General features: G+C 73.0%; 48 protein-coding genes (1 of these 48 running past the window's edge). 22 read left to right on the top strand and 26 right to left on the bottom strand.

Going from position 1 to position 57,200, the window contains the following annotated elements; genetic code table 11:
* The 8 genes from nudC to AB0H83_RS23820 all read right to left on the bottom strand — a co-directional run.
* On the bottom strand, nucleotides 1–262 hold the 5' end (the start) of the coding sequence (gene nudC / locus AB0H83_RS23855; protein ID WP_360097869.1) for an NAD(+) diphosphatase. Its footprint begins 653 nt before the window's first position; only the first 262 of its 915 coding nucleotides appear in the window; the start codon lies at nucleotides 260–262; its stop codon lies beyond the left edge, outside the window.
* The gene (locus AB0H83_RS23850) at nucleotides 259–1,590 is read right to left on the bottom strand and encodes a pitrilysin family protein (protein ID WP_360097866.1); all 1,332 of its coding nucleotides are present in this window, start codon (nucleotides 1,588–1,590) and stop codon (nucleotides 259–261) included. The genes nudC and AB0H83_RS23850 overlap by 4 nt, the downstream gene beginning before the upstream one ends.
* Nucleotides 1,587–2,882, bottom strand: coding sequence for a pitrilysin family protein (locus AB0H83_RS23845; RefSeq protein WP_360097863.1), 1,296 nt, complete (start codon nucleotides 2,880–2,882; stop codon nucleotides 1,587–1,589). The genes AB0H83_RS23850 and AB0H83_RS23845 overlap by 4 nt, the downstream gene beginning before the upstream one ends.
* Nucleotides 2,883–2,912: 30 nt before the next feature.
* Complete coding sequence (locus AB0H83_RS23840) at nucleotides 2,913–4,097, bottom strand: S8 family serine peptidase (RefSeq protein ID WP_360097860.1); 1,185 nt, start codon at nucleotides 4,095–4,097, stop codon at nucleotides 2,913–2,915.
* 591 nt (nucleotides 4,098–4,688) lie between these two features.
* Entirely contained in the window at nucleotides 4,689–5,663 is a 975-nt protein-coding gene (locus AB0H83_RS23835; protein ID WP_360097857.1) for a hypothetical protein, read from the bottom strand.
* A gap of 45 nt (nucleotides 5,664–5,708) precedes the next feature.
* A complete protein-coding gene (locus tag AB0H83_RS23830; protein WP_360097854.1) occupies nucleotides 5,709–5,870 on the bottom strand; it encodes a hypothetical protein in 162 nt (53 codons plus the stop codon).
* 111 nt (nucleotides 5,871–5,981) lie between these two features.
* A complete protein-coding gene (locus tag AB0H83_RS23825) occupies nucleotides 5,982–9,512 on the bottom strand; it encodes a UvrD-helicase domain-containing protein (RefSeq protein ID WP_360097851.1) in 3,531 nt (1,176 codons plus the stop codon).
* A gap of 29 nt (nucleotides 9,513–9,541) precedes the next feature.
* Entirely contained in the window at nucleotides 9,542–12,685 is a 3,144-nt protein-coding gene (locus AB0H83_RS23820; RefSeq protein WP_360098042.1) for an ATP-dependent DNA helicase, read from the bottom strand.
* Between the two features lie 690 nt (nucleotides 12,686–13,375).
* On the opposite strand from AB0H83_RS23820, the gene fxsT (AB0H83_RS23815) reads away from it, so the two are divergent.
* The 4 genes from fxsT (AB0H83_RS23815) (at nucleotide 13,376) to AB0H83_RS23800 (ending at nucleotide 19,347) form a co-directional block, all read left to right on the top strand.
* A complete protein-coding gene (fxsT, locus tag AB0H83_RS23815) occupies nucleotides 13,376–16,234 on the top strand; it encodes an FxSxx-COOH system tetratricopeptide repeat protein (RefSeq protein WP_360097848.1) in 2,859 nt (952 codons plus the stop codon).
* 361 nt (nucleotides 16,235–16,595) lie between these two features.
* Nucleotides 16,596–16,790 (top strand): FxSxx-COOH cyclophane-containing RiPP peptide, encoded by a 195-nt coding sequence (gene fxsA / locus AB0H83_RS23810; protein WP_162189761.1) that lies wholly within the window; start codon nucleotides 16,596–16,598, stop codon nucleotides 16,788–16,790.
* The gene (locus AB0H83_RS23805) at nucleotides 16,787–18,079 is read left to right on the top strand and encodes an FxsB family cyclophane-forming radical SAM/SPASM peptide maturase (protein WP_360097844.1); all 1,293 of its coding nucleotides are present in this window, start codon (nucleotides 16,787–16,789) and stop codon (nucleotides 18,077–18,079) included. Before fxsA ends, AB0H83_RS23805 begins: the two co-directional genes overlap by 4 nt.
* Complete coding sequence (locus AB0H83_RS23800) at nucleotides 18,076–19,347, top strand: HEXXH motif domain-containing protein (protein WP_360097841.1); 1,272 nt, start codon at nucleotides 18,076–18,078, stop codon at nucleotides 19,345–19,347. Before AB0H83_RS23805 ends, AB0H83_RS23800 begins: the two co-directional genes overlap by 4 nt.
* Before the next feature lie 3 nt (nucleotides 19,348–19,350).
* On the opposite strand, the gene fxsT (AB0H83_RS23795) is transcribed toward AB0H83_RS23800, so the two are convergent.
* From fxsT (AB0H83_RS23795) to AB0H83_RS23785, 3 genes are all read right to left on the bottom strand, one after another.
* Nucleotides 19,351–22,623, bottom strand: coding sequence for an FxSxx-COOH system tetratricopeptide repeat protein (gene fxsT / locus AB0H83_RS23795; protein WP_360097838.1), 3,273 nt, complete (start codon nucleotides 22,621–22,623; stop codon nucleotides 19,351–19,353).
* A 163-nt stretch (nucleotides 22,624–22,786) separates the two neighbouring features.
* A complete protein-coding gene (locus AB0H83_RS23790; RefSeq protein ID WP_360097835.1) occupies nucleotides 22,787–23,335 on the bottom strand; it encodes a TIGR00730 family Rossman fold protein in 549 nt (182 codons plus the stop codon).
* Nucleotides 23,335–24,135 (bottom strand): TIGR00730 family Rossman fold protein, encoded by an 801-nt coding sequence (locus AB0H83_RS23785; RefSeq protein WP_360097832.1) that lies wholly within the window; start codon nucleotides 24,133–24,135, stop codon nucleotides 23,335–23,337. The genes AB0H83_RS23790 and AB0H83_RS23785 overlap by 1 nt, the downstream gene beginning before the upstream one ends.
* Nucleotides 24,136–24,174: 39 nt before the next feature.
* Between AB0H83_RS23785 and AB0H83_RS23780 the strand changes: the two genes are divergently transcribed.
* Complete coding sequence (locus AB0H83_RS23780; protein ID WP_360097829.1) at nucleotides 24,175–24,942, top strand: DUF3152 domain-containing protein; 768 nt, start codon at nucleotides 24,175–24,177, stop codon at nucleotides 24,940–24,942.
* 101 nt (nucleotides 24,943–25,043) lie between these two features.
* Complete coding sequence (locus AB0H83_RS23775; protein WP_360097826.1) at nucleotides 25,044–25,178, top strand: hypothetical protein; 135 nt, start codon at nucleotides 25,044–25,046, stop codon at nucleotides 25,176–25,178.
* Between the two features lie 86 nt (nucleotides 25,179–25,264).
* Here AB0H83_RS23775 and dapE read toward each other — a convergent pair whose 3' ends face one another.
* Nucleotides 25,265–26,332, bottom strand: a complete 1,068-nt coding sequence (gene dapE, locus AB0H83_RS23770; RefSeq protein WP_360097823.1) for a succinyl-diaminopimelate desuccinylase — start codon at nucleotides 26,330–26,332, stop codon at nucleotides 25,265–25,267.
* Nucleotides 26,333–26,365: 33 nt separating this feature from the next.
* Between dapE and dapD the strand changes: the two genes are divergently transcribed.
* Nucleotides 26,366–27,304, top strand: coding sequence for a 2,3,4,5-tetrahydropyridine-2,6-dicarboxylate N-succinyltransferase (dapD, locus tag AB0H83_RS23765; protein WP_360097820.1), 939 nt, complete (start codon nucleotides 26,366–26,368; stop codon nucleotides 27,302–27,304).
* 328 nt (nucleotides 27,305–27,632) lie between these two features.
* Here the strand turns inward: dapD and dapC are convergent, their stop codons facing one another.
* Both dapC and fdxA read right to left on the bottom strand, forming a co-directional pair.
* Nucleotides 27,633–28,742 (bottom strand): succinyldiaminopimelate transaminase, encoded by a 1,110-nt coding sequence (gene dapC / locus AB0H83_RS23760; RefSeq protein WP_360098039.1) that lies wholly within the window; start codon nucleotides 28,740–28,742, stop codon nucleotides 27,633–27,635.
* Between the two features lie 5 nt (nucleotides 28,743–28,747).
* Nucleotides 28,748–29,074 (bottom strand): ferredoxin, encoded by a 327-nt coding sequence (gene fdxA, locus AB0H83_RS23755; RefSeq protein WP_033358407.1) that lies wholly within the window; start codon nucleotides 29,072–29,074, stop codon nucleotides 28,748–28,750.
* Nucleotides 29,075–29,180: 106 nt separating this feature from the next.
* Between fdxA and AB0H83_RS23750 the strand changes: the two genes are divergently transcribed.
* Nucleotides 29,181–30,134: a GNAT family N-acetyltransferase gene (locus AB0H83_RS23750; protein WP_360097815.1), complete on the top strand. Its 954-nt coding sequence runs from the start codon at nucleotides 29,181–29,183 to the stop codon at nucleotides 30,132–30,134.
* Nucleotides 30,135–30,910: 776 nt separating this feature from the next.
* Here AB0H83_RS23750 and AB0H83_RS23745 read toward each other — a convergent pair.
* From AB0H83_RS23745 to mshB, 3 genes are all read right to left on the bottom strand, one after another.
* A complete protein-coding gene (locus tag AB0H83_RS23745) occupies nucleotides 30,911–31,375 on the bottom strand; it encodes a hypothetical protein (RefSeq protein ID WP_360097812.1) in 465 nt (154 codons plus the stop codon).
* A gap of 66 nt (nucleotides 31,376–31,441) precedes the next feature.
* A complete protein-coding gene (locus AB0H83_RS23740) occupies nucleotides 31,442–32,194 on the bottom strand; it encodes a hypothetical protein (protein WP_360097809.1) in 753 nt (250 codons plus the stop codon).
* Nucleotides 32,191–33,090, bottom strand: a complete 900-nt coding sequence (mshB, locus tag AB0H83_RS23735; RefSeq protein ID WP_360097806.1) for an N-acetyl-1-D-myo-inositol-2-amino-2-deoxy-alpha-D-glucopyranoside deacetylase — start codon at nucleotides 33,088–33,090, stop codon at nucleotides 32,191–32,193. The genes AB0H83_RS23740 and mshB overlap by 4 nt, the downstream gene beginning before the upstream one ends.
* Before the next feature lie 93 nt (nucleotides 33,091–33,183).
* On the opposite strand from mshB, the gene AB0H83_RS23730 reads away from it, so the two are divergent.
* The gene (locus AB0H83_RS23730) at nucleotides 33,184–35,280 is read left to right on the top strand and encodes a prolyl oligopeptidase family serine peptidase (protein ID WP_360097803.1); all 2,097 of its coding nucleotides are present in this window, start codon (nucleotides 33,184–33,186) and stop codon (nucleotides 35,278–35,280) included.
* Here AB0H83_RS23730 and AB0H83_RS23725 read toward each other — a convergent pair.
* Nucleotides 35,258–36,100 carry a hypothetical protein gene (locus AB0H83_RS23725; protein WP_360097800.1) on the bottom strand — a complete coding sequence of 281 codons (843 nt, stop codon included), beginning with the start codon at nucleotides 36,098–36,100 and terminating at the stop codon, nucleotides 35,258–35,260. The two genes, AB0H83_RS23730 and AB0H83_RS23725, sit on opposite strands and share 23 nt — an antisense overlap.
* Before the next feature lie 53 nt (nucleotides 36,101–36,153).
* Here AB0H83_RS23725 and AB0H83_RS23720 point away from each other — a divergent pair, with 53 nt between their 5' ends.
* The 6 genes from AB0H83_RS23720 to AB0H83_RS23695 all read left to right on the top strand — a co-directional run bounded on the left by AB0H83_RS23720 (nucleotide 36,154) and on the right by AB0H83_RS23695 (nucleotide 43,358).
* Entirely contained in the window at nucleotides 36,154–36,438 is a 285-nt protein-coding gene (locus tag AB0H83_RS23720) for a 4a-hydroxytetrahydrobiopterin dehydratase (protein WP_360097797.1), read from the top strand.
* Nucleotides 36,439–36,697: 259 nt separating this feature from the next.
* Nucleotides 36,698–38,134 carry a TldD/PmbA family protein gene (locus AB0H83_RS23715; protein ID WP_360097794.1) on the top strand — a complete coding sequence of 479 codons (1,437 nt, stop codon included), beginning with the start codon at nucleotides 36,698–36,700 and terminating at the stop codon, nucleotides 38,132–38,134.
* Complete coding sequence (locus AB0H83_RS23710) at nucleotides 38,131–39,546, top strand: metallopeptidase TldD-related protein (RefSeq protein WP_360097791.1); 1,416 nt, start codon at nucleotides 38,131–38,133, stop codon at nucleotides 39,544–39,546. Before AB0H83_RS23715 ends, AB0H83_RS23710 begins: the two co-directional genes overlap by 4 nt.
* An 86-nt stretch (nucleotides 39,547–39,632) precedes the next feature.
* Nucleotides 39,633–40,457, top strand: a complete 825-nt coding sequence (locus tag AB0H83_RS23705) for a hypothetical protein (RefSeq protein ID WP_360097788.1) — start codon at nucleotides 39,633–39,635, stop codon at nucleotides 40,455–40,457.
* 10 nt (nucleotides 40,458–40,467) lie between these two features.
* Complete coding sequence (locus AB0H83_RS23700; RefSeq protein ID WP_360097785.1) at nucleotides 40,468–42,333, top strand: fumarate reductase/succinate dehydrogenase flavoprotein subunit; 1,866 nt, start codon at nucleotides 40,468–40,470, stop codon at nucleotides 42,331–42,333.
* A complete protein-coding gene (locus AB0H83_RS23695; protein ID WP_360097782.1) occupies nucleotides 42,333–43,358 on the top strand; it encodes a succinate dehydrogenase/fumarate reductase iron-sulfur subunit in 1,026 nt (341 codons plus the stop codon). The genes AB0H83_RS23700 and AB0H83_RS23695 overlap by 1 nt, the downstream gene beginning before the upstream one ends.
* Nucleotides 43,359–43,386: 28 nt before the next feature.
* On the opposite strand, the gene AB0H83_RS23690 is transcribed toward AB0H83_RS23695, so the two are convergent.
* The gene (locus AB0H83_RS23690) at nucleotides 43,387–43,887 is read right to left on the bottom strand and encodes a DUF1990 domain-containing protein (RefSeq protein ID WP_360097779.1); all 501 of its coding nucleotides are present in this window, start codon (nucleotides 43,885–43,887) and stop codon (nucleotides 43,387–43,389) included.
* Nucleotides 43,884–44,282: a (deoxy)nucleoside triphosphate pyrophosphohydrolase gene (locus AB0H83_RS23685; RefSeq protein ID WP_360098036.1), complete on the bottom strand. Its 399-nt coding sequence runs from the start codon at nucleotides 44,280–44,282 to the stop codon at nucleotides 43,884–43,886. The genes AB0H83_RS23690 and AB0H83_RS23685 overlap by 4 nt, the downstream gene beginning before the upstream one ends.
* A 206-nt stretch (nucleotides 44,283–44,488) precedes the next feature.
* On the opposite strand from AB0H83_RS23685, the gene AB0H83_RS23680 reads away from it, so the two are divergent.
* Entirely contained in the window at nucleotides 44,489–44,800 is a 312-nt protein-coding gene (locus AB0H83_RS23680) for a 4a-hydroxytetrahydrobiopterin dehydratase (RefSeq protein WP_327006267.1), read from the top strand.
* A gap of 151 nt (nucleotides 44,801–44,951) precedes the next feature.
* Nucleotides 44,952–45,416, top strand: a complete 465-nt coding sequence (locus AB0H83_RS23675) for a Uma2 family endonuclease (RefSeq protein WP_360097775.1) — start codon at nucleotides 44,952–44,954, stop codon at nucleotides 45,414–45,416.
* Here the strand turns inward: AB0H83_RS23675 and ychF are convergent.
* The 3 genes from ychF to AB0H83_RS23660 form a co-directional block, all read right to left on the bottom strand.
* Nucleotides 45,406–46,491 (bottom strand): redox-regulated ATPase YchF, encoded by a 1,086-nt coding sequence (gene ychF / locus AB0H83_RS23670; RefSeq protein ID WP_360097772.1) that lies wholly within the window; start codon nucleotides 46,489–46,491, stop codon nucleotides 45,406–45,408. The genes AB0H83_RS23675 and ychF overlap by 11 nt on opposite strands.
* 9 nt (nucleotides 46,492–46,500) lie before the next feature.
* Nucleotides 46,501–47,673, bottom strand: coding sequence for an endonuclease/exonuclease/phosphatase family protein (locus AB0H83_RS23665; RefSeq protein ID WP_360097769.1), 1,173 nt, complete (start codon nucleotides 47,671–47,673; stop codon nucleotides 46,501–46,503).
* 62 nt (nucleotides 47,674–47,735) lie between these two features.
* Nucleotides 47,736–48,566 carry a sugar phosphate isomerase/epimerase family protein gene (locus tag AB0H83_RS23660; protein WP_360097766.1) on the bottom strand — a complete coding sequence of 277 codons (831 nt, stop codon included), beginning with the start codon at nucleotides 48,564–48,566 and terminating at the stop codon, nucleotides 47,736–47,738.
* A 44-nt stretch (nucleotides 48,567–48,610) separates the two neighbouring features.
* On the opposite strand from AB0H83_RS23660, the gene AB0H83_RS23655 reads away from it, so the two are divergent.
* Nucleotides 48,611–49,429, top strand: coding sequence for an AAC(3) family N-acetyltransferase (locus AB0H83_RS23655; protein WP_360097763.1), 819 nt, complete (start codon nucleotides 48,611–48,613; stop codon nucleotides 49,427–49,429).
* Between the two features lie 71 nt (nucleotides 49,430–49,500).
* Here AB0H83_RS23655 and AB0H83_RS23650 read toward each other — a convergent pair whose 3' ends face one another.
* The gene (locus AB0H83_RS23650; RefSeq protein WP_360097760.1) at nucleotides 49,501–50,040 is read right to left on the bottom strand and encodes a hypothetical protein; all 540 of its coding nucleotides are present in this window, start codon (nucleotides 50,038–50,040) and stop codon (nucleotides 49,501–49,503) included.
* A 192-nt stretch (nucleotides 50,041–50,232) separates the two neighbouring features.
* On the opposite strand from AB0H83_RS23650, the gene AB0H83_RS23645 reads away from it, so the two are divergent.
* From AB0H83_RS23645 to AB0H83_RS23635, 3 genes are all read left to right on the top strand, one after another.
* Nucleotides 50,233–51,627 carry an AlkA N-terminal domain-containing protein gene (locus AB0H83_RS23645; RefSeq protein ID WP_360097757.1) on the top strand — a complete coding sequence of 465 codons (1,395 nt, stop codon included), beginning with the start codon at nucleotides 50,233–50,235 and terminating at the stop codon, nucleotides 51,625–51,627.
* Nucleotides 51,627–52,118: a methylated-DNA--[protein]-cysteine S-methyltransferase gene (locus AB0H83_RS23640; protein ID WP_360097754.1), complete on the top strand. Its 492-nt coding sequence runs from the start codon at nucleotides 51,627–51,629 to the stop codon at nucleotides 52,116–52,118. The genes AB0H83_RS23645 and AB0H83_RS23640 overlap by 1 nt, the downstream gene beginning before the upstream one ends.
* Nucleotides 52,119–52,273: 155 nt before the next feature.
* Nucleotides 52,274–54,193, top strand: a complete 1,920-nt coding sequence (locus AB0H83_RS23635; protein WP_360097751.1) for a tetratricopeptide repeat protein — start codon at nucleotides 52,274–52,276, stop codon at nucleotides 54,191–54,193.
* A gap of 14 nt (nucleotides 54,194–54,207) precedes the next feature.
* On the opposite strand, the gene AB0H83_RS23630 is transcribed toward AB0H83_RS23635, so the two are convergent.
* Nucleotides 54,208–54,978, bottom strand: coding sequence for a hypothetical protein (locus tag AB0H83_RS23630; protein ID WP_360097748.1), 771 nt, complete (start codon nucleotides 54,976–54,978; stop codon nucleotides 54,208–54,210).
* A 39-nt stretch (nucleotides 54,979–55,017) separates the two neighbouring features.
* Between AB0H83_RS23630 and AB0H83_RS23625 the strand changes: the two genes are divergently transcribed.
* A complete protein-coding gene (locus AB0H83_RS23625) occupies nucleotides 55,018–56,280 on the top strand; it encodes a DNA recombination protein RmuC (protein WP_360097745.1) in 1,263 nt (420 codons plus the stop codon).
* 656 nt (nucleotides 56,281–56,936) lie between these two features.
* Here the strand turns inward: AB0H83_RS23625 and AB0H83_RS23620 are convergent.
* Complete coding sequence (locus AB0H83_RS23620; RefSeq protein WP_360097742.1) at nucleotides 56,937–57,137, bottom strand: hypothetical protein; 201 nt, start codon at nucleotides 57,135–57,137, stop codon at nucleotides 56,937–56,939.
* Between the last annotated feature and the right edge of the window lie 63 nt (nucleotides 57,138–57,200).

The raw sequence follows: 57,200 nt of genomic DNA, 5'->3' as shown, positions 1-57,200 counted from the left end.
CGGCGACCGCGAAGTACACGGTGCCGTCGACGTCCTCGCCGAGGAAGAACCGCTCCCCCCGCGGCGCGTCGTCCGGCGCGAAGTACACCAGCTCGGGCGGATCGTCGACGCGCACCAGCAGGTGTCCGTCGTCGACGACCACCACCCGGGCGCGGGTCCAGGCCTCCTCCAGCCAGGCGGCGTCGGTGCGGTGGTGCGCCGCCCGGTCCAGCGCGCCCCGCGCGAGCGGGGGCCCCGGCCGGGCGGCTGCCACGTCCGTCATGACGCCGCTCGGGTGACCGCCGTCAGCGCCGCGAGTGGCTGCTCGATCTGCTCCGCGTCGCCGAGGACGACGGCCGCGACCCGCGACGGCGCCAGGTACTGCGCGGCCGCGGCGGCCACGTCGTCGCGGCTGACCTTCGCCAGCCGGGCGGCGTGCTCGGCGAGGTAGTCCAGGCGCAGCCCGAACCCGGCGTACGTGGACACCAGGCCGGCCAGCCCCGCCTGGGTGGACATGCCCAGCTGCAGGGTGCCCAGCGCGTACTGGCGGGCCTGCTCCAGCTCCTCCTGCTCCGGCGGGAGGCTGGCCAGCCGGCCGAGCTCGTACAGCGTCTCCAGCAGCGCCGGGCCGGTCACGGCGGTGGCCACCTCGGCCGCGACGACCAGCGCCGAACCGGCGACGGCGTGCTCGACCAGGGAGTGCGGCCCGTACGTGTAGCCCTTGTCCTCGCGGATGTTCTCCACCCAGCGGGAGGAGAAGTAGCCGCCGAAGACCAGGTTGGCCAGCTGCAGCGCGGCGTGGTCGGGGTGCCTGCGCGACACCGCGGGCAGCGCCAGGCGCAGCGAGGACTGCACGGAGCCGGGCCGGTCGACGAGCGTCAGCGGCCCCGGCTTCAGCTCCGGCGTCGGCGGCAGCTCCACCGTCGAGCCGGCGCCGTCCCACTTGGACAGCATCTGCTCGGCGGCGGCGATCGCCTTCTCCGGCGCGATGTCGCCGACGATGACGAGGGTCGCGCCCGCCGGGTGCAGCCGCTCGGCGTGCAGGGTGCGCAGCGTGCCGGGGGCGACCGCCTCCACCTGCTCCGGCGCCGGGGTCTGCACGGCGTACGGGTGCTTGCCGTACATCCGCTTGAGCAGCGCCACCCGTGCCAGGTGGCTCGGCTGGCTCTGCGCGACCCGGATCCGGTCGACCAGGCGGGCCCGCTCGGTGCTGACCTCGTCGGCCGGGTAGTTGGCGTCGGTGAGCACCTCGGCCAGCAGGTCCAGCAGCCGCTCCAGGCCACCGACGAGGGCGTTGCCGGAAATCAGCAGCCGGTCGGGGTCGGCGCCGGCGGACAGCCCGCCGCCGACCTTCTGCAGCTCGGCGGCGATGTCGACGGTCGACATGGCGGTGGTGCCGGACAGCACCGTCTGCGTCAGCAGCGCGGCCCTGGCCAGGTGCGCCTTCGCGAACGGTACCCGCAGCCGGATCTCGACCAGCGGCACCGACGAGCGGCGCAGCGCGATCACGGTCAGCCCGTTGTCGAGGGTCCGCTCGACGGTCTTGGGCAGCTTGAGCGGGCGGTTCGGCCCGAGCACCGGCACGGTGCGCGGCAGGGTTTCGGCAGTCACTTGGCTCCTCCGGCAATGACCTCGACCGCGGCGCGGCGCGACGGGACCAGCTCGGCCGCCGCGGCGACGACCTGCTCCTCGGTGACTCCGCTGATCAGCGTGTGGAGCTGGTTGAGCAGCTCGGGCTCGCCGCGCTGCTGCTCCAGCACCGCCATCTGCAGGGCCCGGCCGAGCACGGCGTCGGTGTCGCGCAGCAGGTGGGTGGCCATACGGGCCTGGGTGCGGCTGAGCTCGTCGGCGGCGAGGCCGTCGGTGGCGACGCGCTGGCACTCCTCCTCGACGCTGCGCAGGACCTTGTCGATGTCACCGCCCGGGGGCAGGTGCGCCTGCAGCACGAGGGCGGTGGGGTCGCGCACCGCGAACGGCTCGCCCATGAACCCGACGTAACCGCCGACGCTGGTCACCGTCCGGTCGCGCAGCACGAGCCGCTCGACCAGCCGGGACGCGTCGCCGTCGGTGAGGACCTCGGCGAGCACCACGTAGGGCAGGTAGCCCTCGAGGTCGGTGATCGGGTCCGGGATCCGCCACGCCGCGGCGACCGCCGGCAGCGGCGCCAGCCGGTCCTCGTACGACGAGCGGCGCTCCGCGGTCAGGTCGGGCTCGGCGAAGTCGGGGCGCACCGGCGCCGGCCGGGCCGGCACGTCGCCGAAGTGCCGCTCGATCAGCGCGGTCGCGGTCGCCACGTCGAAGTCGCCGGACACCGCGAGGACCGCGTTGCCACAGGCGTAGTACCGGTCGAAGAAGTCGGCGGCGTCGGCGACGGTCGCGGACTCCAGGTCGTCGAAGGAGCCGTAGCCGTCGTGGGCGTTGGCGAACGTGTCGAACATGACCGGTGGCAGCCGCAGCCACGGGAAGCCCCCGTAGGGCCGGTTGAGCACGTTGACCCGGATCTCCTCCTTGACCACGTCGACCTGGTTGCGCAGGTTCTCCTCGGTCAGGCGGGGTGAGCGCATCCGGTCGGCCTCGAGGAACAGCGCCCGCTCCAACGCGTTGGACGGCAGCGTCTCGAAGTAGTCGGTGTAGTCGAAGTGGGTCGAGCCGTTGAACGTGCCGCCGGAGCCCTGCACGTAACGGAAGTGGGCGAGCTTCTCCAGGCTCTCCGACCCCTGGAACATCAGGTGCTCGAAGAGGTGGGCGAAGCCGGTGCGGCCCTGCGGCTCGGAGCGGATGCCGACGTCGTACACGACCGCGACGCCGACGACGGGTGCGGCCCGGTCGGGTGTCAGCACCACCCGCAAGCCGTTGGGAAGGGTGAGGCGCTCGACGGGATACTTGGACGCGGGGATCCGCACAGCGGGACTACGACGAGGCACCCACCGAATCTATCCCGTCGCGCGCCGTTCGCCCGAGGCGACCGCCGACTCGGAGCGCCGCAGGCGGCGTTCGGCCCTCAGGGCGTACCAGAGCAGCACCCCGATGAACGCGACCAGCGGCAGGCTGAGCAGCCACCCCAGCGGCCCCCGCGACCTGGCCACGACGGGACCGGCGACTGGCGCGTCCGCCGACGCCGGCGCCGCGGCGGACGGCGACGGGACAGCCGAGGGCGTCGGCGGGTGAGCCAGCGGGATCACCCTGGTCAGCGCCGGCACCAGGTCGACCCGGCCGACGCCGAACTGCGGGTCGGGCCCCGGCGCCCCCGCATCGACGGCGGTGACCGAGAGCCGGTGGACGATCTCGTCGGCGGGCAGCTTCGGGTACGCCGCCCGCACCAGCGCCACGACCGCGGCGAGCTCTCCGGCGGAGGCGCTGCCGGCGTCGATGCGGTAGCCGCCGCCGGTGTTCGTGGTCATGATCTCCTCGCCGGGCACGCCGAAGCCGAGCCGGCGGCCGCTGTCGGAGGTGACGAGCACGTCGCCGGCGCGCGACAGCGGGACCGCCGCGAGGACCCCGTCGTACGCCGCCGGGTACGGCTCGAACGCCTCACCGGCGCGGTTGCCGTCGGACGCGACGATGATCGCGTCGGCCGCCTGCGCCTCCCGCACCGCTTGGGCGAGCCGCTCGCTGCCGCCCACCGAGTAGCCGACGACGATGACCTTCGCGCCGCGGACCGTCGCCAGCTCGATGCCCTCGGCCAGCTGGTCGGGGGTGACGGTGCGGGTGCCGGTCGGGTCGGGCGTGGCCGGGCTGCCCAGCACCACCGGCAGGATGTCCGCGCCCGGCGCGATGCCGAGCACTCCGTGCTGCCGGTTGGCGCCGTGCCCCTGCCCGGCGATCAGCCCGGCGAGCGCGGTGCCGTGCCCGTCGGGATCACCGGGCGGCGTGGCGACGCCGTTGGTGTAGATCGCCGGCAGGACGCTCGCGGTCAGGTCGATGTGGTTGCGATCCACGCCGTTGTCGACGATCGCGACCGTGATCCCCTCGCCGCGGGTCTTCTCGTTGGCCTCGCTCACCCGCAGGTACTGCAGGTGCCACTGATCGTCACGGATACCGTCGGCGAACGCCGGGCTGACCGGGCCCGCGGGAACGAGCACCAGCACGACGCCGAGAACCAGTGCGGCCTTTTTCATCGCGCTAGCGTGACGGATCGACGCAACCCGCGCCAGTCGCTGTTTCTGGCTTCGGGCAGTTTCTGGCTTCAGGCGGCTGGCGCCGCGGCCGGCCGGGGGGTTCCCACCCCGGAGCCCCCCATGCTCGCTGGCGCTCGCACTGCCTGCGCTGGCGCGCGGCAGCCCCACGCGCGTGCGCGGCATCCCGGTGGTCACCGTCCGACCGCCCGCTCCGCCGCCGTGATCGAAGTCGCGCCACGGTCATCCGGATGACCACGGGACGACTTGGATCACGCCCCGGGGTACGCAGAGCGTGGCGCCGGTGGCCTGATCACCGCTTCAGATAACCCGACGCCGATCACGCCGAGCCAGCCAGCCAGCCAGCCGGCGGCCCGGTTCGGCCCGGCAGGACGGCGGCTCCGGGCTTGCCCGCGCGGCACCTCAATGATCACCGTCCGGCCAGCATGCCGTCACAGATCGAAGTCGCGCCACGGTCATCCGGGTGACCACGGGACGGCTTGGATCACGCCCGAGGGGGGACGCGAATCGGCGCGGGGCACGGATCTGCGGAGCCGCAGGCGTGGGCCGGCGGGCGGGTCCGGGCCGGAAAGATCACAGGGGGCGGACGGACTCGGGGGCCTCGTCGGCGACGTAGTCGAACTGGCGGTGGGTGTCGGGGATCGACACGTACAGGATGGCGGCCTCAGGCTTGCCGAGGTCGATGAGGGCGATCGACACCAGTTCGCTCTTCGCCTTCAGGCCCGGCTGCGAGAAGTGCAGGCGGAACTTGATCAGGCGGGCGGGGCGGCCGCCGAGGGTGAGGTCCTTGGCGGAGATCGGCTCCAGCTCGTTGCTCTTCGGGTAGAAGCTGACCCGCACGTCCGCGGCGATCTGGTCGCCGGCGCACTTGAGGTCGAGGACCGAGCCGTCGTTGACGGTGGCCGGGACGTGACCGGAGAGGATCGTCGCGTGGTAGTCGCTGCCGCCGGCGTAGTCGGGCTCGGTGACGAAGTGCTGGCCGGTCCGGTAGGTGACCTTCAGCTCGCCCTGGTCGACCCAGGACGCGTCCCAGGGGCGCCAGGGGTCGCCGTACTCCTTGTAGGAGATCCCGGCCTCCTCGTCGCTGGTCCGCGGGCCGGGCGGCACCGGCGCGCCGCCGGGCGGCACCTCGGGCGGGATGGTCGGCGGCGGGCAGCGGCGGGCCAGCTCGGGGCGGGTGTCGCTGGGGCCCTTGGCCCGGTTGTCGAACAGGCCGCCGGGCGTCGTGGCGTTGCCGGTCATCACCGAGACGAGAATGACGACCAGGCCGATCAGGACCACGGCGACGGCGCTGCCGCTGAGCACCTTCAGGATCCGCTTGTTGCGTTTGACCGGATCGTCGTCATCGTCGCCGCCACCGCCGCCACCGGACGGCCACGAGGGGGGCGGCACGATCGGCGGCACGCCGATGCCCGAGACCCGGCCCGAGCGGTAACCGGACGCGGCGCGCGGCGGCTCGGCCGTGCGCTGAATCGTCGGCGCCGGCCCGACGGGCGCCAGCACGACCTGCGTGTCCGGCTGAGCCCACGGTGATTGCTGCTCGGTCATCTCAACCGTAAGTGTCGCAGCCGGACGCCAGTCTGCCAAAACCCGCTACGGCTGCGGCTGCACCGGCGTGCGGACGTCGGTGACCTGCGGATATCTCGGGGAGTCGGCAGCGGCGACCGGGCCGATGACGATCAGGGCCGCGGTCAGCACCCCGGCGGTCGCGACCCCGACCACCAGTGCGACCTCGCGCGTCGGCGATGTCTGCATCCTGCGCACTTCCCCTCGCATGCCCGTCCGCATGCCCTTTGGACAGCTTCGAGGACGGCGAGGTTCCGTGGACAGCGAGGTGTCGGAAGCTTGACGCGACCTTGCTGTCGATCAGACCGGCAGCGTGGCGATGAGGGCGAGCAGCCCTTCCTTGTCGAGCAGGTCGGCGGGGCGGACCGTGACGCCGTCGCGGACGTAGAAGAACGCGGCGCCGACCAGGTCCAGCGGCACCCCTCTGAGCTCCGCCCACGCCAGCCGGTAGGCGGCGAGCTGCACCGCGGCGGCCGCGGCGTCGGCGCCGGACGGCTGGGCGCCGGTCTTCCAGTCGACCACGTCGTAGCGCCCGTCGGGGTACGCGTAGACGGCGTCCATCCGCCCGCGCACCACCACCCCGGCGATCACGGACGCGAACGGCACCTCGACGTCCAGCGGCACCCGGTCGGCCCACTCCCCCGCCAGGAACCGCTCCTGCAGGTCGGCCAGGGCCTCGTCGGGCGCGGCGCCCTCGTCGGCGGCGCCGGGCAGCTCGTCGAGGTCGATCAGCCGCTCGGCCTTGAACCGCTGCTCCAGCCAGTGGTGGAACGCGGTCCCGCGGCGGGCGTACGGGTCGGGGCGCGACGGCAATGGCCGGCGCAGCGAGCGGGCCAGCCGCTGCGGGTCCCGGCGCAACGCCACCAGCTGCGACACCGACAGGTGCCCGGGCAGCGCCACGTCGACGGGGGCGTTGAGCTGCGGGGTGAGGCGGGCCCGCTCGGCGAGGAGCAGGTCGGCCTCCGCCGCCCACCGCCGGCCGGAGCCGTCGCGGAGCACCTCCTCGGGCCACTCGACGCGCGCCGGCGCAGCCGTGTCGTCCCGCTGCGGCGCCGGTACGGCCACCGCGACGCCATCCGGAGCCGCCGGTACGGCAGCGACGGCACCCGCAGGAGCCGGCACGACCTCGTCGGCGGCCTCCCGGAGCGCCGGCGCGAGTTCGTCGGCGGCCTGCCGGGGCGCCGGCACGAGTTCGTCGGCGGCCTGCCGGGGCGCCGGCACGAGTTCGTCGGCGGCCTGCCGGGGCGCCGGCACGAGTTCGTCGAGGTCGGCCGAGGGCGGCGGCGGGGCGGCGAGGGCGGCGGCCGCCTCGCGGACCATCGCCGCGGCGGCCTCCAGCAGCGGGCGGCGGGCGCCGAGCGGGTCGGCGGGCCAGCTCGCACTGGGCACCGTGTCGGCCGTCGGGTTCTGCGCGTCCGGCGGGGGCGGGGCGGCCCACGCGTCGACCATGCCGGCGCCGGACCGGCAGCGGTCGCGGATCTCCTCCAGGAAGACCGACGGGCCGCGGGCGCGCTTCACCCCGTCGCCCCACCAGTACCCGCTGGCCAGCAGGAGCCGGCGGGGGCGGGTGACCGCGACGTACGCCAGCCGCCGCTCCTCGCGCACGTCGTGCTCGCGCCAGTCGGTGGTGAACGCCTCCAGCCGCCGCACGACGCCCTTCACGTCCTCCGCGGCGGACAGGTCCAGCGCGGGCAGCCCGTCGCGGTCGCCGCGCAGCGGGAACGGCAGGACGCCCAGGCCCCGCAGCCAGTGGTCGCCGGCGTTGCTGGCGCCGGGGAACACGTCGACGCAGAGGCCGGCGACCGACACCATGTCCCACTCCAGGCCCTTCGCGGCGTGCGCGGTCAGGATCTGCACCGCGCCCGAGACCACCTCGACCTCGCCCGGGGCGAGGCCGCGCTCCTCGTTCTCGGCGGCGGCGAGGAACGCCAGGAACGCGCCGAGGGTCGCGCCCTCGGACTCACCGGCGAAGCGCGCGGCGATGTTGCTGAACGCGTCGAGATGCCCGCGGGCCAGGCCGGCGTCGCCGGGGCGGGCGGCGACCTCGACGTCGAGGCCGGTGGCCCGCTCGATGTCGGCGACCAGGTCCGGCAGCGGCTGGTCGAGGCGCCACCGCAGGCGGCGCAGCTCCGCGCCGAGCGCGGCGAAGCGGGCGTACCCGGCCGGCGAGTACGCCTCCGGGTCACCGAGGTCGTCGAGGGCCTCGACCAGCACGGCCTCGTCGAGCCGGTCGGCGAGCGCCGGCTCGTCGTCGGCCGGGCCGGCGCGGCGGGCAGCGGCGAGAGCGCGGGCCCGGCGGTACAGGGCGACCAGGTCCCGCGGGCCGATCCGCCAGCGCGGGCCGGTCAGGATGCGCAGCAGCGCCGCGCCCTCGGCGGGGTCGGCGAGGACCCGCAGGACGCTGACGACGTCACGGACCTCGGGCGTGTCCAGCAGGCCGCCGAGGCCGACGACCTCGACCGGCAGGCCGCGGGAGCGCAGCGCGTTCTCCAGGGCGGGGATCTGGGCGCGGGTGCGCACCAGCACCGCGGTCGTCGGCCGGTCGTCGACCGGGATGTCCATCGGGAACGTCTCCGGCGCCGCCTTCGCCGCGAGCCGCCACGACGCGACGACCCGGTCGGCGATCCAGGCGGCCTCGTCGGCGTAGGTGTCCAGCAGCGCACAGTGGACGGTCGCGGTGGAGGCGGGCTCGGCGAGCACGTCGGCGGGGGCGAGCTCGGCGACGCGGGCGCCGTGCGCGCGCAGCGGGGCGGAGATCGCGTTGGCGACGTCGAGGATCTCGGGGCGGTTGCGCCAGCTGGTGGTGAGGCTCAGCTCGGTCGCCGGCTCCCCGGCCGCCGTCGGGAACTCGGCCGGGAACCGCTCCAGCGTGCCCGCGGAGGCGCCGCGCCAGCCATAGATGGACTGGCAGGGGTCGCCGACCGCGGTCACCGGATGGCCGCCGCCGAACAGGGAGCGCAGCAGCACCACCTGCGCGTGGCTGGTGTCCTGGTACTCGTCGAGCAGCACCACCCGGAAGCGGTCCCGCTCGACCGCGCCGACCTCCGGATGGGCGAGCGCGACCCGGGCCGCCCGGGACAGCTGGTCGCCGAAGTCCATGGCCTCCAGCAGGTGCTTCTTCTCCTGGTACTGCCGGATCAGCGGCAGCAGCTGCAACCGGGCCTGCTGCCGGGACAGCAGGTCGCGCACCGGCTTGGCCATCTTGCCGGTCTTGGCGCTCACCTCGGCGAAGAACCGGCCGGTCCACGCGGCGACGTCCTCGGGCGCGCGCAGGTGCTCGGCGAGGTCCCCGGCGAGGTGCAGGACCGCGTCGACGACCGTCGACGGCGCCGAGGACACGGCGGTCATGTCCCCGTCGTAGCCGCGCACCACGGCGTCCGCGAGCTGCCAGCAGGCGGCCTCCGTGAGCAGCCGGGTGGAGGGCTCGAAGCCGGCTCGTACACCGTGCTCGCGAACCACCCGGGCGGCGTAGGAGTGGTAGGTGGCCACGGTCGGCTCGCCCGCGATCAGGTCGTCGCGGCCGAGCCGGCGCACCAGCTGGCCGAGCCGCTGCCGGATGCGGTGGGACAGCTCGCCGGCGGCCTTGCGGGTGAACGTGAGGCCGAGGATCTGCTCGGGGCGGGCGTGGCCGTTGGCGACGAGCCAGACGACCCGGGCGGCCATCGTCTCGGTCTTGCCGGAGCCGGCCCCGGCCACGACGAGCAGCGGCGCGACGGGCGCGGCGACGACCGCCGCCTGCTGCGGGGTCGGCGCCGCCTGCCGCAGCAGCCTGGCCAGCTCGACGGGGGTGTATGCCACGGCGCGCCCCCCGTCGCGTTGGGGGACGCTCACGCCGTCGCCTTCGCTGCGCTCCGGGACGCTCATGTGACGTGCCGGCCCTTGCCCGACACGGGGCAGGAGGTCTTGACCGGGCAGACCCGGCACTTGTTGTTGACGACGGCGTCGAAGGTGGCGGCGGCCATCGTCTTGGCGGTCTTCTTCACCAGCGCCTGCGCCCAGTTGGGGTCGCCGGACTCGCCCAGCGGCGGCTGGACCTGCTCGCGGGCGGCGCCGGTCTCGCCGCCGAGTTGCACCAGCGAGGCGCCGCCGGGGACGGTCGACTCCTCGAACGCGCCGAGCTCGATCGCCGCCTGGTACGCCGCGAGCTGCGGGTGCTCGGCCAGGTTGGCGTTGGCGGGGATCGACTTGCCGGTCTTGAGGTCCACGACCACGAGCCGGCCGTGCTCGTCGAGCTCGAGCCGGTCGACGCGGCCCTTGATCTCGACCGGCGCGTCGGGGTCGGCGAGCTCCACGAGGAAGTCCTGCTCGATCGCGACGAGCCGGCGCGGGTTGCCGGCGAGCCAGCCGATGAGCTTGTCCAGCATGGTCTCGGCGCGGTCGCGCTCGCGGCCGGCGAGCCACCGCGCGGACAGTTCGATCGCGTCGAAGCGGTCGGCGACGTAGGCGACGAGCTGCGCCCGGTCGGCGGTGGCGTCGGAGGCGAGCATCGCGGCGGCGTGCACGAGGTTGCCGATCGACTGCTCCGGCGACGGGGTCAGCTGCCCGCCGTGCCGCTCCAGCAGCCAGCGCAGGCTGCACCGGTCGACGCTCTCCACTGTGGACGGGGTCACCGTCACCGGCTCGCCGGGGTCGACGAGGGGCCGGTCGTCCGACAGCGGCTGCAGCCCCCACCAGCTGTCCGGGTCGGCGCCCGGGACTCCTTCGGCGGCGAGCCGGGCGAGGACCGCGGCGGCCGCGGCGCGGCGGTCCTCAGTGGCGTCGGGGTCGACGAGGGCGACCCGCAGCTCGGCGACGAGCGTCGGCAGGGTCAGCGCGCGCGGCGGCTCGAACATGACGGCGCCGTCGGGCTCCCCGCCGGCGTCTGGGTCGGCGTTGGTGAGCTCGGTGATGAACCGGCTCGGCTGCTCCTCGCCGTCGCCGGACGCGACGGCGGTGACGAGGACCTGCTCGCGGGCGCGGGTGACGGCGACGTAGAAGAGGCGGCGCTCCTCGTCCAGCAGCGCCGACAGCCGGCCGATCGTCTCCATGGTGCGGCCGGCGAGGACCTCGACGAGCAGCTCGGAGCCCAGCACGCTGCCGCGCAGCCGCAGGTCGGGCCAGACGCCCTCCTGCACGCCGGCGACCGCGACGACGTCCCACTCGAGGCCCTTCGCGGCGTGCGCGGTGAGGATGCGCACCGCCTCGCCGCGGTCGGCGGACGGGGCGAGGGAGTCCGCGGGCAGGTCCTGGCCCTCGACGTGGTCGAGAAAGACGGCGGTGCCGGCGCCGGGGAGCCGGTCGGTGAAGCGGGCCGCCGCGTCGAACAGCGACACGACCGCGTCGAGGTCACGGTCGGCGGCGGCGCCGCGGTGCCCGCCGCGGGCGCTCAGTGCCGCCCACCGCTCGGCGAGGCCGCTGCCCTGCCAGGCGGTCCACAGCACCTCCTCGGCGGTGGCGCCGGGCCGGGCCGCGGCGGCGCGGACGTCCTGCAGCAGCTGCCCGACGGCACGGGCCGGCGCCGCCCAGCGCCGCTCCACCCCGGCCAGCTCGCCGGGGTTGCGCAGGGCGTGCAGCAGCAGCACGCCGGACGGGCGCCGGTCCCCGCCGGCGAGGGCGAGGGCCCGCAGCCCCTGCCGGAGGCGCCGCTCGGCGAGGGGGTCGGCGCCGCCGAGCGGCGAGTGCAGCAGCGCGATCGCGGCGTCCTCGTCGAGCCGGCCGTCGTCGAGCGCGCAGCGCAGGAGCAGCAGCAGCGGCGCGATCGCCGGCTGCAGGTGCAGCGGCAGGTCCTCGGCCTCGGTGACGGTCGGCACGCCCGCCGCGTGCAGCGCCCGCTGCAGCGGCGCCAGCTGGCGGGCGGTCGAGCGCACCACGACCGCCATCCGCGACCACGGCACACCGCGCAGCAGATGCGCCTCGCGCAGCCGGTGGGCGAGGAACGCCGCCTCGGTCGTCTCGGAGCCGAACGTCGCGGTCTCCACGCTGCCGCCGGGGCGCTGCGCCTCCAGCCGCCGGTGGCGGGCGGGGCCGCGCAGCCGCGACGCGACCCGGCGGGTCGGCGCGAGCAGCCCGTCGCCGAGCCGGCGCGAGTGCGGCAGGAGGACCTGGGGCGCGGGCCGGCCGCCGGCGGTGCGGAACCGGTCGGGGAAGTCGCCGACGATGCCGGGGTCGGCGCCGCGGAACGCGAACGTGGAGGAGTCGGGGTCGGCGAACGCAACGAGGTGCGCGCCGGCCCCGGCGACGAGGTCGAGCAGCTCGATCTGGGCGGGGTCGGTGTCGGCCAGCTCGTCGAGGTAGACGCACTCGATCCGGCGCCGCTCCGCGGCGAGGGCGTCGGGCTCGTCGACCAGCAGCCCGGCCGCGGCCCGCACCAGTTCGGCGTAGTCGTAGGCGACCGCGCCCCGGCCGGTGGCGTCGCGCAGGGCGAGGACCTGCAGGTACTCCTCGAAGAACCGGGCCGCGGCGGCCCAGTCGGGGCGCTGGTGCACGGCCGACAGCCGGGCCAGCCCCTGCGGGCCGATGCCCCGCTCGACCGCGCGCAGCAGCAGGTCACGCAACTCCGTGGCGAACGCGCGGGTGCCGAGGGCGCCGCGCAGGGACTCCGGCCACGGCGCCTGCGAGCCCTCCAGCAGCTCACGGATGACGAGGTCCTGCTCGGGGCCGGTGAGCAGCCGCGGCGACAACTCGCCGCGCTCGACGGCGGCGCGGCGCAGCAGGCCGAACGCATAGCCGTGGAAGGTGCGCACCATCGGCTCGGCGGTGGTGCGCAGCCCGGCGGCGCGCCCCAGCCGGGCCTCGATGCGGTCGCGCAGCCGCACCGCGCCGCGCCGGCCGAACGTCAGGACCAGGATCCGCTCGGGGTCGACCCCCTCGGCGACCCGGGCGGCGACGGCCTCGACGAGGCTGGTCGTCTTGCCGGTGCCGGGCCCGCCGATGACGAGCAGCGGGCCGGAGCGGTGCTCGACGACGAGCCGCTGCCACGGGTCCGCGTCGATCGGGACCGCCGCCGGACCAGGCCGCCGGACCAGGCGGTAGGTCCCGCGCCTGGCCGACTGGGGGGAAGCGGTCGCGGTCACGCCGCTATGCAATCACGCCCGTCCGACAGTTCCGCCGCGAGCACCCGCGACCCGCGGCGGCGGGTCGCGGACCGGCGGCGACGGCCGGGGCGGACGTGCCCTGCAGGCGGTCGTACGGTCGTCCACCCGACATTTCCGATCGTTCATTCCGGTCGATCCTTCTGTGCTTTGGAGATGACCGGGTCGAACATCCGCAACAAGCGGCGCGCGGCGACTCGCCGATCCGGACGCCGAGACCATACGCTGATCGTCGAGGCCATCGCGAAGACCACCGACTTCACGACCGGCCATCGCCGGCCAAGCCTGACGCCGATACCGCCAAATTGCTCGTCAGATACGGTGGAACAGCAGCTCGGAGCCCATGCCGGCCGGTTACCGAAGGCTTGTCGGAATACTGTCGGAAATTCACTGCCAGCAGTTGTCTTCTACCATCGGGCCATTTTTGACAGAATGCGGATCAGGGGTCAATCAAGATCCATGTGGGTCAAGGTCGAGGTTGTTCGCCGCGGCACGTCCGTGCGATCCTTGGCACTTGACGAAACTTGACATGTCGGCACGGGTTTCGGAGCGTACTGCGTGGTGATCCAGCTTCCCGATCCGGTTCAGTTGCCGGCTGGGCCACATCGGGACCTCGTCGTCGCCATGCACTCGCTGTACAACGACGCCGGCAAGCCCGGTTCCAGGATCATCAGCGTCGGCATCCGCAAGAACTTCGAGTTGGACGAGACCGTCTCCCACGAGACCATCACCGCCACGCTCGGCGGCAAGTCGGTGCCGTCCTGGGGCAAGGTCCGCTCGATCGCGGTGCAGCTGGACCAGATGTCCGACCGCAACCACGACATGACCACGTTCCTGGAGAGCCTGCTCGGGCTGTGGCTGGCGGTGCCGGCCGCGCCGCCGAAGGCCGCGAACCGGATCACCGGCGGGGGCGCGCAACCGGCCGCGCGCGCCGCGCCTGTCCAGACGGAGCTGCGGCGCTCGCGGGCCGCGGCGAACGCGGCACCGGTCCCACCGGCCGAGCGGATCCGCAGCGAGTTTCCGGAGCGCAACCCGTACTTCGTCGGCCGGGAGATCCTGCTGGACACCATGGCGGCCCGGCTGCGCTCGCAGCGGCCGAGCCCGCTGGTGCTCTACGGGCTGGGCGGCGCGGGCAAGACGCAGCTGGCGCGGGAGTACATCGAGCAGTACGCCGACGCGTACGCGGTGATCTGGTGGATCCCGGCGACGCGGGCGGGCTCGGCGCTGACCGAGCTGGCGGAGCGGCTCGGGGTGCCGGCACAGGCCAACGTCAAGCAGACCATCGACAACGTCATCTCCCGGCTGGAGTCGGCCGGGGCGCCGTTCCTGCTGGTGTTCGACGGGGTGGAGAACGAGCAGGTGCGTCCGTTCTTCCCGTCGATCGGCGGGAAGATCATCGTGACCACGCGGGACCCGGCGTGGGCCAACGACAGCTCCTACCTGGCGATCGAGGTGCCCGACTTCGACCGGGCCGAGGCGATCCAGTTCCTGCGCAAGCGCTTCCCGGAGCTGCGCGGTGACGACGCCGACGAGCTGGCCAGCCGGCACGGGCGGCTGCCGCTGGCGCTGGAGCAGATCGCGGCGCTGAAGCTGGCCTCCGGGCTGAGCTGGGAGGAGCTGCGCGACCGCCTCGACGAGCCGGGGCCGGGCCTGCTCGCGACCGGGCAGCCGGCGCACTACCCGCACACCGTCGCCGCGCTGCTGCAGGTCGCCCTGGACCAGCTGCGCGAGACGAACCCGGTGGCGGTCGAGGTGTTCGAGCTGTTCGCGTTCCTGGGCTCGGAGCCGGTGTCGGTGACGCTGCTGAGCGTCGACCACGGCGACGAGCTGTCGCCGGACCTGATGCGCACGATGCGCAACCGGCTGAAGCTGAGCAAGGTCATCCAGCAGATCAGCCGCTTCGGCCTGGCCCGGCTGCACCGCGAGACGCAACGCATCGAGGTGCAGCCGCTGATGCGCCTCGCCCTGCGCGACGCGCTGAGCCCCGAGGCCCGTGACCGGGCCCGCCGCAACGTGCACGCGATCCTGGCCGCCGCCGACCCGGGCTGGCCCGACGACCTCGCCTCGCAGGACATGCACCGGGAGATCGCCGCGCACGTGCTGCCCTCCGGGCTGGTCGGCTCGGCACTGCCGGCGGCCCGGCTGACCGTCTTCCACCAGATCCGCTACCGCTACCTGATGGGCGAGTACGAGGACGCCAACCGGCTCGCCGAGGCCGCCGTCACCCGCTGGAGCGCGGCGGAGTTCCTCGGCGCCGACCACGACCTGGTGCTGCTGAGCACCAGAGAATGGGCCAACGGGCTGCGCGCCGTCGGGCAGTACCAGCAGGCACACGACCTGACCAGCGACACGATGCCGCGGCTGCGGGACAACCCGGCCTTCGGCCCCGACCACCGCGAGACCCTGGCGCTGGCCACCAGCCACGCCGCGGACCTGCGCATCGCCGGGCAGTACCGGGCCGCGTACGACATCGACCAGGACACCTACCACCGCTACCTGGACTCCCCGCAGCACGGCCAGCTGCACGCGCTGACCTCGGCGAGCCTGCACAACCTGGCGGTGAGCTGCCGGCATCTGGGCCGGTTCGCCGAGGCGGAGGAGATGGACCGCTTCGAACTGCTGCGGCACCTGGAGCGGCACGGCACCGAGCGGGACAAGACGCTGCTGACCGTCAACGCGCTCGCCGAGGACCTCTACGGGCTCGGTCGCTACCGCGAGGTGATCGAGCTGCAGCAGCACTACGCCCCAACCGCGTTACGGGTCCTCGGCGAGACCCACCGCGGGGTCCTGCGCGCGGCACGGACCGTGGCGCTGGCCCGGCTCGGCATGGGCGAGACCGCCGAGGCGCTCAACGCGCTGCGCGACCACTACCACGACTGCATCACCTCGCTGGGGCCCGTGCACGAGTACACCCTCGCGGCGAAGATGAGCTACGCCAACGCGCTGCGCCTGCAGGGCCGCCAGGAGCACCTGCCCGACGCGTTCCAGCTCGCCGCCGAGGCCGTCGGCTCCTACCAGCGCACCTTCGGCCCCCGCAACCCGCTCACCCTCGCCGCCGAGGTGAACCGGGCCTCGATCCTGCGGGCGAAGGGCGAGTACCTGCGGGCCCGGGCCGCGGACACCATCGCCTACGACGCCCTGCACGACACCGTCGGCAAGGATCACCCGTACACCATCGCCACCCTGGTCAACCTCGCCACCGACATGTCGCTCACCGGCGACGCGGTCGGCGCCCGGGGCCGCTCCGAACAGGCCTACCTGCTGGCGAAGCAGGCACGGGGCGACCACCACCCGGACACACTCACCGCCGGGGCCAACCTGGCCCTGGACCGGTACGCCGCGGGCGAGGTCGACGCCGGCCAGCGGCTCCTCGAAAAGGTCCTCGCCGACCTGCGCAGATCCCGCGGACCGGCACATCCGGCGGTCGCCGAGGTGGCCCGCGGCGCGCGGCTGGACGCCACGATCGAACCGCCACCGACATGATCGCGAGCCGGCGTCAAGAATTGTCAACCGGCACCCTCGGCATTGCCAGGTGCTGCTGAAACGTCCAATCTCACATTACGGCGAGTCCGGTCCGGGGTGCCCGGAACGACCCATGATCGCCCTGCCGGAGCCGCTGGGGCGCCACCCGCGGGCCGACGGTCTCTTACCCCGTCGCCGCTGGTCAGCGCGCCCCCTTCCACGTCAAGAATCGTCAAGCGACGAACGTGGGATTGTCAGAGCCGTGGGCGCACCGACACACTTCTGTACGCTCGGGGTAGCGGGGTCGCGACAATTCGGACTTTTCTAGCGCCCCGGTTTTTTCTGTCAAACGGCTCGCAGCCCTTTGAGTGGAGGCCTACCGGTGGATGCCGTTTCCGCACCGACAGCTGGCGACCAGCATGCTTGGGCGCCCCTGATCGACGTGTCGGACCTCCCGCTCACGGAACTGCTCAGCACCGGCGACTCGGTGCTGGCACGCTCCGTGCAACGGCTGGTCCGCAGTCTCGACGATCCTGATGGCATTATTTCCGCGTTCCAGTCCTACGCCTCGTCGTGATCGACGCGGCCACCGACGCCCGGCCTGCCACTGCCGGCAGTGCCCGGGCCGGCGTGGCCGCGGCGCGGGAAGCGCACCGGGCGGCGGCGCCCTGGCCCTACGCGACGCTCGACGTGGCGGCGGCACGGCGCAACGGTTGGCAGCCGGCCCCGGTGCACGACATCGTTCTGAAGATCCATCAGCGGTGCAACCTGGCCTGTGACTACTGCTACGTCTACGAGACCGTGGACCAGAGCTGGCGGGACCGGCCGGCCGCGATGCCGCAGGACGTGTGGGAGGCGGCCGTCGACGCGATCGGCCGGCACGCACAGACGCGCGGCTCGCGGGGCGTACGGGTCATCCTGCACGGGGGTGAGCCGCTGCTGTTCGGCACCGAACGGATCGGCGCGCTGACCACCCGGCTACGGGCCGCGGTGCCGGACACGTGCGCCGTCGAGGTGGGCATGCAGACCAACGGTGTGCTGCTGACCGAACGCCGGCTCGAGGCCCTCAGGCCGCATGGCATCACCTTCGGGGTGAGCATCGACGGCGTGCCCGAGGTGCACGACGCGCACCGGGTCACGCGCAGCGGGCGCGGCAGCTTCGCCGCCGCCGCGCGCGCCCTGGACCTGCTGCGCCGGCCGGAGCACCGGGCGAGCTACGCGGGCATCCTGTGCACGGTGTCGGCCGGCACCGACCCGATCGCCTGCTACGAGCAACTGCTGGCGTTCGACCCACCGACCGTCGACCTGCTGCTGCCGCACGCCAACTGGCAGCATCCGCCGCAGCGGCCGCACGACGCAGCGACGCCGCACGCGGACTGGCTCATCGCCGTGTTCGACCGGTGGTACAGCGGCGGCGAGACGCGGATCCGGCTGTTCGAGGACGTGATCAGCCTGCTGCTCGGCGGCGGCTCCCGGTCCGAGCAGATCGGGCTGAGCCCCGCCGCGGTCGTGGTGATCGAGTCCGACGGCGCGATCGAGCAGGTGGACGCGCTGAAATCGGCGTACCCGGGGGCCTGCGCCACCGGCCTCGACATCCGCCACGACGAGCTCGACAGCGTGCTCGACGACCCCGGGATCATCGCCCGCCAGCTGGGGCCCGCCGCGCTGTCGGACACCTGCCGCGCCTGCCCGGTGCACCGCGTCTGCGGCGCCGGGCACTACGCGCACCGGTTCCGGCCCGCGGAGGGCTTCCACAACCCCTCGGTGTACTGCGCCGACCTGCGCAAACTCATCGACCACGTACACGGACGGCTGTCCGAGGATGTCAGAAGGCGGGTAGCAGGACAGGTGACAGGAGCATCATGACGACCGAGCACCGGTTGACGCCGGAGGAGTTCGACCGGCTCGCCCGCGGCGCCGGCGGCACCCAGGCCGTCCAGTCGCTGCGGGCCGCCCAGCTGAGCAAGCACCTGCTGCTCATCTCGCGGCTGCTGGAGCACTGGCCCGGCGACGCCGCCGAGCGCGACGCCGTGGTGCGCGCGCTGGAGACCGCCCGCGCCGCCGACCCCGGGGCGTTCGGTGAGATCCTCGGCGCGCCGCTGGTCGGCGCCTGGGCGTCGATCGTCAACCGGGCGCTGCTGCACGGCGGCGCCGGGTGGCAGGACGTCGCGCACCTCAACGGCCTGGCCGTGGTCGCCTGCGCGGCCGCCGGGGTCGACGCCGACGTGGCCGTCCCCGTGCGCGACGGCGTCGTGAGCGTCCCCGGCGTCGCCGCGGCGACCGTCGACTCCACCACCGCCCGGCTGGTGGCGAAGGCCGGCCGGCTCACCGTCGAGGCCGGCGGCACCACCCTGGACGAGCACGCCGGCGGGTGGCTGCCGGTGCGCCACCTGGCCGGCGACGCCGCCGGGCGCCGGATCCGGCTCGGCCTCGACGACCTGGACCCGTTCCGGCACGGGCACCACGCTCCCCCCGCGTCCCGCCTGCCGGTGCCGGAGCTGGAGCGCTGGCAGGCCCTGTTCGACCAGGCGTGGCGGCTGCTCGCGGAACTGCTGCCGACCCGGGCCGCGGAGCTGCAGGCCGGGCTGCGGACCCTGGTGCCGCTGGCGCAGACCGACGAGCGGGCCGCCCGCAGCGCGACGATCCGCCACGCGTTCGGCGTGTTCGGCCTGACCAGGCCGCCGACCGCGGCGGACTTCGCGGTGACGCTCGTGCACGAGTTCCAGCACTCGAAGCTCAGCGCGATGCTCGACATCATGACCCTGACCGACCCGACCGACCGGCGGCGGTTCTTCGCCCCCTGGCGGGCGGACCCGAGGCCGATCGCCGGGCTCCTGCAGGGGGTGTACGCCTTCGTCGGCGTCGCCGAGACGTGGCAGGCGCTGCGGGCGGACGCCAGGTTCGGCCCGCACGCGCAGCTGCAGTTCGCCGAGGCCCGCCTGCAGGTGGACCGCGGGCTCAGCGCCGTGGAGGAGTCCGGGGCGCTGACCCCGCAGGGTGCGTCGCTCGCCGCCGGCCTGCGCCGGGCCACCGACGCGATGCTGTCGGAGCCCGTGCCGGCCGCAGTCGCGCTGGAGGCCGAGCAGCGGCTGGAGCGCACGAAGCAACGCTGGCTGGCCGCCCAGGCCTCCTGAGCCTTACGTCGGCGGCGGCTCGATGTCACCCTCGGGCCGCTGCCGGCGCTCGATCGCCACCACGTCCGGGTGGTTCGGGCCGAGCGCCTTGCGCAGCCCGGTGACCGCCCGCCCGAACATCCGGTCGGCCTCGGTCTGCTCGCCGAGGGCCCGCAGGTCGTGGGCCAGGGTGACCTCACGCATCAGCAGGTACGGGTGCTCGGCGTTGTCCCGCGCCTCGTGCACGCCGCCGTAGGAGCGGCTCATCTGTAGCATCTGCCGGGACATCTCGGCGGCCCGCTCGCGCTCGCCGGCGATGGCGAAGTCGGCGGCCAAGGATGTGCCGGCGCACAGCGTGTATGGGTGGTCCGGCGACAGCACCGCGCCGAGTGCGGTGAAGCACCGCTCGTCGATGGCCCTGGCCTCGGCGTGCTCGCCGCGGGCCCGCCGCAGGATCGCCTCGTTGACCCGGGCGACCAGGGCCAGCGGGTGCTGCTTGCCGAAGTGCTGGTCGTAGCGCTTCAGCGAGTCGTCGATCAGGGCGAGCGCCTCGTCGTACTCCCCGACCTCGCGCAGCGCGTTGCTGAGGCTCATCGCGGCCGCGAGCGCGAACTCGTGGTTGGAGTCGGGCTTCGAGCCCTCCCGGAGCCGCTCCTGGTTGGGCCGGGAGTCGAAGCGCTCCTTGACCCGCTCGTGGTGGTCGCGCAGGATGCCGACCGCCTCGTCGCGGCGGCCGGCCTTGCGCAGCATCACCCCGTAGGTCCGGCCGGCCAGCAGCACCTGGCTGTGCAGGGGGCCGAGGCTCTGCTGCAGCGGCTCGCGCCACAGCTCGATGACGTCCAGCCCGGCCTGGTAGGCGCCCATGCCGTAGTAGTCGCGGGCCATGTTGAGGTACGCCGACAGCGCCCGCGGGTCGGTGCCGCCCATGCTCTCCCAGTGGGTGGCGATCTCCCGGTCGAGCGCGAGCGCCTTCTCGAACTCGCCGACCATCCGGTAGTCGACGGCGAGGTTGGCCTTGGCCCGCAGCGTGTACTTCTCGAACGGGCCGAACACCTCGTCGTGCAGGCCGACCGAGACCAGGTCGAACTCCAGCGCGTCGCGGTACAGCCCGGCAATGCGCAGGTCGGCGCCGACCTGGTTGCCGGTGATGAGCTTCGACTCGTGCCGCTCGCCGAAGCCGGCCGAGCGGGACATGACCGTGTACGCGGTCTGCGCGAGCTCCCTGGCCTTCTCGCTGTCGCCGAGGGTGCGCGTCGCGTTGGCCAGCAGCGCGATGGCCTGCACCGTGAAGTCGCCCTCGGGCCCGTACTGCGGGTCGGTGGTGTCCTGCGACCAGACGTCGACGGCCCGCTGCGCCAGGTCGCGGCTGTCCTCGTAGTTGCCGGTCAGGTACAGGTAGCGGGCGTGGTGCAGGATGACCTGCCGGGCCGCGACGTTCTCCGCCGAGATCATCCGGGCGGCGGTGAGATGCGCGCCGAGGTCCCGCTGGCGGGACAGCTCACCGACCTCGTCGGGGTCGCCGGGGTTGGCGGCGGCGAGGATGTTCTGCGCGTTGAGCAGGGCCCGGCGGCGCCGGTCGTCGTCGAGGCTCTCCTGCAGCACCCGCTGGACCAGCCGGTGGACCTGCAGCCGCTCGTCCTGGTCGACCTTGGCCAGACCGTACCGGCTCAGGTCGCGCACCACCCGGCTGCGCTCCAGCGGCACGGCCAGGGTCGACTTCAGCGGCTCGGCGATGTCGGCGTCGCGGCCGTACCGCAGCAGCGACACGGCGACCGGCTCGCCGCCGAGGAACGCGAAGAGCTCGAACATCTGCGCCGTGGCCGGCGCGACCTCGCGCAGCCGCTGCACGGCCAGATTGACGAACGCGGCGACGGTGACCGGGTAGCCCTGCGGCCGGCCCTCCGACAGCAGCTCCCGGCTCATCTGGTTGTCGAGCAGCTCGAGGTAGTCACGGATGGGCATCGCGGTGGCCAGATACCACGACACCGCCTGCTCCAGCGCCAGCGGCAGGTCGCCGAGCTTGTCGGCGAGCTCGTCGGCCTCGGCGTCGCTGATGCGGGCCTGCCCGTGCGGGTCCTGGCTGCGCCGCTGCAGCAGCTCGACGCTCTCGCCGCGCTCGAACACGTCGACGGCGATCGAGGACCAGCCGCTGGCCAGCTCCTGGTTGCGGGTGGTGACGATGACGTGGCCACCGTGCGAGGGCACGAACTGGTCGAGGATCACCGCCTCATCGACGTTGTCATAGACCAGCAGCCACGACAGGCCGCTGTCGGCGAGGGAGTCCAGCACCGTGCGGGCGGTGCGGCGGCGGTCGTCGGTCGTGGTCAGGCCCAGCCGCTCGGCGAGCTGGGCGAGGGAATCCAGGACGCTCGCGGTCTGCTCGGCGGCGATCCACCAGATCAGGTCGTAGTCGTCGATGTTGCGGTAGACATACTCGACCACCAGCTGGGTCTTGCCGACACCACCCATGCCCTGCAGCGTCTGCGGCAGCACCGAGGCCTTCGAGCCCTGCCGCAGCGCGGAGCCGAGGCGCTCCAGCAGCGCGACGCGGCCGGTGAAGTTCCTGTTGCGGATCGGCACGCCGCCGCCCCAGATCGGCTGCGAGCCGTCAGCGCGGCGGGAGCGCACCGGTCGGCCGCCGACGGAGGGGCGCTCGACCCGCACGTCCGGCGAGGTGCGTTCGGCGTCCACGGACAGCACCGACGCCGAATGCCCGAACAGCAGGCCGCCCTTGACCGAATCTGCCCACTGGCGCAACTCGTCCGCATTCGGCGGCCCGGTGACCGCTTCCAGCGCATCGATGAACGTCAACAGCGAAGGAATCTCACCGGACGCATTTTCGAGGCCGAGCACGGCGGCGCGAATGTCGGACCAGCCGGCCCTCGTCGACAGCGGGCCGCCGGCCTGCACCCGCTCGCCGGCCGCGGCGAGCTGCTCCACCGGCACGTCGCGCAGGATGTCCAGCAGCGCGTCGCGGTCCGGCCCGGACAGCAGCTCCGGACCGGCGATGCGGTCGGCGATGGCGACGGCGTCGGCGGTGAACACGGCCGGATAGATGCCGTGCAGCACGCGGGCGAGGCTGCGCAGCCCGCCGGAGCACGCCTGGCAGGCACGCAGCACCGACTGCACGTCGCGCCGGTGGTCCGGGAAGCGCCGGGCCTCCAGGTCACGGTCGAGCCGGCGCTCCGTCTCCTCCACCGCGGCATCCCACGCGTCGGGGTCGGACAGCTCCGGCACCAGCAGCAACACGTTGACCAGACCGTCGAGTCGGCCACGGCCGGATTGCACTTGCGCCACGGACACTCATTCCCCACGCACGACGAATCCCGAGCACAAAGAATATCCGATCTGCCCGCCCGCGGAAATGCCCGAACTCGAATGGCGCATTCTTCGGTGGGCTCCGCAGTAATTGATCACCGTCGCACTCGTGATGTGAGTTTGTTTCGCCGGAACCCCGCGTTCAGCGCAGCAGCGACTCCTCCAGCAGGTCCAGGGCGGCGGTGACGTCTCGGGAGACCAGCAGCATCGACATCGCCGCGGGGCGGACGAACTCCTGGTCGACCAGGCCGCGCAGCCACCCGACGAGGCCCTCGTAGAAGCCGTCGGCGTCGAAGAGCACGACCGGTTTGCGGTGCAGGTCGAGGGTGGCGGTGGTCCACACCTCGAACAGCTCGTCGAGGGTGCCGAGCCCGCCGGGCAGCACCACGAACGCGTCCGCCCGCTGGATCATCATCGTCTTGCGCGAGGCCATGCCGTCGGTGACCACGAGCTCGTCGGACTTGGTGTCGGCGACCTCCAGGTCGACCAGCGACTGCGGGATCACGCCGTAGGTGCGGCCGCCGCCGTCGCGGGCACCGTCGGCGACCGCGCCCATCATGCCGACGCAGCCGCCGCCGGAGACCAGCTCGTGGCCGCGCCGGCCGATCTCGACGCCGAGCTGGTGGGCCAGGTCGAGCCAGCGCTGGTCGAGCCGCTGCGACGAGGCGCAGAACACGCCGATCGACGCCATCAGCCGCTCGCCTCGCGGGCGGCGCGGCGGGCCGAGGCGGCCTCGACCTCCTCGAGGTCCTCGCCGGCCATCGCGATGTGCTGCACGGCCTCGTCGACGTCGTCGGTGAGGAACAGCAGGTCCAGGTCCTCGGGGCCGATCTTGCCGTCGGCCTGCATGGTGTCGCGCAGCCAGTCGACCAGGCCCCGCCAGTACGCGGTGCCCATCAGCACCACCGGGAAGCGGGTGACCTTCCTGGTCTGCACCAGGGTCACCGCCTCGAACAGCTCGTCGAGGGTGCCGAACCCGCCGGGCAGGACCACGAACGCCTGGGCGTACTTGACGAACATCGTCTTGCGCGCGAAGAAGTAGCGGAAGTCGATGCCGAGGTCGACCCACTCGTTGAGCCCCTGCTCGAACGGCAGCTCGATGCCGAGCCCGACCGACAGCCCACCGGCCTCCGCGGCGCCCTTGTTGGCCGCCTCCATGACGCCGGGGCCGCCACCGGTGATGACCGCGTAGCCGGCCCGCGCGAGCGCCCCGCCGAGCTCCTCGCCGAGCTTCCACTCCGGGCTGTCGGACTTGCTGCGGGCCGAGCCGAACACGCTCACGGACGGCGGCAGGTCTGCGAGGGTGTCGAAGCCCTCCACGAACTCGCTCAGGATCCGCAGCGCCCGCCAGGCGTCCTTGGTCTTCCACTCGCTGCGCAGGCGCGAGTCGAGCAGCCGCTGGTCGGCGGTGCTCGGCGGGATGGAGTCGCGGCGCAGCGTCACCGGTCCGCGGTGCCGCTCAGGCGGCTGGCTGGTCCTGCCCTCGGTCATGGCCCCCACCGTACGTGGATCTCATGATGCAATGCACCGATGGGGCGTCCTCGGGGGCTGGTCGCCGTGCCGGCGGTCGTGATCGCCGCCGTCGCCGGCGGGATCTGGTACGGCGCGAGCGCGCCCGGCGCCACCCGCACGTCGCTGGCGGCACCGTCACCGCCGGTCGCGTCGTCCCCGCCGCCCTCCCCCACGCCGTCGCTGTCCCGCACGTCGTCGCCGGTGGTCACCGCGGTCCCCGCCCGCGGCACCGGGAGGTTCGACCACAGCGCCACCGGCGGCGAGCGGGCCGGCGGCGCGGGCCGGCTGGTGCGGTACACGGTCGCCACCGAGCAGGGCACGATGGTCGACCCGGAGGTGTTCGCGGCGGCGGTCCACACGACCCTCGCCGACCCGCGGAGCTGGATCGCGGGCGGGCGGGTCTCCTTCCAGCGGGTGCCGGCGGGGCAGCCGAGCGAGCTGACCGTGCACCTGGCCACCCCCGGCACGACCGACACGATGTGCGCGAAGCGGGGCGTGCGCACCCGCGGCGAGGTGTCCTGCCGGGGCGGGCGGGACGTGATCATCAACCTGAAGCGCTGGCAGCTCGGCGTCGCCTGGTACCCGCGGCTGGCCGACTACCGCGACATGGTCGTCAACCACGAGGTCGGGCACTTCCTCGGCAACGGCCACGCGGTGTGCCCGCGCAGGGGCGCGCCGGCGCCGGTCATGGCCCGGCAGACGTTCGGCCTGGAGGGCTGCGCGCGCAATCCGTGGCCCTACCCCGACGGCAGGACGTACGTGACAGGCCCCGCGGCACCGCGATGATGCCCGATCCCGGTGAGGAATCGGGTGCGGTGGACAACGTTTGCCGGTGTCATCGCGTCGTACCCGGTATACCGGACGGCAGGGTGTAGGGGGTGACCGGTATGACACGTGCCGAGCACGACCGCCGGAAGCGGCAGATGAACCGGCGGATCCGCGAGGTGCTCGCGGTGCGTCGCATGCTGGCCGCGATGGACCCGCTTGTCGAGCCCCCGGAACCCGCAACGCACGAGGGCTGAGACCGGTTACGCGCCGGCGGCTCGGGCTGTACGCCGCCGGCTCGGGCCGTGCGCCGCCGGCTCGGGCCGTGCGCCGGCGGCCTGGGTTACGCGGCGCCGGTCAGCCAGCGCCGGACCGCGTCGGCGCCCTCGACGATCTTGTCGAGCTCGACGTGCTCGTCCTGCTTGTGCGCGAGGTTCGGGTCGCCGGGGCCGTAGTTGAGCGCCGGTACGCCGAGCGCGGCGAACCTGGCCACGTCGGTCCAGCCGAGCTTGGCCCGCGGCGGCTGCCCGATCGCGGCGAGGAACTCCCGCGCGGGCGGCGCGTCCAGGCCCGGCAGCGCGCCCGGCGCTGTGTCGACGACCCGCAGGTCGAAGCCCTCGAGCACGTCCCGCACGTGCGCCGCCGCCTGCTCCTCGGAGCGGTCCGGGGCGAACCTGAAGTTGACCTCGACCACGCACTCGTCGGGAATGACGTTGCCGGCGACCCCGCCGCTGATCCGCACCGCGTTGAGCCCCTCGCGGAACTCGCAGCCGTCGATGGTGACGGTGCGCGGCTCGTACCCCCGCAGGCGCTGCAGGATCGGGGCGGCCTTGTGGATCGCGTTGTCGCCCAGCCAGGACCGCGCCGAGTGCGCCCGGCGGCCGCTGGTGCGCGCCAGCACCCGCAGCGTGCCCTGGCAGCCCGCCTCGACCAGCCCGTGCGTCGGCTCCAGCAGCAGCGCGAACGACGCGTCCGTCAGCAGCCCGGGCCGGCTGTCGGCGAGGATCTTCAGCCCGTTGCGCGCCGAGTCGACCTCCTCGCACTCGTAGAAGACGTAGGTGACGTCATGCCGGGGCTCGGCCTCGGTGACCGCGAGGTGCAGCGCGATCGCCGTGCCCGACTTCATGTCCGAGGTGCCGCAGCCGTGCATGACGCCGCCCTCGGTCCGCGACGGCCAGTTGTCGTTGAGCGGCACCGTGTCCAGGTGCCCGGCCAGGACGACCCGCTCCGGGCGGCCCAGCTCGGTGCGCGCGACGATGGTGTGGCCGAACCGCTCGACCTTCAGCGTCGTGCCGCTCAGGGCCTGCTGGACCTGGTCAGCGATGTCCGCCTCGTTGCCGGACACCGACTCGATGTCCACCAGGGCGCGGGTCAGGGCGACAGGATCGGCGAGCACGTCATGGGACAGCATGCCCATACCCTAGATGCGGTAGCGTTCGACCACGTGACGACCGCCTACATCGACTCTCCCGCCTGGGGACTTGGCCTGGCCACCGTGACCGCGACCGGGCAGATCCTGGACGCCTGGTTCCCCACCGGTCAGCTCGGCCTCGGCACGCTGCCCTCGCTGCCGCCGGTGCTGGACATCCCGGCCACCGGGCCGCTGCCCTCGCTCTCCGTCGAGGTGGTCCAGGTCGAGATCGGCTCGCTCGGCGACGCCCCGGCCTCCACCGCCGACGTGTACCTGCGGCTGCACCTGCTCTCCCACCGGCTGATCCAGCCGCACCAGGCCAACCTCGACGGGCAGTTCGGCATGCTGGCCAACGTCGCGTGGACCTCGGCCGGCCCGTGCCTGCCGGAGCAGGTCGACGAGCTGCGCCTGGCCGAGCGCCTCGCCGGGCGGCGGCTCACCGTGTACGGCATCGACAAGTTCCCGCGCATGGTCGACTACGTCACCCCGTCGGGCGTCCGCATCGCCGACGCCGACCGGGTCCGCCTCGGCGCGCACCTGGCGCCCGGCACCACCGTCATGCACGAGGGCTTCGTCAACTTCAACGCCGGCACCCTCGGCACCTCGATGGTCGAGGGCCGCATCTCCGCCGGCGTCGTCGTCGGCGACGGCACCGACGTCGGCGGCGGCTCCTCGATCATGGGCACCCTGTCCGGCGGCGGCAAGGAGGTCATCCGCCTCGGTGAGCGCTGCCTGCTGGGCGCCAACGCGGGCATCGGCATCTCGCTCGGCGACGACTGCGTCGTGGAGGCCGGCTGCTACATCACCGCCGGCTCGAAGCTCACCCTGCCGGACGGCACCGTGGCGAAGGCCCGCGAGCTGTCCGGCGTGCCGAACCTGCTCTTCATCCGTAACTCGGTCTCGGGCCGCCTGGAGGTCCGCGAGCGGGCGGGCCGCGGCATCGAGCTCAACGCCGCGCTGCACGCCAACTGAGGCTGCCACCGGATCCGGCCACCGGGCCGGATCCGGCGCTCGCTCCGGGTTCCGGGCTGCCGCCGGCCTTCTTGGGATCGGCCTTTCTCGGGATCGGCCTTTCTTGGATCGGCGCCGCGCCCTGCCGTGGCCTGCTGGCACCTGCCGTGCGGCCGGCGGCCGCTTGCCGCCCGGCCGCTTCGCCTTCCAGCGGTGACTTGGCCTTCCGGCGGTGACTTGGCCTTCCGGCGGTGACTTGGCCTTCCGGCGGTGACTTGGCCTTCCGGCGGTGACTTGGCCTTCCGGCGGTGCGCCGGCCCGGTGGGGCCGGCGCTCGCGCCGTCGTGCTTCAGGCCGCGGCGAGTCGCTTCGCGGCCTCGGTGATGCGCTCGTCGCTCGCCGTCAGGGCCGCCCGGACGTGCCGGCTGCCGTCGGGGCCGTAGAACGCGCCCGGGGCGGTCAGGATCCCGCGCTCGGCGAGCCAGGCCACCGTGTCCCACGAGTCCTCGTCGCGGGTCAGCCACAGGTACAGGCCGGCCTCGGAGTGTTCGACCGTGAAGCCGGCATCCTCGAACGCGGTGCGCAGGATCTCCCTGCGGGCGGCATACCTGTCGCGCTGCTGCCCGACGTGCTCCTCGTCGCCGAGGGCGGCGACCATCGCGGCCTGCACCGGGGCCGGCACGATCATGCCGGCGTGCTTGCGCACCGCGAGCAGCTCGTCGACCAGGGCGGGGTCACCGGCGACGAACCCGGCGCGGTACCCGGCCAGGTTGGAACGCTTCGACAGCGAGTGCACCGCGAGGACGTTGTCGAACCGGCCGTCGCAGACCGACAGGATCGAGACCGGCTCGGCCTCCCACGGCAGCGGCAGGTAGCACTCGTCGCTGGCCACGATCGCGCCGCGCTCGCGCGCCCAGTCGACCACCTTGCGCAGGTGGGCCGGGGGCAGCACGCGACCCGTCGGGTTGGACGGCGAGTTGACCCACACCAGGCGTACCCGAGCTGGGCCGAGCGACGTCAGGGCGTCGGCGCGCACGACGGTGGCGCCGCTGAGCTGCACGCCGACCTCATACGTCGGGTAGCAGACCGGCGGGATGACCACGGTGTCGCCGGGGCCGAGCCCGAGCAGCGTCGGCAGCCACGCGACCAGCTCCTTCGAGCCGATCGTCGGCAGCACCCCGAAGTCGTCGCCGCCCGGCGCGCACCAGCGGGTCACCCAGGCGCGGATCGCGGCCCGCAGCTCGGGCGTGCCCGCCGTCAGCGGATAGCCGGGCGCGTCCGACGCCGCCGCGAGGGCAGCACGGATCGCCGCGGGCACCGGGTCGACGGGTGTGCCGATCGACAGGTCGACGATGCCGCCCGGGTGCCGGGCCGCCGCCGCCTTCGCCGGCTCCAGCCGGTCCCACGGGAAGTCCGGCAGCCCGGCAGCGAGCGCTCGCCGGGCGCCGGGCTGGACGATGCCGGTCAGTGGTCGTGCTCCTGGGGCGGCAGGCCGGCGACGAACGCCGCGTCCTTCTCGACCTTGCCGACCTTCGAGGCGCCACCGGGTGAACCCAGCTCGTCGAAGAACGAGTAGTTGGCGCCGACGAAGTCCTTCCACTTCTCCGGGACGTCGTCCTCGTAGAAGATCGCCTCGACCGGGCACACCGGCTCGCAGGCACCACAGTCGACGCACTCATCCGGGTGGATGTAGAGCATGCGGTTGCCCTCGTAGATGCAGTCGACAGGGCACTCCTCGATGCACGCCTTGTCGAGCAGGTCCACGCAAGGTTCGGCGATGATGTATGTCACGGGTCGCCCTCTTTCGCGCCTGAGGCTGCCAACGTGATTGGCGAACCCCGCCGCATCCCTACCGCGGCGGTACGAGCCTAGTATCCCGCCAGTCTGGAGGTGCAGCGTGCTCGGTCCACAGCATGTGGGAAGTCGGGTCGTCGTGCGCCGCATCGTGGGACATCGCGGCGACAGGCCGGTGTACTCGGACATTCTGGGCCGGCTCGTCGAAGCGACCGAGACACATCTCACAGTGCGTACGCGCGACGGAGCCATCCGCGTTCCAATGGCTGAGATCCACCGCGCCAAGACCGTCCCGGACCGGCGCCGCCTCACCCCCACCGAGGCCATCGAGGTCGCCGCGGCAGCCGGCTGGCCCGCCGGCGAGCGCGACCGGCTCGGCGACTGGCTGCTGCGCGCCACCGGCGGCTGGACGATGCGGGGCAACTCCGCCCTCGTGGCCGGCGACCCGGACCTGCCCCTGCCCGATGCCGTCGACGCGGTCACCCGGTGGTACCAGGACCGCGGACTGCCACCAGCAATAAGCGTACCGCTGCCGCTCTTCCGGCGCATTGACGCCGAGCTGGACCGCCGCGGCTGGACCCCGATGCCGCTGACGCTGGTGATGACGGCCCGGCTGGCCGACCTGCCCGCCGCCGCGGACGAGCAGGTCACGCTCGACGCCGCGCCGTCGCCGGAGTGGCTGACCGCGGTGGCCGGACGCAAAGGAGCCCTGCCGGCGTCGGCGCTGCAGGTCCTCACCGGCGTGCCGCAGGTCAGGTTCGCGAGCCTCCGCGACGCCACCCACGGTGCGTTGCTCGCGACCGGGCGGGGATGCGTCGCCGACCCCGAGGGCCGCTGGCTGGGCCTGTCGCTGATCGGCACGGAGGAGCACGCCCGGCGGCAGGGCCTGGCCCGGCGGGTCGCCGCCGCGCTCGTCGCGTGGGGTGCCGAGGTGGGCGCCACGGACGCGTACCTGCAGGTCGAGGAGCGCAACACGGGTGCGGTGGCCCTGTACGACCGGCTCGGCTTCACCACGCACCACGTCTACCTGACGCGCCGCCTGCTGCCCGCCGGCTAGCACTGTACGGCGTGGCCACCCCCGGCACTGCGCGCGCTGCGTGCGGCGTGTGGTCACGCTGCTCGAACGTGGCGGCGTGCGGGCCGTGGTCGCCGCCGCGCCGGCCGGACCGCCGTGATCCAAGTCGCGTCGGCCATCCAGGCGACCACAGCACGACTTCGATCAAGCGAGCAAGATCAACACGGACCCGGTCGGCGACCACAACCGGATCAACCACCCGCTGCGACCCGCAGCACCCGACAGCGTCGCGACCCACGGCACCCGACACCGCCGTGGTCCAAGTCGCGCCCCGGCCATCCGGGCGACCACGGCACGACTTGGATCAAGCAGGCAAGCTCAACGCGGTGTCGGCCAACGGCCATGACCGGATCGGCCGCCCATCGCGGCCCGTCGCGACCCGCGCGGCACCCGATACCGCCGTGATCCAAGTCGCGCCCCGGCCATCCAGACGACCACGGCACGACTTGGATCAAGCAGGCAAGATCAACGCGCGCCGGTCGACGACCACGACCAAATCGGCCACCCGCCGCGACCCGCGCGGCACCCGATACCGCCGTGATCCAAGTCGCGTCCCGGCTATCCAGGCGACCACAGTGCGACTTCGATCAAGCAGGCAAGATCAACGCTGGTCGGTCCGGCGGCCGCGACGGGGACCGGCCACAGTCCGCCGGGCGGCAATCCGTCGGGGCTGGTTGTCCGGCAGGCAATCCGTCGGGCGGCGGGCTCCCCTGGCGGCCGGCTCCCTGGGGGCGGGCCGTCGGGCGGCGGCTTGCGGCTCAGCGGCGCACGATGCGGCGGGGCTTGGTGCCGGCGCGGTCGATGTAGCGCTTCCAGGACTGCGACCGGTAGTCCAGCCCGAGCGTCATCAGCGCCAGGGTGCCCAGGACGGCGCCGATCGCGGACAGGCCGACGAAGTAGAAGAACTGGCGGAACACCAGCCCGACCCCGTTGCCGAACGGGGTGGCGCCCGACACGAACGGCCCGATCAGCACCGCCAGCACGCACGCGGCGACGACGGCGATGCCGAGGTCGGCGATGACGTGGAGCATCGGGTGGCGCCGCCCGTACCAGAACGCGACGGGGATCATCACGGCTCCGACGGCGAACAGCGCCCACAGGCCGATGGTGATCTGCTTGGCGTCGTCATCGCCCGCGGCGAACCGCACCACGAGCCTGGCGACGACGTTGACGAGGAAGAGTGCCCCCGCGACGATGCCGACCGGCAGCCACCGCTCCTTCATCCCACGCCTCCGCTGGTGCTCGTTCGCCGCATGACGCCCGCGGTCACGGACGGTGCGGGAACGTGTCTACCTGTCCACGCTCTGTGGCGCAAGAGCAGTTGGCTTAGAGTTCGCTGGGGCCGTGACCCGACGGCGCAGCACCGTGACGTAGATGCCGATCGCGAACGCCAGCGGACCGGTGAACAGCGTCAGCAGCCCGACCCAGTTGTCGTTGGTGATGAGCAGGTCACCCTCGGTGGTGCGGCCGGCGGCGAGGATCCACACGACGCACCAGGCCCCGGCGGGCAGCAGCGCCGCGAAGCGGCGCCCGGTCGTCGTGAACGCGAACCACCCCAGCAGCGGGTTGGTCACCAGCGCCAGCACCAGGGCGATCGGGATCCGCACGTTGCCCTCGCCCGGACCGGAGAACCCCAGGTCGGAGACGCGCAACGGAGCCAGGAACGCCTCGAGGGCGGCGAGCACGACCGCGAGCAGCACGGCCAGGACCAGTCCGCCGGCGGTGATCACGAGGTCGAGCGGCCCACCGGGCAGGTGCGCCGTGCGCGGCTCCGCCGGCGCCGTGCCCGGGACGGTGGCGCCCGGGACGGTGGCGCCCGGCACGGTGGAGTCCGGCACGGTGGCGCCCGGCACGGTGGAGTCCGGCACGGTGGCGCCCGGCACGGTGGAGTCCGTCTGCGGCACCGCCACCTCGCCGGAGAGCGGCGCCGCACCGGCCTTGTCCAGCGAGGGCCCACCGCCACCCGAGGCCGCCGATCCGGTGGGCTGCTCCTGCGACGGTCGCCCGGCCCGTGCCGCGGTGCCCGCCTTGCGCTTCGTCACGACGCCGCGGTCTCCAACTGCGGCATGACCGCCTCGACGTCCAGACCGGCGAAGAGGTCTTCCTCCCAGCCGTGCGGCCCCACGCCGGGACCCTTGACCCCCCGGGCGAGCTGGTAATACTCCACGCCCATGAACTCGGCGCCGAAGTTGCCCGCGATGGCGAACAGCCACGACGACGGCGGGATCTGCGTCGCGTGGGCGCGCAGCGCGGCCGTCTTCTCCTCGGCGAACTCGTGCCCGTCGAGCCGGGCCGCGATCTCGTGGTCGGGCGTGCCGAACGGCAGGTCCTCGGGCTTCTCCACGTCGGCGAACGGGTTGTCCGACGAGTCGCGGAACTCCGCCATCCCCGCCTCCAGCACGCTGCGCGGCACCGCGGTCCAGTAGACCTTCGCCGGCGCGATCCCCTCGGCGTCGGCCAGCTCGACCGCCCGCATCAGCACCCGGTGGGCCTGGATGTGGTCGGGGTGACCGTAGAAGCCGTTGGGGTCATAGGTGACCGCGACCTGCGGCCGGACCTCGCGGATCACGTCGAGCAGCTCGCCCGCGGCCACGTCGAGGTCGGCGCCCCAGAAGGCGCGGGGGTGGTCGTTCGGCGGGGTGCCCATCATCCCCGAGTCGCGGTAGCGCCCCGCGAAGCCGAGGAACCGGTGGTCGGTGACGCCCAGCCGGCGGCACGCCTCCTCCAGCTCCGCGATCCGGTAGCCGCCGAGCTGGTCGGCGGCGCCGGCGGCGAGCCCGGCGAGCTCGGGGCGGTGGATCTCGCCCTCCTCGCCGAGGGTGCAGGTGACCAGGGTGACGTGCACGCCGGCGGCCGCGTAATGGGCCATCGTCGCGCCGGTCCCCATCGACTCGTCGTCGGGGTGCGCGTGGACGAACAAGATGCTCCGAGCACTCACAGCGCCAACTCTACGACGTACGTATGACACTTCCTCCGCGGCGCGGCGCCCGTGGAGCATGACAATCGCGCCGCTTCAGGTAAACATTCCGGGGTGGACTATCCGGAGCTGGCCGCACGCACCCGACGCTTCTCCTACGGCGCGCCCCGCGCCGTGACGGTGACCTCCGACGGTGCTCGGGTGGTGTTCCTGCGCTCGCCGGGGCCCGAGGACAGCGCCGACGCGCTGTGGGTGTACGACGTGGCGACCAGGGCCGAACGCCTCCTCGCCGACCCCGCCGCGCTGCTGACCGACGACGCCGACCTGCCCCCCGCGGAGCGGGCGCTGCGCGAGCGGCTGCGGCTGTCGGCGGGCGGCATCGGGTCGTACGCGATGGACGGCGCCGGTCTGATGGCGGTCTTCCCGCTCGGCGGCCGGCTCTTCCGGGTCGACCTGCTCACCGGGGACCTCACGGAGCTGCGCACGGCCGGCCCCGCCGTCGACCCGCGGCCCGACCCGGCGGGGCGCCGGGTGGCGTACGTGACCGGCGGCGCCCTGCACGTGATCGAGCCCGACGGCACCGACGCGCTGCTGGCCGGCGAGGAGGGCGTGACCTGGGGACTGGCCGAGTTCATCGGCGCCGAGGAGTTCCACCGGTTCCGCGGATACTGGTGGGCGCCGGACGGCCGCAGCATCCTCACCGCTCGGGTCGACGAGTCGCGGGTGCCCCGCTGGCACCTGCACGACCCGTCGCAGCCGGACCAGCCGCCCTCGACGGTGGCGTACCCGCACGCCGGCGCCACCAACGCGAAGGTCACCCTGCACGTGCTCGACCTGGACGGCGGCTGGGTGGACGTGCACTGGGACCGGGAGACGTACCCGTACCTGGTCGACGCCTCCTGGACCGAGCAGGGCGGGCCGCTGCTCACGGTGCTGCGCCGGCTGCAGCAGCACGGCCTGGTGATCGCGGTCGACCCGCGCACCGGCGAGACGCAGGTGCACGCCGAGCTCGCCGACCCGCGCTGGGTCGAGCCGGTCCCCGGCACCCCGCAGCACCTCGCCGACGGCCGGGTGCTCGTCGGCGGCGAGCTGGCGCACGACGGCTACGACTCGCGCTGCCTGTTCGCTGACGGCAGCCTGCTGACCCCGGCCAACCTGTACGTGCGGCGGGTCGCCGGCCGGCTCGACGGCGACCTCGTGGTCGAGGCCAGCGAGGGTGAGCCCAGCGAGCAGCACGTGTACCGCATCCCGGTCTCGCACTCCGGCGCGCATGCGCAGCGGCTGACGAGCGAGCCCGGCTGGCATGTCGGGCACGCGGCCGGCCGTACCGTCGTGATCGGCTCGCAGACGCTGGAGCACGCCGGGTGGCAGTACACCATCCATCACGACGGCATCGTGATCGGCACGATCCCCTCGCTGGCCGCGGCACCGCCCTTCATTCCGATGCCCGCGTTGGAGCGGGTAACGGACCGCCGGCTGCCCTCCGCGGTGCTCTACCCGCGCGGGCACGTCGCGGGGCGTAAGCTGCCGGTGCTCGTGGCGATCTACGGCGGCCCCGGCCACCAGGAGGTCGTCGCGGCGCGGGCCCGCTGGCTGGAGAAGCAGTGGTGGGCCGACGCCGGGTTCGCCGTCGTCACCATCGACAACCGCGGTACGCCCGGCGTGTCGCCCAGCTTCGAGAAGGCGATCCACCGCCGCTTCTCCGACGTGATCCTCACCGACCAGGTCGACGCGCTGCAGGCCCTCGCGGAGAAGCACCCCGACCTCGACCTGGACCGGGTGGCGATCCGCGGCTGGTCGTTCGGCGGCTGGCTGTCCGCGCTCGCGGTGCTGCGCCGCCCCGACGTGTACCGGTGCGCGGTCGTCGGCGCGCCGGTCACCGACTGGGAGCTGTACGACACCGCCTACACCGAGCGCTACCTGGGGTTGCCCGCGGACGCGCCGGAGGTGTACAGCCACAACTCGCTGATCGAGCTCGCGGCGGAGCCGCCCGTGCGCCCCGAGGACGCCCGGCCCATGCTGCTCGTGCACGGTCTCGTCGACGACAACGTGGTCGCCGCGCACACCCTGCGCCTGTCGGCGGCGCTGCTCGGCGCCGGCCGCCCGCACTCGATGATCCCGCTGACCGGCGCGACGCACATGGCCGCCGGCGGCCTCGCCGAGAAGCTGCTGCGCATCGAGCTGGACTTCATCCGGCGATCCGTATCGTGACGTCGCCGCCGAGGCGACCGTCCTTCGGCTCCCTGGTCACCGCGCCGCTCTGCAGCAGCGCGGTGACCACCTTGACCGCGTCGGCGGCCCGGTAGATCGTCTCCGTGAGCGCGAAGCGCTTGAGCTCCGTGACGGTCCTCTCGCCGGTACGCAGCACCGCCATCAACTCGCGCCGCAGCGCGCCCGGGTTCGGCTGCAGGGTGATGTCCATGAGGTGACCCTCGGGGTCGTTCGGGTCGCGGTACCGCACGCCCGCGTACTCGTCCAGGGCCCACATCTCGTTCTTGAACGCCTCGAGGGACTTCGCCGAGCGCGTGCCGAACCCGATCGTGCGCTCCCGCTCCCCCTCGACCAGGGTCACCTGCGCGGTGAGGTCGAACCCGCCGAGCCGCTCCCGCGGGACGTCCACGGTGATCACCTCCGCGGGCTTGCCGGTCGCGACCTGCGCCGGGTCGATCCCGTCGATCATCGACAGCAGCGGGCCGGAGCGCGCGCCGAGCGCCTTCAGCAGCACCGGCACCGGTCCGGACATCACGTGCAGTGCCAGCTCGGCCGGTGTCCGCAGCTCCCGTTGTACGGCGTCCAGGCGGGACTGCAGCCCCGTCACGTCGGGCGCGACGTAGAGCAGGGTGAGGCGCCGCCGCTGCAGCCGGTCGCTGAACTCCGCGCAGGCCCGCAGCGCCGCCTCCGCCACGTCGCCGTCGAGCTCACCCGCCGAGGCGTGCAGGAACGTCGCGCCGTGCGGCGAGTGCACCGCGCCCGGCACCCAGAGGTCGAGATAGCGCACGAGCAGCTCACGGGTGACACCTGCGATGGACATGCTCCCTTTGTACTGGACCTGCGGGGCCGGTCTGCAGGGGTAGCGTGCCAGGTATGACCGCAGTGCTCGGCAGTGACGAGGTGGCGACCGCGCTGGCGCACCTGAACGGGTGGGCCGGCGACACCACAGGCATCGAACGCTCGGTGACCGCCGAGACGTTCCTGGACGGCATCAGGCTGGTGGCCGAGGTGGCGCACCTGGCGGAGCGGGCCGACCACCATCCGGACATCGACATCAGGTGGCGGACGGTGACGTTCCGGCTGAGCACCCACAGCGCGGGCGGCGTCACGGAGAAGGACATCACGCTGGCGAGGCAGATCAACGAGTTGGTGGGCTGAGCTAGCTGCGCGCCGCAGGCGGCGCGCGGCGGGGGTTCCCACCCGCGGCCCCCATGCGCGCTGCGCTCGCACTTTCGATATGGCCCGGCTGGCGAGATCGGGCGCTGCGCTTCCTCGGCCGTCGTGGTCGGGCTTCCGCTGGGGCTGGACCGGGCATGAGCGGGACGGTCGGGCTGTGCGTGTTGCGCCCGCTCCGGCCAAAATGCGCTGTGTCGGGTTGGGCGGGGCAATTGTCGTACCCAGTCGGTAGGGTCCAACCATGACCCACTTCGACGTGGCGAGCGCGGCGGTTGAGGCGGCCCTGGCGGCAGGGGCGCGGTATGCCGACGCGCGCGTGATGCACCGGCGGTCCGAGTCGATGAGTGCGCGCAATGGTGAGATCGAGGACCTGAGCCAGGCCGAGGACGCCGGGGTGGGCGTGCGGGCGCTGGTCGGGTCGAGCTGGGGCTTCTTCGCGGTGCCCGATCTGGGGCGCGACGCGGCGCGGCGGGCGGGTGAGCGGGCCACGGCGATCGCGCGGGCGTCCGCCTCGGTGCCGGCGCCGGCGGTCGACCTGGTCGAGGTGGAGGCGCGCACCGACTCGTGGGCCAGCGCCTGCGAGGTCGACCCGCTTTCGGTGGCGCTGTCGACCAAGGGCGACCTGCTCACGGCGGCGACGGCGGAGGCGCACAAGAGCGGCGCCGACATCGCCGAGGGCATCTACCAGATCTGGGACACCCGCAAGTGGTTCGTGTCGTCGCAGGGGCACCGCATCGACCAGCACATCCGTGAGTCGGGTGCGGGGATCTCGGCGACGGTGATCGGCGACGGCGAGACGCAGCGGCGCTCGTATCCCTCCTACCGCGGGCAATACGGGACGAGGGGCTGGGAGCTCGTCGACGAGCTGGACCTGACCGCGCACGCGGCCCGCATCGCCGACGAGGCGCGGGCGCTGCTCACGGCGCCGCAGTGCCCGGCGGGCGAGACGACGCTGATCCTGGGCAGCGAGCAGATGGCGCTGCAGATCCACGAGTCGGTGGGGCACGCGATCGAGCTGGACCGGATCCTCGGCTGGGAGGCGGCGTTCGCCGGGACCAGCTGGCTCGACCTGGCCAAGCTCAACCAGCTGCGCTACGGCTCCGAGCTGATGAACATCACGATCGACCCGACGATCCCGGGCGCGCTCGGGTCGTTCGGGTATGACGACGAGGGCACGCCGGCCGCGCCGCGGTATGCGGTGAAGGACGGGATCTGGGTCGGCACGCTCGCCGGGCGCGACTCGGCCGCGGTCGCCGGGCTCGACTATGCGGGCAGCGTGCGGGCCGACGGCTGGGCGCGGCTGCCGATGGTGCGCATGACCAACGTCGGGCTCACCCCCGGGCCGCACAGCCTGGAGGAGATGATCGCCTCGACCGCCGACGGCGTGCTGATGGACTTCAACCGGTCCTGGTCGATCGACGACAAGCGGCTCAACTTCCAGTTCGGCTGCGAGATCGGCTGGGAGATCAAGGACGGCAGGCTGGGCAGGATGCTGCGCAACCCGACGTATACGGGCATCGGGCCGCGGTTCTGGGGGTCGATGGACATGCTGGGCTCCGAGACGACGGCGTGGGGCACGCCCAACTGCGGCAAGGGTCAACCAGGTCAGATCGGGCACACGGGCCATCCGGCGGCCGCGGCCCGGTTCCAGAACGTGCGGGTGGGGGTCCGGGGATGAGCGAGACCGATCTCGCGGCACGGGTGCTGAAGCTCGTCGACGCCGGCGTCGAGGCGGAGGTGGTGGTGGAGCGGGCGGCGCTGTCGCTGACCCGGTTCGCCAACTCCTACATCCACCAGAATGTCGCCGACGAGACCACCACCGTGCGGCTGCGGCTGCACGCCGACGGCCGCACCGCGACCGCGTCCAGCACCGTGCTCGACGGCATCGAGGACTTCGTGCGCCGCACCGTCGCCTCGATGCGCCTGGCGCCGCTCGACCCGACGTGGCCGGGCCTGACCCCGCCCGGCGGCGGCCCGGGCACCGCGGAGAGCAGCTCGGGCGGCGGGAGCGGCTGGTCCGGTGGCGAGGGCTTCGCCGGCAACCTGGACGAGGCGACCGCGGCCGCGGCGCCGGACGAGCGGGCGGCCAGGGTGCGGGCGTTCGTCGAGCAGGCGGGCGGGCTGGAGGTCGCCGGATACTGCCGCACGTCGGCGACCCGGGTCGTCTACCTCAACTCGGCGGGCCAGCACCTGCTCGGCGGGCGGACCAGTGCCGCCATGGACGGCATCGCGCGGACCGCGACCTCCGACGGGCTGGCCCGGCTGGCTTCGACGCGGCTGGCGGACATCGACGGCGCGGTGCTCGGGGCACGGGCGGCGGCGAAGGCGCGGGCCGGCGAGGACCCGGTGGAGCTGCCGCCGGGGCGTTACGAGGTGGTGCTGGAGCCGACCGCGGTGGCGGACGTGCTGCAGATGCTGGCGATCTACGGGTTCAACGCCAAGATGCTGCAGGACCGGCAGTCGTTCCTGGAGCTGGGGGCGGCGCAGTTCGACCCGGCGGTGACGATCGTCGAGGACGCCACGGCGCCGGACTCGACGGCGCTGCCGTTCGACGTGGAGGGCACCCCGCGGCAGCGGGTGGTGCTGGTCGACCGGGGCGTGTCCAGCGCGGTGGTGCACGACCGCCGGACGGCGGCCAGGGGGCAGGCGGTCTCGACGGGGCACGCGATCGCGGGCGGGGCGAGCTTCGGCGCGGTGCCGGCCAGCCTGCGGCTGCTCGCGCACGACGGGCCGGCGCCGGTGGAGGTCGACGGGCCGGCGGCGGACTCCGGGGTGGCCGCGCTGGTCAGCGGGGTCGAGCGGGGCCTGCTGGTGACCGACAACCACTACACCCGGGTTTTGGACCCCCGCACGCTGGTCGTGACCGGGCTGACCCGCAACGGGGTGTGGCTCATCGAGGACGGCGTGGTGACCAGGCCGGTGCGCAACTTCCGGTTCACGCAGTCGTATCCGCAGGCCCTCGCGCCGGGTGCGGTGCTGGGTGTCGGACCGCGCGCGGTCGAACTGCCAGGGCCCTGGTCGGAATCCGGCACGGTGGCTCCGGCGCTCCGGCTCGCCACATGGAATTACACCGGCGGCGCGTCTGGGTGAGGGCGATCACTAGGCCTGATGCGTCCGAGCGTAACGTGTGCACCGACCACAGATCGGTACATCGGCCCGTCCAGGGAGCAATCACCATGACGACCACGCCGGCCAGGCTTCGGTCAGCCTCAGGCGCGGGGCCCCGCGCAGCGATCAGCGAAAAAACGTTGCGGACGGACCGGTGGTGGCTACAGCCACTACTGGTGTTCCTCGGTCTCGGGGCCTTCGTGGTCTACGGCCTGGTCCGCGCCTTCATGAACAAGTACTACTGGGCCAGCGCCGAGCACTATCTGGCGCCGTTCTACTCCCCCTGCCTCACACAGAGCTGCGTCGAGGGATCCAGCCACTTCCTCGGCCAGCCGATCCCGCAGCTGCCGTCCTGGATCTCACCGGCGATGATCATCCTGGTGCTGCCCGGCGGGTTCCGCCTGACCTGCTACTACTACCGCAAGGCCTACTACCGCTCGTTCTGGCTGTCGCCGCCGGCGTGCGCGGTCCCGGACGGTCACAAGACGTACTCCGGCGAGACCCGCTTCCCGCTGATCTTCCAGAACATCCACCGGTACTTCTTCTACGCCGCGATCCTGGTCGGCTCGGTGCTGACGTATGACGCGGTCATCGCCTGGCACGGCAAGGACGGCGGCATCGGCATGGGCCTCGGCACGCTGATCCTGGCTGTGAACGCATTGCTGATCTGGGCGTACACGCTGGGCTGCCACTCCTGCCGCAACATCATCGGCGGGCGGCTCAAGCACTTCTCGAAGCACCCGGTGCGGTATCGCGCCTGGGGCCTCGTGTCGAAGCTCAACGCCAAGCACCAGCAGTACGCGTGGGCGTCCCTCTTCTCCGTGATCATCGCCGACGCCTATGTCATGGCGGTCTCTGCCGAGTGGATCACCGACTTCCGGTTCTTCAACTGAGGACACATCCATGACGAACATCGAGCGACACACCTACGACGTCGTGGTCATCGGTGCCGGTGGCGCCGGGCTGCGCGCCGCGATCGAGGCTCGGCTCGCCGGCAAGAAGACCGCCATCATCTCCAAGTCGCTGTTCGGCAAGGCGCACACCGTCATGGCCGAGGGCGGCGCCGCCGCGGCGATGGGCAACGTCAACTCGCGCGACAACTGGCAGGTCCACTTCCGCGACACGATGCGCGGCGGGAAGTTCCTCAACAACTTCCGGATGGCGGAGCTGCACGCCAAGGAGGCCCCGGACCGCATCTGGGAGCTGGAGACCTACGGCGCGCTGTTCGACCGCACCAAGGACGGCCGGATCAGCCAGCGCAACTTCGGCGGTCACGAGTACCCGCGGCTCGCGCACGTCGGCGACCGCACCGGCCTGGAGCTGATCCGCACGCTGCAGCAGAAGATCGTGTCGCTGCAGCAGGAGGACTTCGCCGAGCACGGCGACTACGAGGCCCGCATCCGGGTCTTCCAGGAGTGCACGATCACGGAGCTGTTCGTGGAGGACGGCGCCGTGTCCGGCGCGTTCGGCTACTACCGCGAGTCCGGCGACTTCGTGCTCTTCGAGAGCGCCGCGATCGTGCTCGCGACGGGTGGCGTCGGCAAGTCGTACAAGGTGACCTCCAACTCCTGGGAGTACACCGGCGACGGCCACGCGCTGGCGCTGCGCACCGGCGCGACGCTGATCAACATGGAGTTCCTGCAGTTCCACCCCACCGGCATGGTCTGGCCGCCGTCGGTCAAGGGCATCCTGGTGACGGAGTCGGTCCGCGGTGACGGCGGCGTGCTGCGCAACACCGAGGGCAAGCGGTTCATGTTCGACTACGTGCCCGACGTGTTCCGCAAGCAGTACGCGGAGACCGAGGATGAGGCGGACCGCTGGTACACCGACCCGGACAACAACCGGCGCCCCCCGGAGCTGCTGCCGCGTGACGAGGTCGCCCGGGCGATCAACAGCGAGGTCAAGGCGGGCCGTGGCACGAAGGCGGGCGGCGTGCTGCTCGACATCGCGAGCCGGCTGCCGGCCGAGCAGATCCGCAAGCGGCTGCCGTCGATGTACCACCAGTTCAAGGAGCTGGCCGACGTCGACATCACCAAACAGCCCATGGAGGTCGGCCCGACCTGCCACTACGTGATGGGCGGCGTCGAGGTCGACGCCGACACGGCCGCGGCCGCGGTGGCCGGGCTGTTCGCGGCCGGTGAGGTCTCCGGCGGCATGCACGGCTCCAACCGGCTCGGCGGCAACTCGCTGTCGGACCTGCTGGTCTTCGGCAAGCGGGCCGGCGAGCACGCGGCCGCGCACGCGGACAGGATCGGCCGGCGCCGGCCGTCCGCCGCGGCGGCCGAGGCGGCCGTGGAGACGGCCCTGGCGCCGCTCGCGCGGGCGGACGCCGGGGAGAACCCGTACGTCCTGCACCACGAGCTGCAGGAGATCATGGGCGTGCTGGTCGGCATCATCCGGCGCGACGGCGAGCTGCGGGAGTCGATCACCCGGCTGGCGGAGCTCAAGGAGCGCGTCAAGAAGGTCGGCGTGAGCGGCGGGCGCCGGTACAACCCGGGCTGGCACCTCGCGCTGGACCTGCGCAACATGCTCATCGTGTCCGAGTGCACGGCGAAGGCGGCGCTGGAGCGCACCGAGTCGCGCGGCGGGCACACCCGCGAGGACTTCCCCAAGATGGACCCGAAGTGGCGCAAGGTGAACCTGGTCTGTTCCCTGGACGGCGAGGACGTACGGCTGGAGCACAAGCCGCTGCCGGTGATGCGTCCTGAGCTGCAGGGCCTGTTCGACCGGACCGAGCTCGCCAAGTACATGACCGACGAGGAGCTGTGATGGGCACCAAACGCCACTTCCGCGTCTGGCGCGGCGACGACACCGGCGGTTCGCTGCAGGACTTCCAGGTGGAGGTCAACGAGGGCGAGGTCGTGCTCGACGTCATCCACCGGCTGCAGGCGACGCAGACCCCCGACCTGGCCGTGCGGTGGAACTGCAAGGCTGGCAAGTGCGGCTCGTGCTCGATGGAGATCAACGGCAAGCCGCGGCTGGGCTGCATGACCCGGATGTCGACGTTCGAGGAGTCCGAGACGGTGACGGTGACGCCGCTGCGGGCGTTCCCGGTGGTCCGTGACCTCGTCACCAACGTCAACTTCAACTACCAGAAGGCCCGCGAGCTGCCCGCGTTCTCGCCGCCGGCCGGTGTCGCGCCCGGTGAGTACCGGATGCAGCAGGTCGACGTGGAGCGCTCGCAGGAGTTCCGCAAGTGCATCGAGTGCTTCCTGTGCCAGAACGTGTGTCACGTGATCCGGGACCACGAGGAGAACAAGCCGGCGTTCTCCGGTCCGCGGTTCTTCATCCGGGCCGCCGAGCTGGACATGCACCCGCTCGACGCCCGCGACGACCGTAAGGAACTGGCGCAGGCGGAGCAGGGCCTGGGCTACTGCAACATCACCAAGTGCTGCACCGAAGTCTGCCCCGAACACATCAAAATCACTGACAATGCGATCATCCCGATGAAGGAACGTGTTGTCGATCGGAGGTACGACCCGGTGACCTGGCTCGGACGCAAGATCTTCCGTCGTGACCAGCTGGACGACCCCGCGCCGGCGCTCCCCGTGTCGAACAGCAAGACGCAGTCGGGCGACCTCGCGGTCGCGGACACCAGCAGCAACTGGCACCAGGAGGGCCCCGTGCCACAGCAGGCGCCGGTCGGCGCCGACGGCAAGCTCACGGTGGCGGAGCTCACCCTGGACCGGGCGGCGGCAGGCTCGCCGTTCGGCGACGACCAGGTGTTCCCGCTGCCGGCTGAGCAGCTGCGGTACCAGCACCCGTCGGCCCCGTCCGGGGACGGCCACCACTAGTTCGTCCTCGTCGAAGGCGCCCCTTTGCTCAAAGGGGCGCCTTCTGCATGGCCTTCGCGTACCGGTCGGTGACCCGCGACTGGACGAGCCTCGCCACGGGGTTGCCGAGGCGGACCCACCACTTCGCCGGGCGGCTGAACGCCCTGATCTCGAACCACACCTCGCCGGCCGGCCCGACGCTGAGCAGGAACGACTCCTCGCCCGTCGCCACGTGCCCGGGCAGCGTGCCGAAGCCGAACCCGTACCGCTCCGGCTCGTCGACGACCCACACGATCAGGCACGGCACCCACAGCCGCAGCGGCCCCACGCCGATCCCGGTGGAGAACCGGCCACCGAGCGTGACCCGGTCGGCGTCGCTGCGCAGCCGCAGCCCGGCGCCGCGCTGCGGCTGCCAGCGGGCCAGGGCGGCCGCTGCGGCGGCGAATGCCTCGTGCCCTTGCCCGACCCTCACCCGGCGGGTCGCGTGGTGGTAGCCGGACGGCAGGGGCCCTTCGCGGGTGGCGCCGATCTCGGGATAGGTGACGGTCACGGCGTCGAAGGTAGCAACGGCAGCAGCGCCACGACGATCGGCGCGTCGGCCGGCAACCACGGCACCGTGTCGAGCTCGTCGCCGGCGAGCCACCTGATGTCGCTGTGTTCCAGCGGCACGGGGATCGCCCCGTTCACCAGCCGGGCGAGATAGACCTTGAGAATCGCGGCGCCGTCGAGCATCGTGATGTCATCCCCCACGCGGGCGCCCACCTCGACCTCGACCCCGAGCTCCTCCTGGCACTCACGGATCAGCGCCTGCTCCTCCGTCTCCCCCGGATCCACTTTCCCACCGGGAAACTCCCATCTTCCGGCCATTTCGGGCGGTAAGGCTCGCTCACAGGCCAGGACGCGACCATCCGAGATGATCGCGGCGCCGACGATGATCCTTGGCATCAACCGTTCGGTCTGCACGGGCAACCAGGGTGCCAGATCGAAATGAAGTTCCGGTGGTCGGCTCTGCCGTGTTGTTCACCAGACGAGGGAAATGTGGCCGTGGACAGATCCACCAGTCGCCCAGGAGACTTGCAGTCACCGTTGATGACGGGCAGGCTTCGAAACGGCCACAAGCCGGCAACGATGCCGCGGGAGGGTAGGTCGACATGCGGGCCCGGCGGAGCGAACAGCACCGTGACTATCTCAGCGATGCGCTGGCCTTATTGCAAGGCTGGACGCACGACGGCGAAGAGATTCGCCGTACGCTGCACCTGGACGATTCCCAGCATGCGGCACTCACCGAGCGTATGAAGATCGTCGCCGACGCGCTCCAGGTGCGCCCCGACGTGCGCCGCCTCGACGGCCGCACGCAGATCCGCTTACGCGTGCCCGGCATGTCGGATTTATCCCCTGGCGAGGTGACCCTGGCCGCCCGGATCGAGGACCTCTACCGCACGATCATCGCCGGCGCCGCCTGATTTGCCAGCCTTCCGTCACGCACCGCTACGATGACGCCGTGAGCGCGGTGCCGGACTGGATGCGCCCACCCCGAGTCGAGGGTGGTTCGCCGACGACCTCGACCACCTCCCAGAAGCGCCGCGCCACACCGAGCTGATCGATCAAGCGCTCGTGTTCACGCTGTCACCGCGGCGGGCCTGGCACGGCCGGCTCATCCACGCGTTGGTGAATGTCCTCGCGGAACAGGCACCGGCAGGTGTCGAGGTCGAACCGCAGATGACGATCCGGCTCGATAAGTACAACCGCCCCGAGCCGGACCTGCTCACCACCACGGCGGCCTATGATCCGGACCGCACCTTCTACCCACCCGACCAGGTGCTGCTGGTCGTCGAGGTCGAGTCGCCGGAGTCCGCGCACCGTGACCGGACGGTCAAGCTGCGCAAGTACGCGAAGGCCGGCATCGCCCACTACTGGCGGATCGAGGAGGAGCAGTCCTCGCCGGTCGTGCACACCTACGAGCTCGACGAACCCACCAGGTCATACGTGGCGACCGGCATCCATCGCGGGGAGCTGCGGGTGTCCAGGCCGTTCGCGGTGACGATCGACCTGGACAAGCTGCTGCCCGCTAGACGTTGAAGCGGAACTCGACCACGTCGCCGTCCTGCATGACGTAGTCCTTGCCCTCGATGCGGACCCTGCCGGCGGCCTTCGCCGCGTTCTGCGAGCCGGCGGCCATCAGGTCGTCGAAGCTGACCACCTCGGCCTTGATGAAGCCGCGCTGGAAGTCCGAGTGGATGACGCCCGCGGCCTCCGGGGCGGTCGCGCCGATCGGGATCGTCCAGGCCCTGGTCTCCTTCGGGCCGGCGGTCAGGTACGTCTGCAGGCCCAGCGTGCGGAACCCGACGCGGATCAGCTGGTGCAGGCCGGGCTCCGGCTGGCCGATGGACGCCAGGAGCTCCAGCGCCTCCTCCTCGTCCAGGTCGGTCAGCTCCGACTCGATCTTCGCGTCGAGGAAGATCGCCTCGGCGGGGGCGACCAGGGCCCGCAGCTCGTCCAGGAACGCCGGGTCGGCGAGGCCGGCCTCGTCGACGTTGAAGACGTACAGGAACGGCTTGGCGGTCAGCAGGTGCAGCTCCTGCAGCTCCGCGACGTCGATGCCGGCCTTGGCGGCGCCCGCGTAGAGGGTCGTGCCGCCGTTGAGCAGGTCGGCGGCGGCCTTCGCGGCGGCGGCGATGCCGGCGCGGTCCTTGCGGACCTTCGCCTCCTTCTCCAGCCGGGGCAGCGCCTTCTCGATCGTCTGCAGGTCGGCCAGCAGCAGCTCGGTGTTGATCGTCTCGATGTCGTCGGCCGGGGAGATCTTGCCGTCGACGTGGACCACGTTGGGGTCGGCGAAGGCGCGCACCACCTGGCAGATCGCCGAGGCGTCGCGGATGTTGGCGAGGAACGCGTTGCCGCGGCCCTGCCCCTTGGACGCGCCGCGCACGAGGCCCGCGATGTCGACGAAGGACACCGGCGCCGGGATGATCTTCTGCGAGCCGTAGAGCTCGGCGAGCCGGGCGAGCCGCTGGTCGGGCAGGCCGACCACGCCGACGTTGGGCTCGATGGTCGCGAACGGGTAGTTCGCGGCGAGCGCGTCGCCCTTGGTGAGCGCGTTGAACAGGGTGCTCTTGCCGACGTTGGGCAGGCCGACGATCCCGATGCTGAGTGCCACGCGTAAAAGCTACAGGTCAACCTCGACCCAGACCGCACCGTGGTCGGACGCGGCGTGCCGGGCACCGGTGATCTCGGGGTACGCGTCCCACAGCCGCGGCCGGCGCGCGTTGGACGGCGTGCCCCACAGGCCGCGGCGGAAGACCCCGCCGTCGGTGACCCGCCGCGCCAGCTCCGGTGACAGCAGGATGTAGTCCAGGCGATTGCCGATCGTGCAGGACTGGAAGCTGCCGGGGCGCTCCCGGTCGCGGTCCAGGGGGTCGTACAGGCCGGAGAACGCCGGCAGCGCGTAGGCGTCGACCAGCGGCGAGTCGGGGCCGAGCAGGGGCCGCAGCGAGGCGTGGTCGGGGCGCTTGTTGAAGTCGCCGACGACCGCGACGTGCTCGGCGCCGGCCGCCCGGAGCCGGTCGTAGATCGCCCGGACCTCGCCGGCCTGACGGGTCCGCAGCGGGTCCGGGTCGCCGCTGGTGAAGGACTGGCTCTTCAGGTGGTTGAGCAGCACGTACAGCTCCGCGCCGGACGGCAGCAGCAGGCGGTACACGGGGCAGTCGCGGCTGAACAGGCGCCGGCCGGTCGCCGGGTCGGGCACGTCGACGTGGCTGCGGACCCAGTCGATCTCGATGCCGGCGACGCAGAACAGCCCGACGTCGATGCCGCGCGGGTCGTTGCCGTCTACCAGCATGGCGTGGGCGTACCGGCCGCCGAGCAGCTCCTCGTTGAACCGCACCAGCGACGGGCGGCTCTCGGCCTCCACCACGCACAGCACGTCGGCGGCGACGTCGGCGACGACCCTGGCGGTCATCCGGGTGGCGATCTCGTCGACGGGGTCGACGATGAGGTCGACCCAGCCGTTCCAGGACGACCGGCCGGCGGCGACGATGCGCGGCTCGGCGTCGGCGGGCGCGGCCAGGAAGTCGCCCCGGTTCTCCCGCAGCACCGCGAACGCGTCGCCGAACAGGTCCGGGTTGGGCCGCCGGCCGGCGCGGGTGCCCACGAACACCCGCAGCGTCTCCAGGGCGGCCAGCATCGTGGCCTTGTCCTCCTCGGAGTACACCGGCTGGGCCGCGACGCGGTTGAACTCCTCGTACGCCGACAGCGCCGGCTGGCCCTTCGCCGGGTCGGCCGGGTCGAGCGCCCTGGCGCGGGCGAACAGGTTCTCCACGTTGTACGTCGCGAGCCGCATGGCTACGCAACGTAGCAACACGATCGCGGAACCACAGTCGGCTAGCCGCCAGACACCCGTGATCAGCGCAGCGTGACGCCGGCGGCGGCGGTCAGGGCGGCGAACGCCCGCGCCGCCCGGCCGAAGCCCGCGGGGCCGGTCCGGGCCGGGTCGGCGGGGTCGGCCAGGTGCGGCTCCAGGGATGCGTACCCGCGCCAGCCGTCGTCGCGCAGCGCCGCCACGGTCTGCGCCAGCTCGCCGTCGCCCTCCCCGGCGGGCACGACCGCGCCGCTGTCGAACAGAGCGTCCTTGACCTGCAGGTACTCCAGGTGCGGGCGCAGCATCGCGTAGCCGTCGGTGAACGGGCGCACCCCGACCTGCACGAAGTTGGCGTTGTCCCAGGCGACCCGTAGCGCCGGTGAGCCGACCGACTCGATCAGGTCCAGCACACGGGCCGGCACGTCGCCGTAGATGTCCTTCTCGTTCTCGTGGACGAGCACCACCCCCTCCCGCTCGGCGAGGTCGGCGAACGCCCGCAGCCGGCGCAGCACGGTGTCGCGGGTCGCCGCCACGTCGACGCCGGGCGGCCGGTAGAAGGAGAAGATCCGCACGTACCGGCTGCGCAGCCGCTGCGCGAGCGTGACCACGGCGCGCAGCCTGGCCAGCTCGGCGACGGGGTCGTCGTAGACGCCGCTCTTGCCGATCGGGGACGCGACCGCCGACACGGCCATGCCGTGCGTCGCGAGCAGCGCGGCGAGGCGGGTGGTCAGCTCCGCGTCGAAGTCGGCGACGTTGACGCCCCAGGCGCTGCGGACCTCGACGTGCGAGGCGCCCAGCGCCCGCAGCACCGCCAGCTGGACCCGTGGATCGTCGTCGATCTCGTCGCCGAACCCGGACAGCACCCACTCGACCATGGCGACCAGTATCCACCGGTTTCCACCGGCTAGAGTGGCCGGTTGTGGAGCAGGACGCCGTCGCCCGGGCGGCCGTGCCCGGCACCGTCCGCGGCATGGTCGCGCAGCTGGCGACGCTCGGCCTGCCGGCCGGCGCGACGGTCATCGTCCACACGTCGCTGTCGCGGCTCGGCTGGGTCGCCGGCGGCGCGCAGGCGGTCGTGACGGCGCTGCTGGAGGCGGTCGGGCCGGCCGGCACGCTGGTGATGCCGACGCACTCGCGGCACCTGACGGAGCCGTCCGACTGGGGCAACCCCGCGGTGCCGCAGTCCTGGTGGGAGGTCATCCGGTCGGAGACCCCGGCCTTCGACCCGCGGACCACGCCGACCTACTTCATGGGTGCCGTCGTCGAGTGTTTCCGCAGTTTCCCGGGGGTACTGCGCAGCGCCCACCCGACGGTGTCCTTCGCCGCGCACGGGCCGGACGCGCGGCGCATCACCGACGGCCACACGCTCGACGACGGGCTCGGCGAGGGCTCGCCCCTCGCCCGGCTCTACGAGGCGGACGCCTGGGTGCTGCTGCTGGGCGTGGGGCACGACAACAACACCTCGCTGCACCTGGCGGAGTACCGCGCGCAGACCCCGCACCCGCGGCCGCGGCTGCGGCAGGGCTCACCGGTGCTGGTCGACGGCGAGCGGCGCTGGGTCGAGTACGTGGAGCTCGCCGACGACACGTCGCTGTTCGAGCCGCTCGGCAAGGACTTCGCGGCGATCACGGGCCTGGAGCGGGTGGGCCCGGTCGGCTCGGGCACGGCGCGGCTGATGCGCCAGCGGGCGCTGGTCGACTTCGGCGCGACCTGGCTGTCGCGCCGCCACCACACCTGAACGGCCGCCGCTTGCACGAAACCCGGCCGGCCCGTGGTCGGGGCGGCCGGGTCCTGGTCGTGCGGCGCGGGTCAGGCCTGCGCGAGCGGGTTGGTGGTCGGGTCGTCGTAGCGGACGGTCTCGAACGTGCCGTCACCGTCGGTGTCGGTAACCGTCACGTCGCTGTCGCCGTCGCCGTCGGTGTCCTGGGAGACGGAGTCGGCGACGCCGTCGAAGTTCTCGTCCTTGATGTCGGTGTCGATGATGCCGTCGCCGTCGGTGTCGGCGACCACGCGGTCGATGAGCCCGTCGCCGTTGGCGTCCAGCGCCGCGACGTCCTTGACCCCGTCGCCGTCGGTGTCGATGAGCACCGCGTCGAACGTGCCGTTGCCGTCCAGGTCGACCATCGTCGTCTCGAGCGTGCCGTCACCGTCGGTGTCCAGCGCGATCTCCTCGAGCTGGCCGTCGTTGTCCCGGTCGCGCCCGGCGGCCTCGGCGTCGCCGTCGTGGTCGACGTCGACGGCGTAGATCGTCGAGCCGTCCTCGCCCTGCAGCGTGATGATCTCGGACTCGCCGTAGCCGGCGTCGGCCTCGCCGGTGCCGGCGGTCGGGTCGGTGTCGTACTCGCTCATGGTGCTATCTCCATCTCGGCTGGGGGCCGTTTGTTTCTCGCTGGTGAGACCAACTTAGACAACCCGCCGATCGGCTGAATCCCGCAAATGTGCCACCGGGCGGTCCGGAACCGGACAGCGCCACGGCCGGGCCGACACCCAGGTCCGAAAGCCGCCAGCCGAGGGGCGGACCTGGGGGGCAGGATGGGTGGCATGGAACTGGACTTCGATACCTGCCGCAGGGCGGCGACCAGCCGCGACGCGCGGTTCGACGGAGTCTTCGTCACCGCGGTCAAGTCGACGAAGATCTACTGCCGGCCGTCGTGCCCGGCGATCGTGCCGAAGGCGGAGAACGTCCGCTTCCTGCCGACGGCGGCTGCGGCGCAGCGCGAGGGGTTCCGGGCCTGCCTGCGCTGCCGGCCGGACGCGGCACCCGGCTCACCGGCCTGGGACGTGCGCGGCGACGTGGTCGGCCGGGCGATGCGCCTGATCGCCGACGGGGTCGTGGATCGTGACGGGGTGCCCGGACTGGCGGGGCGTCTCGGGTACACCGAACGCCACCTGCACCGGATGCTCACCGCGCAGGTCGGGGCCGGCCCGCTCGCGCTGGCCCGGGCGCAGCGCGCGCAGACGGCCAGGGTGCTGATCGAGACCACCCGGCTCGGGCTCGCCGAGATCGCGTTCGCGGCCGGCTTCGGCAGCGTGCGGCAGTTCAACGACACGGTCCGCGAGATCTACGGCCGCACCCCGTCCGACCTGCGGATCCGGCGCACCCAGCCGGAACAGGACCCGGGGGTGGTGTCGGTGCGGCTGCCGTTCCGCGCGCCGCTGCACGCCGAGGCGCTGCTGTCGTTCCTGGGTGACCGCGCGATCGAAGGCATCGACGGGCGCGAGGGTGAGGCGTACCGCCGCAACCTGCGCCTGCCGCACGGCTCCGGGACCGCCGTCCTGCGCCCCGGCGACGGCCACGTCGCGGCCACGCTGCACCTCGCCGACCTGCGCGACCTGGCCCCCGCGGTGGCCCGCTGCCGCCGCCTGCTCGACCTGGACGCCGACCCCGCGGCCGTGGACGCCACGCTCAGCGACGACCCGCTGCTGGCGCCGATGGTGTTGAAGGAGCCCGGGGTACGGGTGCCGCGCGCCACCGACGGGTTCGAGATCGCGGTCCGCGCGGTGGTCGGGCAGCAGATCTCGGTCGCCGCGGCCCGCACCGTGCTGCGCAGGCTCGTCACCGGCGACGCCTTCCCGACCGCCGCCGAGCTGCTCGAGCTGCCGGACGAGGCGTTCGCCATGCCCACCGCCCGGCGGCGCACGCTGCGGGCGCTGGCGGCCGCGGTCGCCGCCGGCGAGCTGGAGCTGGACGGCGGCGACCGGGCCGAGACGACCGCCCGGCTCAAGGAGGTGCCCGGCATCGGCGACTGGACGGCGCAGTACACCGCGATGCGCGCCCTCGGCGACCCCGACGCGTTCCTGCCGACCGACCTGGGGGTGCTGCGCGGCGCGCGCGCCCTCGGCCTGCCCGCCGACCCGAAGTCCCTGGCCGCGCACGCCGAGCGCTGGCGACCCTGGCGTTCCTACGCCGTGATCAGACTCTGGAGGAGCTGCTGATGCTGTACTACTCGACCACCCCGACGGCCGCCGGCCCGCTGACGATCGTCGTGGACGGCGACGGCGCCGTGCTGGCCAGCGGGTTCACCGCCGACCTGGGCACGCTCGCCCTGTTCGTCGACGTGACGGACCTGCACCGGCGCGACGACGTCGGCGACGCCAGCAAGGCCGCACTGTCCTACCTGGACGGTGACCTGACCGCGATCGACACGGTCCCGGTGCGCCAGCGCGCCGGCGGGCAGTTCCTCACCCACGCGTGGGACGTGCTGCGCACGGTGCCGGCGGGGGCGCCGGTGACGTACCGCGAGTTCGCCGCGCTCGCCGGCCGCCCGCCCGCGGTCCGTGCCGCCGCGCAGGCCTGCGCCCGCAACGCGGCCGCCCTGTTCGTGCCGTGCCACCGGGTGCTGCGCACCGACGGGACGCTCGGCGGGTTCCGCTGGGGGCTGCCCGTGAAGCGCTGGCTGCTGGAGCACGAGCGTTCTGTCGCGTAATTGACACTTTTATATTCGGGACTACGTGAATGGCAGGGTTCACGGACGCGATCTACCGTGGACTGGTTCATTCGTGGGAGGATTCTTGTCACGCTGCGGATCTTTCTCGTTGCTGCGGGCTTGCATCATCGCGAACATCGCGTAGAAGAGGACCGATGACTGGCGGACGATGGAGTAGCCAGACCCGATTCACCGTCGTGCTCGTCGGGCTCGCCCTGGTCGCGCTGGGCGTGCTCACCACGGTGCAGTTCCGCAGCACCGCCGGCGCCGCCGCTCTCGTGGCGGCCGGCGTGCTGGTGGGGCTCGCGGGGCTGTCCGGCGGCACGATCGTGGTCCGCTCCACCGACCGTGAGGAGCGCCTCGCCTCCGCCGGCAAGGCCCAGCTCGACGGCGACGCCGAGGGCGCCTACGACCGGTTCGTGCAGCTCATCCGCGGCCACGCCCCGCAGGCGATCGCGTACCACGAAGGGGCCAATGCCGCGCTGTACGAGGCGGCGGGGCGCGAAGGGCAGAAGCTCCAGCCGGTCTTCGGGTACTTCCTCGGCCCGATCGCCATGTCGGAGTCGCACATCATCGTCGACATCCGGGCCGGCACCGGGTTCTCCATCGCGCGCATGCAGAGCACGTACCAGGCGCTGCTGGTCGGCCAGACGGCCGCGTTCCAGGCGGCGCTGGTCATCGTCAACGCCTCCCCCGACGACTCGATCCTCAGCTCCGTGCGGCAGCTGAGCATCGCCCTGGACCGGCCGGTGATGGCGGTCGCGTGGCGGCTCGGCGACGCCAGCGACGGCATCTCCGACGCGATCGTCTCGCTCAAGCGGGAGCTGCGCCGGCGCGGGCTCGAGTCGCCGATCGAGGTGCCCGAGGTCGTGCTGTCCCCGTCCGCGAACGGGCCCGCGGCGAACGCGCCGGCGGACCGGTTCGTGCCCGAACGGTTCTCGCCCGACTCGTTCGAGCCGGAGCCCGACCCGTACGTGGACGACGAGATCTTCGAGCCGCAGCCGGTGCGGATCCCGAGCCGGCCCGAGGTGCACCGGCATGCCGCACCGCCGCCACCGCCCGCGCCGCCGCGCCCGCCGGTCATGCGCCCGCCGGCGCCCGGCTTCGGCACCGCGGCGCCGGTCTTCGGGCCGTCCTCTGCCGCGATTCCCGCGCAGCGGGAGCTGCATCCCGAGCCGGAGCCGGAGCCGGCGGAGTGGCCCACCCCGGAGCCGCGCCGCCGACCGTCACCGGCCCCGCGCGTCTACGACGACTCGGCGAGCTGGCAGCGGGCGACCGACCTGCACTGGCGCGGCCAGTTGCAGGAGGCGAAGGAGGCGTACGGCGAGATCGTCGACGCCCGCGCGCACGCCCTCGGCTGGGACCACCCGGACACCCTCACCGCCCGAGACCAGCACGCGACCGTGCTGCGCGACCTGGACCGGCTGGCCGAGGCCCTGGTGGAGTGCGACGAGGTGCTCACCGCCCGGATGCGCATCCTCGGCGAGGACCACCCGGACACGCTGACCAGCCGCAGCCACCTCGCCACGATCTACCACCAGCTCGGCGACCTGACCCGCTCCGAGGGCGAGCACCAGCGGGTCCTCGAGGCGCGGACCAGGGTGCTGGGCAGCAACCATCAGGAGACGCTGATCTCGCGGAGCAACCTCGCCAAGGTGTACCAGGACATGGGCGAGCTCGACCGGGCGATCGACGAGCACAGCACGGTCATGCGGGCCCGTGCCCGGCTGCTCGGCCAGGAGCACCGCGACACGCTCATGAGCCGCAGCCTCCTCGCGTCGGCGCTGCACCACGCGGGGCGGCTGCCGGAGGCCGAGGCCGAGCACCGGGCGGTGCTGGGCAGCCGGCTGCACCTGCTGGGCCCGGTCCACCTGGACACGGCCGTGTCGCGGCACCGGCTCGCCAGCGTGCTGCACGACCTGGGGCGGCTCGACGAGGCCGTCACCGAGTACCGGGCGGCGCAGTCGGTGTACGCGCAGCTGCTGGGGGCGAACAGCCCGTTCGCGCGGGCGGCGGCGTCGGACCTGGCGCTGGCGGAGCGGGCGGCGCGAGGGGCGCAGGGCAGCCGGTACTGACGGCTGGCTGCTTCTTAGAAGTCGCCCCCGAAGTCTCCACCGAAGTCTCCACCGACGTCTCCGCCGAAGTCGCCTGCGTCTCCTGCGTCTCCTGCGTCTCCTGCGTCTTCGAAGCCGGCGTCTGCGCCTGTGTCGTATCCCTGGTCGAAGCCGGCGTTGAAGCCGGCGTCATAGCCCGTGTCGCCCCACGCGGGGCTGAACAGGGCGTCGAACACCAGCAGCGAACCGAGCCCCCACGCGCCGGCGACCAGGGCCGTCTTCCACCACGGCTCGGAGTACCAGCCAGCCGGCACGCCGCGCCCGGCGACCACGCCGCCCGGGTAGTAGTACGGCGTGGCGTCGCCCGGCTGCGGCCCGGCCCGCAACCGGTGGCCCTGCACGTCGACCTCGCGCTCCCTGGTCAGCTGCCCCGCGTGCGCCCCGGCGAGCGGCGGCAGGTCCGGGCCGGGGTCGATGCCGAGCGCGACCCGGGCCGCCCGCGCGTACGCGAGGCCCTCCAGGGCGGTCTCGCGGACCAGCTCGTACTGCTTCACCGAGGTCGCGCGCTCCAGCTGGGCGCCGGCGGCGGTGTAGCGCTCCCCGGCGTCGGCGAGCGCCTGGCGGACCGCCGGGGCGTCCCCGCTCAGGTTCATCACCTGGCCGCCGAGGCGCTCGTACCAGCGCAGGGCGTCCTCACGCGCGTCGGCGAGCTCCTGCCGGGCCCGTTTGCGCCGGCCGCCCGCGACCACGGCCACCAGGCCGATCACGACCAGCGCGAGCACGACGAGGACGATCCAGGTCTCCATGAGGTTGACGGTACCCATTTTCTGTCACACCCCTCGTGCATGCTGATACCCGTGGAACTGTTGCTGATCCTCGGCCTCCTCATCGGGCTCGCCGCCGGCACCGCGCTCGGCTGGTTCGCCGCGCGGTCGCGCGCGGCCGTCGATGTGGCCAAGCTGGAGGCGACCCTGCAGGCCACCCGCGACGGCGAGGCGCGGCTCGAGTCGTCGCTGCGTTCCCTCACGTATGAGGCCCGCGACCAGACGCAGGACGCGGTCGCCGACGCTGTCGCCCCGCTGCACGACGCACTGCTGCGCTATGAGCGTCGCGTCGCCGACCTGGAGCGCGACCGGGTCGGCGCCTATGAGTCGCTCCGCGAGCAGGTCCGCGCCATGCACGACGTCTCGGGCGAGCTGCGCACCGAGACCCGCCAGCTGGTCTCCGCGCTGCGGGCCCCGCAGATCCGCGGCCGGTGGGGCGAGCACCAGCTGCGCCGGATCGTCGAGGCCGCCGGCATGCTGGAGCACTGCGACTTCGACGAGCAGGTCACCGCCACCACCGACACCGGCGTCGTGCGCCCCGACCTGGTCGTGCGCCTGCACGGCGGCCGGCAGGTGGTCATCGACGCGAAGGCCCCGTTCGAGGGCTACCTGAGCGCGATGGAAGCCCGCGACGAGGCCGGCCGCACCGCCCACCTGACCCAGCACGCGAAGCACCTGCGCGGCCACGTCGACGCCCTCGCCGCCAAGTCCTACTGGGCCGCGTTCGAGCCCGCCCCCGAGTTCGTCGTGCTGTTCATGCCCGCCGACACGTTCCTCGACGCCGCCCTCCAGCACGACCCGGCCCTGCTCGAGCACGCCTTCACCCGCAACGTCGTCCTCGCCACCCCGGCCACCCTGGTCGCCCTGCTGCGCACCATCGCGTATGCCTGGCGGCAGGAGTCGCTCGCCCACAACGCCCTCGCCGTCCACCGGACCGGCCGGGAGCTCTACGCCCGCCTCTCCACCATGGGCGACCACTTCGCCAAGGTCGGCACCGCCCTGGGCACGGCCGTGTCGTCGTACAACAAGGCCGTCGGCTCGCTGGAGGCCCGCGTCCTGGTCAGCGCCCGCCGCCTCGCCGAGCTCGGCATCAGCGCCGATCCCCTCCCCACCCCTCCCCAGGTCGAGCTGACCCCCCGCCACCTCCAGTCCGACCAGGACCCCGTGGAGCCCCACCGGTCCCCCGGCGACGCCCGCCGGGCTCCCGCCGAGTCCCGCCGGGACGCCACCGAGACGGAGTACGAGATCCTGCTCGCCGCCCTCCGTGAAGACCCGCCCACCTGACCACTACCCCACAGTTGCGCGGGCCGCTGCCCCACACCTGCGCTTGCCGCCGCCCACAGCTGCGCGGGCCGCTGCCCCACCGGCCGCTGACCCCGCAGCCCGAGCCGCGCGAAGCACGGCCGCGGACAGCGGCTCGCTGCCCGCCGACCCGCGACCCCGCTCACCGGTGCCCCGCCGACCGCTGACCCGAAACCCGCGGACGACGCCCACCGGCCTCTGCCCCTGCAGGCCTGTCCTCTGACCGCATGCTGTACGTGACGCGGCGGGCCGCCGCCCCGGCCCGCGGACCCGCCACCCTGTTCTGCCTGACGCGCCGGTCCGCTGACCCGCGCCCTGGCTCGTCGGCGTCCCGCTGGCCGCCGATCAGGAGCCCGGGCCCGCCGGCCGCCGGCAGGCCGATCCGCATATCGCTGGTCTGCTGACCGACCGGCGCCCGCACTTCGGCTCGCTGATCGCCCTGGCCGGTCGTGGCCGGACGACCCACCGATCTGCGCCCGCCGGCACTGTCCTCGGCCCGCTGCCCCCTTTGACCTGCGGCGCTGGCCCCAGCAGACGTTCCGCCCGCCAATTTCACCCCGCTGCCCTGTCCCTGGCCTGCTGCCCCCTGGTCAAGCCCCTGGAAGTGGTGTATTGGCTGATCTTTCGAGTTGTGCTGGTCAGAAGGGTTGGTGGCCGGGCTGGTAGGTGGTGGGGCCGCTGGTTTCGGGTTGCCAGTGGTCGATGTCGTCGGGCCAGGGTGCGGGCCGGCCGTGCTCGTCCCAGAAGCCGGTTTCGGTGTTGTTGGTCTGCAGGGCGGTGTTGCGGGCGGCGCGGTCGGCTGGGTCAGGGATGGTGGGGTCGCTGGTGGGGTGGGTCATGCTGCGGTCTCCAGTTCGCGGAGGTCCGCCGTGGTGGCGGTGTTGGTGGGTGTCTTGCGGGCG

Source organism: Dactylosporangium sp. NPDC050688, from assembly GCF_040654515.1.
In the GTDB taxonomy this organism is placed as follows: Bacteria; Actinomycetota; Actinomycetes; order Mycobacteriales; family Micromonosporaceae; genus Dactylosporangium.
The sequence above is the reverse complement of the archived record's forward strand: the minus strand, read 5'-3'. Positions and strand labels throughout refer to the sequence as shown.

Excerpts from the sequence above, each read along its gene's own strand:
- AB0H83_RS23840 (WP_360097860.1), bottom strand. The coding sequence starts at position 4,097 with ATGAAAAAGGCCGCACTGGTTCTCGGCGTCGTGCTGGTGCTCGTTCCC.
- AB0H83_RS23835 (WP_360097857.1), bottom strand. The coding sequence starts at position 5,663 with ATGACCGAGCAGCAATCACCGTGGGCTCAGCCGGACACGCAGGTCGTG.
- AB0H83_RS23830 (WP_360097854.1), bottom strand. The coding sequence starts at position 5,870 with ATGCAGACATCGCCGACGCGCGAGGTCGCACTGGTGGTCGGGGTCGCG.
- fxsT (WP_360097848.1), top strand. The coding sequence starts at position 13,376 with ATGCACTCGCTGTACAACGACGCCGGCAAGCCCGGTTCCAGGATCATC.
- AB0H83_RS23800 (WP_360097841.1), top strand. The coding sequence starts at position 18,076 with ATGACGACCGAGCACCGGTTGACGCCGGAGGAGTTCGACCGGCTCGCC.
- AB0H83_RS23790 (WP_360097835.1), bottom strand. The coding sequence starts at position 23,335 with ATGGCGTCGATCGGCGTGTTCTGCGCCTCGTCGCAGCGGCTCGACCAG.
- AB0H83_RS23785 (WP_360097832.1), bottom strand. The coding sequence starts at position 24,135 with ATGACCGAGGGCAGGACCAGCCAGCCGCCTGAGCGGCACCGCGGACCG.
- AB0H83_RS23780 (WP_360097829.1), top strand. The coding sequence starts at position 24,175 with ATGGGGCGTCCTCGGGGGCTGGTCGCCGTGCCGGCGGTCGTGATCGCC.
- AB0H83_RS23775 (WP_360097826.1), top strand. The coding sequence starts at position 25,044 with ATGACACGTGCCGAGCACGACCGCCGGAAGCGGCAGATGAACCGGCGG.
- dapE (WP_360097823.1), bottom strand. The coding sequence starts at position 26,332 with ATGCTGTCCCATGACGTGCTCGCCGATCCTGTCGCCCTGACCCGCGCC.
- AB0H83_RS23745 (WP_360097812.1), bottom strand. The coding sequence starts at position 31,375 with ATGAAGGAGCGGTGGCTGCCGGTCGGCATCGTCGCGGGGGCACTCTTC.
- AB0H83_RS23725 (WP_360097800.1), bottom strand. The coding sequence starts at position 36,100 with ATGTCCATCGCAGGTGTCACCCGTGAGCTGCTCGTGCGCTATCTCGAC.
- AB0H83_RS23720 (WP_360097797.1), top strand. The coding sequence starts at position 36,154 with ATGACCGCAGTGCTCGGCAGTGACGAGGTGGCGACCGCGCTGGCGCAC.
- AB0H83_RS23715 (WP_360097794.1), top strand. The coding sequence starts at position 36,698 with ATGACCCACTTCGACGTGGCGAGCGCGGCGGTTGAGGCGGCCCTGGCG.
- AB0H83_RS23710 (WP_360097791.1), top strand. The coding sequence starts at position 38,131 with ATGAGCGAGACCGATCTCGCGGCACGGGTGCTGAAGCTCGTCGACGCC.
- AB0H83_RS23705 (WP_360097788.1), top strand. The coding sequence starts at position 39,633 with ATGACGACCACGCCGGCCAGGCTTCGGTCAGCCTCAGGCGCGGGGCCC.
- AB0H83_RS23700 (WP_360097785.1), top strand. The coding sequence starts at position 40,468 with ATGACGAACATCGAGCGACACACCTACGACGTCGTGGTCATCGGTGCC.
- AB0H83_RS23695 (WP_360097782.1), top strand. The coding sequence starts at position 42,333 with ATGGGCACCAAACGCCACTTCCGCGTCTGGCGCGGCGACGACACCGGC.
- AB0H83_RS23685 (WP_360098036.1), bottom strand. The coding sequence starts at position 44,282 with ATGCCAAGGATCATCGTCGGCGCCGCGATCATCTCGGATGGTCGCGTC.
- AB0H83_RS23680 (WP_327006267.1), top strand. The coding sequence starts at position 44,489 with ATGCGGGCCCGGCGGAGCGAACAGCACCGTGACTATCTCAGCGATGCG.
- AB0H83_RS23665 (WP_360097769.1), bottom strand. The coding sequence starts at position 47,673 with ATGCGGCTCGCGACGTACAACGTGGAGAACCTGTTCGCCCGCGCCAGG.
- AB0H83_RS23660 (WP_360097766.1), bottom strand. The coding sequence starts at position 48,566 with ATGGTCGAGTGGGTGCTGTCCGGGTTCGGCGACGAGATCGACGACGAT.
- AB0H83_RS23650 (WP_360097760.1), bottom strand. The coding sequence starts at position 50,040 with ATGAGCGAGTACGACACCGACCCGACCGCCGGCACCGGCGAGGCCGAC.
- AB0H83_RS23645 (WP_360097757.1), top strand. The coding sequence starts at position 50,233 with ATGGAACTGGACTTCGATACCTGCCGCAGGGCGGCGACCAGCCGCGAC.
- AB0H83_RS23640 (WP_360097754.1), top strand. The coding sequence starts at position 51,627 with ATGCTGTACTACTCGACCACCCCGACGGCCGCCGGCCCGCTGACGATC.
- AB0H83_RS23635 (WP_360097751.1), top strand. The coding sequence starts at position 52,274 with ATGACTGGCGGACGATGGAGTAGCCAGACCCGATTCACCGTCGTGCTC.
- AB0H83_RS23630 (WP_360097748.1), bottom strand. The coding sequence starts at position 54,978 with ATGGAGACCTGGATCGTCCTCGTCGTGCTCGCGCTGGTCGTGATCGGC.
- AB0H83_RS23625 (WP_360097745.1), top strand. The coding sequence starts at position 55,018 with ATGCTGATACCCGTGGAACTGTTGCTGATCCTCGGCCTCCTCATCGGG.
- AB0H83_RS23620 (WP_360097742.1), bottom strand. The coding sequence starts at position 57,137 with ATGACCCACCCCACCAGCGACCCCACCATCCCTGACCCAGCCGACCGC.